Consider the following 50,380-nt stretch of genomic DNA (forward strand, 5'->3'; position numbering starts at 1 on the left):
TGGTGTCCACTTAAATTTAGGTGGACACCATCGCCTCAAGCGACGGTGTCAGGAAGGTGTGTTGCCCGGACGGTTACAGCGTTGCGACCTGGGGGGAGGATCAATGCGCAATGGCGCATCGTAGCTTCCCGGATCCAAGCTACATGGGCATGTTGCTGACAACGTCAGCGGTATGCCCCAACACAATGAATAAGGCCGCCGGGAGCTGTCAAAACCCCAACTGCTACAAGCTTTTTCAGGTCGTTGGTGTAGCTATAGAACGGGGAAGAGGACTACAAATCTGCTTCCACAACCAGCGTGGGAGCCTTCCTGATCATCTGTTCGGTTTTTGCCGAGGAAGGTGTGCATTGCCTACAGCCGTGTTTGTGTCAGGTGGCTATTTCACCAAAGATGAAAGTCTTTTTCGGCGTTTTACCAAGCGCTTGCGAAAGCCTATGAGCTAAGACAGACTCCCAGCCTTTCCAGACTCGACAAGGATGCGAGCATTGAAGTTTGAGAGTGACCAGTTTTCCGGCAATCATGGAATTGTCTTCAACGTATCGCGCTTCACCCTGTCAGCCAGTGAACGGGGTAGCCTCAGAACGCTGCATTTTGGTGAAGCGAAAGCCGCCCACTATGAAGTGAACAATCTGGTGGTGGAGCTCTACGACAAAATGCTCGCCAAGGATTTGCCCTGCCAAATGATGGTCGGGATCTCCAAACCCCTGACCCGGCAACAGGGGGATTTACTCAATACCCAACGAACGAGTATCGCCTACCTCACTGGTAGTGTTTTCGCTGCAGCGGCAGGCAGGTTTATGCCCGTTGCGGCCTTCCCGGTGGGATGGGCAGTCCGCGAGTTCACACTGAGCAAATTGCCGACTTATCACGCCGGCGATGTCATCGTCAGCCTGGATGCGCAGGTCAGCGGCGGCATAGGCCCTCAGCACTCCGTATCGTCCATGATCATCAAGAATCAAGGCGGATAGACCATGAGCGAATATGGCTTTTATGCCGGAGCTTACGCGGTGTTCCTGCTGCTGTTCTTTTATCTGAAATCCTACCGCCTCAGAAAATGGCTGGGCATCACCCTGGTCGCTCTGGGGCTTGCGAGTATTTTTATGCTGCCGCCTTTCATTGCCGGCTTTGATCTGGGCATCGCTTCGATCTATGCCATCGGTAGTGGGTCTGCGCTGTTTTTTAGTCGGGCCCGATATTCGGCGTGAGCCACGCGCTCATTCAAGCAGCGTGAAATGGCCTTCCAAAAAATCTCATATTTCCCACACGTTTCAGGCGTGGGAGAATATTGTGTGCGCCAGAGTCGAGAGCTAGAGTTTGGCTGTCGCTGCAAATTCGGCGATACGGGTTTGAACGCCCGGAAATGAATAGGCGCACAGCGCCGCGAAAGCGGTTTTTTTTTGCCCGCGTTATGGTGGGCTGTGCGCAGGAGGCTTCGGCCTGCCGGTTCCTATTCCCGGTCGTTCAACCTGCGTACGGTCCGCCACCTTTTGTTTGAACGCGGAAAGTGGCGAACTCCTGAACTCGAATAGGAATGCCGCCATGCTCAAGAAGATCACCCCCGATCCGCCTGTCGTTTGCAAAGCTCTCAGCACCGCGGATAAGGAGACATACCTGCGTAAACTCCCGGACACGCCGTCCAACGAATCCGAGCCAGCCCCCGCTAATACTCCCCGTTTGCTCGATACCCTCGCGTTCACCTGCTCCAAGCCCGTCATCCCCGAAGCTCCATACAAACCCACGCTGTTTGCCATCCAACCGGGCATCACTGCTCAGGGCGCACTGACCTACGTTTCCAATCTGCTCGAAACGGCAGAACTCAATGGCGACGAAATCAGCCTGCACACCAACCCTGTCGAGAGGGCGCTGTTCTGGGGCATGCTGCATTCGGTGGAAGTGGCGCGGGCAGTGGTGGATGCGCTGCTTGAGGGGGCATCCCCATCCCGTCAGCTATTGTCCGCGTTGGATAACCGCCCGATTGATTGAGGTCGTTGCGCTGAAAGAGATCAAGCACTTGGCAGCTTGATCTCTTTTAATTACTCGATGAACACAATTGAGGTCCAGCGCAATGGGCGCTATCAGCCTTGAAGCCAAGAAGGCCTATGCGGCCAGGACTCGCCAATCCAACTACGCGGCCAGTCTGCGCCTGGAAGGCTTCAAAACGACCCCCGCAGATGTTGAGAAAAGCCTGCCGTCGCGTGAGGAGGTCCTGGAGGCTTTCTCCAAGAACTTGAGGCGGACCAAGTGAAAGACCATTTTCCGTAATGCCTTACAGATGTTGGTTGAAATGTAGGATGTTTCTTGTAGTTGATTAGGATCTGTAGCAAGCAGCGGTATTGCTCTTCTTTTCGATCTTTATCTGTCTTTATATCTGACGCCATCTCCTGACGAATAAGAACACTGATTTCCACGTGTTGCTCCTTGGACAGCATGGGCAGCTCGCAAAAGCCGCATTTTGCCCAAGTGGGTCAGTTTTGCATCGGTACTGACAGCAAAGGAGGCTATGTGGGCATGGCCCTGGACGTGGGAGCGGCGGGGCTGGCGATTCAGGAGGCGTGTTCCACGGGGCGGGAGGAGCAGTGCAGAAAGGCCCGGTATGTGGAGGGCGGCAAGGTGGCGGGAGGAATTGCTGGTTCTCACTTCGGAGGAAAGCTTGGGGCGCGTGCAGGGGGATTGGTGTGCGCGGTTGGGTTGGGTGTTGTATCGGGCGGGTGGGGAGCATTGAGCTGCGGAATTATTGGTGGGGTCGTAGGTGGATATACTGGCGGAATAATATTTGGAGGGCTGGGAGAGCTTGCGGGTGATTTGATTTATGAGGGAACGCATTGATGATGATGTTGGAGGCGATGAGTGTTTTTCTACTTCTGTTTCTATTGTTCTTTAGTCTTGGCTTGTCAGCCTATATCACTAAAACAAAGCTGGATTTGGTCGAAGCCTATTTCGATAATAACGAAATGATGATCGGTGACCGCAAATGGTGGGGCGGCAAGTCTTACAAGCATCGCTCAATGAGGTTATGTTTGATCGGCATCGTTATCATGTTTCCCAGGATGTTCATCTGGCGGGGACTCGTCACCCAGCGAGAGCTCGACGCCATACCGCAGGGGCTCAAACGATGGAGCAAAGCACCTTTGTATCTTGAGCTTCCTCTATTCTTCGGCATGATTGCCTTTTGGATATGGCACCCATTTCTGTGAGATGGGCAGTGCGCAAGTTCACGCTGAGCAACTGGCCGACGTATCACGCCGGCGATGTCATTGTCAGCCAGGATGCGCAGGTCAGCGGGGCAGGCAAGAGGTAGACTGCTGGTTTATCCTTCGCCCGGAGTCGCTTCCCCTTGGAACTCAAGCAACTGCGCTATTTCGTGAAGATCGTCGAGCACGGCAGCCTTGGCCGTGCCGCATTGGAGCTGGACGTCGGCGTCTCGGCACTAAGCCAGCAGGTCGGCAAGCTTGAGAGTGAACTGTCGACTCGCCTGCTAAACCGTACCAGCACTGGCGTGACACCGACCAGCGCCGGATTCGCCTTCCTGCACCACGCCCAACTGACCTTGCGCCAGGCGGAGAACGCGATCCTGGCAGCACATCGCGGGCGCATGAGTGGATACGTCAGTGTCGGTCTGCCACCCACCACCGCCACGGTTCTGGCGCTGCCATTGATCAATGCAATGCGCGAGCGTTACCCAGACATCCAGTTGCACCTGGTGGAGATGCTGTCCGGGCACCTCGCGGCGCAGCTCAATGCGCGACAGATCGATCTGGCCATCCTGTTTCAACTCGAAGGCGGCAAGCGCTGGAGCGTGACGCCGTTGCTGGACGAAAAACTATTCGTGATTACCTCCCGGGAGCTGCCAGGCGCACCGCGCGGCGACAGCGTGCAACTGGCAGATCTTGGTCAACTGCCGCTGGTGATGCCCAGCTCTCAACATGGGCTGCGTACGACTCTGATGACCGCATTTGAACGCTCGGGCGTGACGCCCAACATCATCATGGAGATAGACGGGCTGGTCGTGCTGATGAACGCGGTAAGGGCCGGACACGCCGCTACGATTCAACCAGGTGCCGCCGCGGCATTGGAAGGGGAGTCGGGACTGTCACTGGTACAGATCGCTGATGCGCACGTTGGGCGTAGGAATTTGCTGGCGACTCTTGCTGACGACGAACTGTCTCCCGCTGCTCTGGCGACGCGGGTCGTGATAACCGATGTCGTGCGACATCTGGTCAATGATCGACAGTGGCCCGGAGCGCGGTTGATCGAGGAAATTTGAGACTTGGAACCCTGTCACCGTACCTATGCCTTACAGGCAATGCCGCCCACTCAATAGTTGTTCGCCTCGCATAACCGTTGCGATCAAAGGGGCTGTTGCCCGAAGAAAGTTCACTTCCCCCCTTTAGCAAAACTAAAGCCCCCATGTAAAAACCCGCCTTTCGCCCCCTTGGGTGCCGCACTACTGTTCGCCCACTCGCCAGCAGCAACTCGTTCCCGTCTGCTTGCGAATTGAGGAGAAACGATGGTTGATGTTTTGGTTATAGGTGGCGGTAACGCGGCCTTGTGCGCGGCGCTGATGGCGCGGGAAGCCGGTGCCAGCGTGATGTTGCTGGAAAGCTCGCCAAAGGTCTGGCGTGGTGGTAATTCACAGCACACGCGCAACCTGCGCTGTATGCATGATGCGCCGCAGGATGTGCTGGTGGACGCGTATCCGGAAGAAGAATATTGGCAGGACTTGCTCAAAGTTACCGGCGGCATAACCAATGAAAAATTGGCACGCATCGCCATTCGCGCCTCTTCCTCGTGTCGTGACTGGATGCGATCCCACGGCGTGCATTTCCAGCCGCCGCTGTCCGGCGCGTTGCATGTAGCGCGCACCAATGCGTTCTTCATGGGCGGAGGCAAGGCGCTGGTCAACGCGTACTTTCGCAGCGCTGAACGCCTGGGCGTCAAGATTCGCTACAACGCTCAAGTCACTGATATCGAGCTGCAGGATGGAAAGTTCGTCGCCGCGCACATAGGCGCGCGCGAGGTCGATGGGCAGCATTTGCCTGCCGAACGCGTTGAGGCCCGCTCCTGTGTGCTGGCAGCCGGTGGTTTCGAATCCAACCGCGAATGGCTGCGCGAGGCTTGGGGTCAAAACGAACGTGGCGAATGGCCGTCGGATAACTTTCTGATCCGTGGCACGCGTTTCAATACCGGGGTGTTGCTACGTCGCATGCAGGATCTCGGCGCTGACATCATCGGTGATCCGACACAGGCGCACATGGTTGCCATCGATGCCCGGGCGCCGCTTTACGACGGTGGGATCTGCACCCGCATCGACTGCGTGTCGCTGGGCGTGGTGGTCAACCGCGACGGCGAGCGCTTCTACGACGAAGGCGAAGATTTCTGGCCCAAGCGCTATGCAATCTGGGGGCGGCTGGTGGCCGGTCAACCCAACCAGAAGGCGTATTCGATCATCGACAAGCAGGCGATCGGCCGTTTCATGCCGCCGGTTTTCCCTGGGGCCAAGGCCAACTCACTGCAAGAGCTCGCGGGTCTTCTGGATTTGCCAGAAGCGCAGTTCATGCAAACCATCGAAAACTACAACCGTGCCTGTCAGGTCGGCACTTTCGACCACACCGCCCTGGACGACTGCCATACCGAAGGCCTGACACCTGCCAAGACACACTGGGCACGGCCTTTGGTCAAACCGCCGTTTTATGGCTATCCGCTTAAACCCGGTGTGACCTTCACCTACTTGGGCTTGGCCACCGACGAAACGGCGGCTGTGCGCTTCAAAGGCAAAGCCAGTCCGAATCTGTTTGTCGCCGGGGAAATGATGGCGGGCAACGTGTTGGGCAAGGGCTACACCGCCGGCATCGGCATGGCCATAGGCACTGCTTTCGGGCGTATCGCTGGCGTTCAGGCGGCGGCCTCGGTGGGTTTCGGCCCTTCTACTGTGATATCGGAATCTCGACATGCAACTGTTTGATCCCCAAGCGTCCAGCCAACTGATCCCAGTCCTTAATCTGGAGGAAAGTGAAGTTGAGCGGCAGATGACCATCTGCAATGCCTGTCGCTATTGCGAAGGTTTTTGTGCGGTGTTTCCGGCCATGACCCGGCGTCTGGAGTTCACGCAGGCAGACAGCCATTACCTGGCGAACCTATGCCACAACTGCGGCGCTTGCCTTTCGGCGTGCCAGTACGCCGCGCCCCATGAGTTTGCGGTCAATGTGCCTAAAGCAATGGCCAAGGTGCGTCTGAACACTTATGCCGAGTACGTTTGGCCGCAGCCGTTGGGCAAGCTTTACCAGCGTAACGGTCTAACCCTGGCTCTGGCTTCGGGTGGCGGGTTGGCGTTGTTTCTGTGCTTGGCCCTGGTGGCGATGGGTAACCTGTTCACGGCCATGCCGGGGGGCAATTTCTACGGTATTTTCCCGCACAACACTCTGGCCCTGATGTTTGGCGCGGTGTTCGGCTTTGCGGCACTGGCCCTGACAATCGGAGTACGACGTTTCTGGCGTAACGTCTCACCTGCCGACGCGCCGCTGCCACTGAAAACCTCTGCCGCCCTGGAGGCCACGGTCAACGTCGCACAGCTCAAGTATCTGGACGGCGGCCACGCAGAAGGCTGCAATAACGACGATGACAAATTCACTCTATGGCGCCGTCGCTTCCACCACTTCACCTTCTACGGCTTCCTGCTGTGCTTCGCCGCCACGGCAGTGGCCACGCTCTATCACTTCCTGCTCGACTGGTCTGCCCCATATCCGATCTTCAGTCTGCCGGTGATGCTCGGAATCCTCGGCGGTATCGGTCTGCTGGTGGGCCCGGCCGGATTGCTATGGATGAATCTGCGCCGCAACCCGGAACAGGGCGACGAGAACCAGAAACCCATGGATCGCGGATTTATCGCGCTGCTGTTGCTGGTCAGTTCCAGCGGTCTGGCATTGCTCGCCTTGCGCGAGACCAGCGCCCTGGGCTTGCTGCTGGCAATCCACCTGGGGCTGGTGATGGCGTTCTTTCTGACCATGCCCTACAGCAAATTCGCCCACGGTATCTTCCGTAGCGCCGCGCTACTCAAGTACGCCATCGAAAAACGTCTACCCAACCCGATCAACGCCGGCAGTGACTGACCGTCACGACCTCTATTCCAATAACAATATCGAGTAGCACCGTAACCATGGTCAAAATAAAAACGGAAAACACCCGATCCCGGACGTCAAAATTCGGCGCTATCATAAGGGTCACCAGCGGCAACTTTCTCGAACAGTTCGACTTCTTTCTGTTCGGGTTCTACGCAACCTACATATCCCAGACGTTCTTCCCCGCAAGCAGTGAGTTCGCCTCGCTGATGATGACCTTTGCCGTATTCGGTTCGGGTTTTCTGATGCGTCCATTGGGCGCCATTGTGCTGGGCGCCTATATCGACAAGGTGGGGCGTCGCAAGGGGTTGATTGTGACGCTGTCGATCATGGCATGCGGCACGGTTCTGATCGCATTGGTACCGGGGTATGCCAGCATTGGCGTCGCGGCACCGATTCTGGTGCTGTTGGGTCGATTGCTGCAGGGCTTCTCGGCGGGTGCGGAACTGGGCGGTGTGTCGGTTTATCTGGCCGAGATCGCAACGCCGGGTCGTACGGGTTTCTACACCAGTTGGCAGTCGGCCAGCCAACAGATCGCGATCATCCTTGCGGCGGCGTTGGGCTATGGGATCAACGCCTACCTGAATGCAACCGAGATAGCGGCGTGGGGCTGGCGCATTCCGTTCTTCATCGGCTGCGTGATCATCCCGTTCATTTTCATCATTCGTCGTTCGTTGCAGGAAACCGAAGCGTTCAAGGCTCGTGCGCATCATCCAAGTACTGCCGAAGTGTTCCGCTCCATGAGGGAAAACTGGCGCACAGTGCTGGCGGGTGGACTGTTGGCTTCGATGACCACGACTACCTTCTACCTGATCACCGTATACACCCCGACATTCGGCAGAACGGTGCTGCACTTGAGCACCACTGATAGCCTGGTGGTGACGTTGTTTGTGGGCCTGACCAACTTTATTTGGTTGCCCATCGGCGGTGCGATTTCAGATCGAATCGGCCGTCGTCCACTGCTGTTGGCGATCTCGCTGCTGTGCATTTTCACAGCGTATCCGGCCATGCATTGGCTGGCTGAAGCCCCCAGTTTCGAGCGATTGTTGGTGGTCTTGCTGTACTTCTCGTTCTTCTTCGGCGTGTACAACGGTGCAATGGTCGCGGCCTTGACCGAAGTCATGCCACAGAATGTGCGGGTGGTGGGGTTTTCTTTGGCCTTCAGCCTGGCGACCGCAATTTTTGGTGGATTTACCCCGGCGATGTCGACCTTTCTGGTGCAGGCAACCGGCGACAAGGCGTCTCCGGCCTATTGGTTGATGTTCGCAGCGTTGTGCGGGTTCTCGGCAACGATGGTCTTGTATCGGCAACGTAATAGGTTTGCGAAAACAGAGGGGCCGCCCCCAAAAAAGGGGATTGTCGCGAAAAACGCCTGACCAGGTGGTTTAGCGTGGCAGCGAATTTTCATGCGATATCTGAACAAATATGGCAATTGAGCCTGGCCTGCACAATCGGCTGTTAGATTGCCAGCCGTTGAGTTCAAGGATGACAGGAGCAGTGCCAGTGCAAGGAAGCGCAGATGGAAGAGCCTTGGCTCTGGCTGTAGTCGGAAGGGGCTCGGGATAGGCGCCTTGCGATACACAAGACGAGCATTCCCTGGTCGGCTTGGGCACACGGATGTGCCATTCAATTCCTGGCGCGCACCGCGTCAGCCTTTCTATCACGTGAAATTCTATCTTGCGGTCTCAGGGCTGTGAGGAGTTGTGGACGAAGCAATACGGGGCAGAGTTTCTAGGTACATTCTGGCTGGTGCTGGGGGGCTGCGGCAGTGCCGTGCTCGCGGCAGGCGTCCCAGCGGTGGGGATCGGCTATCTCGGTGTATCCCTGGCATTTGGTTTGAGTGTGTTGACCATGGCCTATGCTATAGGGCCCATTTCCGGCGCCCACCTCAACCCGGCGGTTTCCATTGGTGTTTGGGTCGGCGGGCGGCTACCCACGCGCGATCTGTTGCCTTACATCTTGGCGCAAGTAATGGGTGGATTGGTTGCCGGTGGCGTGCTTTTTCTGATCGCCAGCGGCAAGGCCGGTTTTGATTTAAACGCGGGCTTTGCCGCCAATGGTTATGGCGCGCATTCGCCGGGAGGCTATTCGTTGTGGGCGGCCTTTGTCTGTGAGGTCGTGTTGACCGGCATGTTCGTGCTGATCATTTTGGGGGCGACTTCGGTGCGTGCCGCCGCTGGTTTTGCGCCGCTGACCATTGGGTTTACGCTCACCCTGATTCACTTGATCAGCATTCCGGTGACCAATACTTCGGTCAACCCGGCTCGCAGTACGGCGGTCGCGATCTATGTGGGCGACTGGGCGATGGCGCAGCTCTGGCTGTTCTGGCTCGCGCCGATTCTCGGCGCGGTGGCAGGGGCGCTGATTTATCGGCTGATTGCTGGCGGCCGCGACTGAGCACTATTTTGTGCCAGCCGGGCGTGTCTACGATAGTGCTTGGCACTTTGAGAGGCGGCGGGCACCACCGGCCCTGTGGTGATGTTGTCGAGCCTATCTCCGTGGGGACGAATATATGGATCTTTCTTACGACTTATCCGCCAACTGATGCCCCGGAAGGAAGGGGCGTGCTTGGTGGATTCATATTCAGGGACAGTGTTGATGTGGACGTTTTGGCTGAAAGGACTCACTCGTAAACGTCAAGATCCTATTGTGGCTGAGCCCGTTTTCCCGCTACCGCCAGAGCAGGCGCCTCCAACTCCAGGCGAAAGACTGGCAGGTACTGGTTAACAGTTGGGATGGTTTCGACCGCGAAACCGGACTGGAGGCAATCAGATCATCCCAGTCGACCCCGATACGGTTGGAGCCGCATTCATGCGCTTGAGATGCCAGATGTGCCCCAGTACCGGACGGGGCCATCTGGCGATAGGTGTGCTTCTTGGATCAGATGACGGGTGAGCGGCGATTACACCGCTGGCGCTGGCGGCATCCAGTGGCTGATCGATGGCTCGGGCCTGCCGTCCGCGCCGTGGATCAGCTCGTAGTTGAGGGCATATACGTTCCGGTCCAGGCTCACCGTGAGCTTGCCGGCTGCAACGCCTTGCGTTGACACCAGGAGGTCACCCTTAGGTGTGTAGATATCCATGTAGTAGTGGTCCGGCGAGCTGCCGTCGCCAGTATAGGAGAGCACATAGACATACCCCTTGGCCTCCACGTCCAGGTCGAGGTACGTCGACTGGTCGCGGGTTTTTATCGTCAGCGGCAGCATCGATGAAGTCTTGTTCTGGAAGTACTTGACCGGATTACCGTGGATGTCGAACGCCTGTACCCGTGCGTTATCGGATTCGAGCACCATCACCACCCCATCCAGGCCAATCGCGATCGCCACCGGCCCCGACACCAGGCCCTCCCGCAAGCCCTCGCCGGAGAACAAGCAGGCGTCGGGGGCCTCCCCCTCCGCGACGGGGACGCTCGACAGCTCGCATCGGAGCAGTTTGCTTCGCCCGGTGCTGATGGCAAACACGTAACCTTGCGGATGCAGGACGAAATCGTCCAGCGGGACATCCGCCGGGAACCGACCATAGCTCTGTCCCGTCCCGGAGTGGAGGGGAGCGCATTTCGATCCGTTGTCGTAGCTCAGCGCCACCTGGCGAAGATGAACGTACGACGGTGCGTCATAGTCGCTGCTGGTTGCAACTGGGTAGCTGTCGAGGAAGAGGTTCCGCGCGGAGCCGTCCGACCGGCTCATCAGGTCGTAGCAAATACCTGATTTACTGCTATAGCCGACGTCGAGCGGCTGGTAAGCCTGCTCCGGTGGCACGAGAAGCGACACGTTCTGCAGCGTGTACATGGGGTCGATCGACCGGGGGTTGGTCGAGAGGTTCTCCGGAATGTTCAGGTTGGAGGCCTGCCAGCTGTAGCCGATCGACGCAGGCCCTTGCGCCAGGGTGATGCTCGTCAGGCTGATGAGGTCCGAGCCTGACGTACCGAGCGTGGCCGTTGGGGGCGCTGCCGTCTTGTCCCACACGTGCGCACCGCCCTGGTAGGCCAGCTTCTCCACGTGCTCGTAGACCGAGCTCTTGGTGAGCGGAGGCAGGTTGTTTTTGATCTCGAGGCTCGGAATCACGAGCGTGCTGCCGTTCGTGCCCAGCGCAGGCGTCCAGTCGGTGGAACCCTTCCCGGCGACCCATCCATTGTCGGCATAGAAGACCGCGGTCACCTTCAGCTTCCCCCCACCCGGGACACCCTTGAAGCTGATCTGAATGGGAGTGTTGTCCGTCCCCTTCGGCAACGCAAACTCCTTGGAAGGCACCGTCACTTGGCTGTCGTACGCCACGGTGACTACGTAGTGCGTCGCCTGCATCGGGAAGTAATGGTACAGCGAGTCCGGGACGAGTTTTATATCCAGATCGATCGTCCTCGTCACCGTCGACGTGTAAATCGGCGCCGCCTCGAGCACCTCGAACGTCGTCTGACTGAGCTGCGCGAAGGTGACAACCGCGTTGGTCGCCTCCAGGGCGATGTCCACGAATGGGATCGCCTCCTCCAGAGCCCCTTGCGCGATAAACTCCAGCAACATCGCCTTCAAGCCCGTCTTCCATAGCAAGGGGCCGATGATGTTGGCCAGCTTGAGGAGGACCTCCTTGATTCCGCCCGTCAATGCATAGTCGAGGAGCGCGGCGTCGATCGTCGCCAGGACGCCCAGAATGCCGACGTAGACCTTGTTATCCTTCAGGAGGTTGGTGACTAATTCGGTGTTCATGAGGGCCGCGCCCACGACGAGGGCGACAACCGGAATCGCATACTCGAAGGTTGCCGTCATGAAGATGCCGAGCAGGCAGATGTGCCTGTCGGTGTGCCCCGGGCCGAAAACGCCGAGCCCCGCGAGATGGATGTTCACCGCGTTGGCCGTATCCGGTACCGGGAACGTCAGCGTCATGTCCGTGACGTCGATGGGGATGCCGGCGATCTCATCAATGGGCCCGACCCGGTCGAGGTATTTCGACGTGGCGGTGCCGTTGAATATGCTCGGGATTGAAGTCGCCGGCCATGAGTCCGGCGGCGCGACGGGGGTGCCGCTGGCATCCAGAAACTCGATGTAGGCCCCCAGGTGCCTGAGCCACTGGTTCTCCACCGTCACGGACATGTTGTTCCCTTCGCATGTCACGCTGGCGGGGTCGACCACGACGCCCTTGCCCGGAGTGAGGTTCTTCAATTGCCACTGAGCGTTCTGGTCTCGCTGCTGGGCGCGCGGCTCCACGGCTTTGGAGCCCGCCGTCCCCTGGTATTCGCTCGATACGACGCCATCGAGCACTTTCCACAGCGCGCCGCGCAGGTACTCGTCCTGCCTCGAGAGCTGGATCGCCAGGGGCAAGGTGCTCGTCATGGCCATATTCACACCCTCTTCGAGCCTGGCCGTATAGATGGGCTTTTTGTTGTCGTCGTATACCTTGTCGTTGTTCCAGTCGAGGAGCAGCACCTTTTTTTGCCATCCATCGCCTGCGTCGCTGATCGCGTCCACCAGGGTGCCACTATCGTTCTGGATCGCGACTGTGATGCAGTTATCCTTGATGTATGCAGGGATGGCACCGCCTTTATCACCGCTCAGGTTCAGGAGGCTCGGATGGTGGAAAAGTATAGCGACCGCCGCCTCCATGGGGTCGTTGTAGTCGTCTACGTGATCCGGGAAGTCGGAGTCCAGGACCAGGGGCTTGAGATCGTCCGACGTGATGCCGTATCTCGCGAGCTTGTAGTGAGCCGAGGCGAGCACATCCTTGCCACGTTTCTTCATCTCTTCGCGCGCGGCCGACCTGCCGGCCTTGGGGACGTGCAAGTGCATGGCGATGGTGTTGCCGGGCGCCCCGTCACCCGTCCCCGTGGACACGGTGATCAGTGCCGGACGGTTAGAGGGAACGGGGAGGTCCTCGATGTAATGAGTGACGTGCTCCTGCGGGAGCAGTTTCAAGAACGGCGTGTTCTGGCTCGCTCGTGCGAGGGTCTGCGGCGTATGACGCTTGAGCCGATACTTCCTCAAGTTCGCGTGCAGAAGCACGTCGTCCGGGTTCTTGCAATGCTTCAGGTTGAAGTGCAGCGTGCGCGTTTCGGTCGGTCCGGGCAGCTTGTCCGAACGCTGGTTGGTCGCCCCATCATTCCGTTGATTCATCGTTCTCTTCCTGTGAGTGGTTGTACTGGTTGAGCTTGTCTACGCGGGAGCGGGCCGCACCTCACGGCCCGTAGTGCCAGTCGGTCATGGGCGCGTCGTCGGCGTTCCACATCGTGCCGGTGCAAGGCCCGGTCTGGCCGCTCGGGCACGTTGCGCCAGCGGTGTCCGTCGGCTTCCGCGTGACGTGGTACTGGATCTTGTGCTTGTCCTCCCGGCCGCCATGGACGGTCAACGTACCGTTGTCCGTGCTGACGGCCGCTCCTGTGAAATTGACCCCACCCACACTCGCACTGGAGAAATCGGCGCCTTGAAGGCAAGCCTTCGCAAATGAGGTCGCGCGCTCCGAATTCACCAGCGACAGCACGGTGCCGGTGAAATTGGCGTTGATCAGGCACGCGCCGTCGAAGTTGACGCCCGCCGCGTTTTTATCCTTGATGCCAGAGAAATTAGCTGCGACGAGATACGCACCGCTGAAATCCGCCTGCATGATGTTCGCGCCGACCAGCGCCGCGCCGTTGCCGTACAGGTAGCAAAACGGCATCTGGGCGTACGACATGTCTGCCTTGGCGAACGTGGCCCCCATCAGGTTCGCCTCGCTCAGGTTGCAACGGAGCAGACCGTTTGGCGTCGAGAGGGTGGCGTTGTCAAACGTGGCGTACTCCAGGTTCGCTTGCGCCAGGGCGGCGCCCCCGAGCTGGGCGTAGGACAGATCGGCGTAGCGAAGGCTCGGTTTTTCCACGGCGGAGAACTGCACCCCGGTCAGAACGGCATACTGTGCGACCAGATGATTGAGCGTCCCATCGAGGATCGCCTTTCCCGGGTTTTTGGGATCAGGCGTCATAAACTTAACGCCGTCCATCTGTGCGTAGCTCCAGATGTAGATGTCGTTATCCTTGTGGTCGAGCGCGTGCGTGAGGATCTTGTTCACGCGGGCGTTCGAAAAAATGGTTCGGTTTTTGACGTCTCGGGTGATGCGGATGGGCTTGGTAAGATCCGAGAGGGTCGCCAGGGCCAGATCGGCGCTTTCCAGGTCAGCGCTTTCGAAGTTGCAGTTGTCGAGCACCGCGCCCGTGAAGTCGCTCCCTTTCAGGCTGGCTTTGCTAAGGTCGACGTCCTTCAGCGATGCATTGCGAAAGTTCGCGCCATCCAACATGCAACCGGAGAGGTTGCTGCCATCGAGCACGGTGCCCGAGAAATTCGCGATGCCCGAGAACGTGACATTGCTCAGATTGCTGTTCGTCACCCGAGTGCCGGATAAATCCGCATTGTTCAGGAACAGGTACCAGAAGTCGGCCCGGTCGTATGAACGCTTGCGCAGGTCCGACGCACCCGGGAATAGCTGTTGCGTAATGACGGGCACGGAGGGGTTGGCAAATATCAAGGCGGTCTCTATATCTGCCCAGGAGACCGTATTGTTCAGGATATCAATATTGAGTACGGATACAACCGACTGGCCTTTGACGAGCTCCATCCAGATGGCGTTGTCTGCCGGCGGGATGCCGTACGGATCATGGGTCGCCAGGGCGAGCGTCGCAGGCGTTTGCGGAGAGGTGAGTGCGATAAAGAAATCATGTGAGTTACCGCCCGACATCGAGCTGCCACAGTCCAACCACGTCCCGTCGCGCACCGATTGAACCTGAAGCCAGTTGTGGGTGTCTTTATTGATAGCGTTGTCGGGGGTGAATGTATCTCCCAGATAGAAAGCGAACAAGGTCGCGTCGTTCTCGGTGTCATAGTCCAATAGTTCGCACGCCAGCGAATTACCTTGGCGATACGCGAACCAGGTATTGCTGCCTATTTCCCCATAATTGACAATGATGGTGAGGTAGTAGCAGCCGATGTAAGTCTTCACGGCGTTCGGGTTGGTCATTTCAGTTTCCTCGTCCGCATTTCCGGTGTGGCGAGAAAACACAACAAATCGAATTTGGCATCATAGTCAGCCATATTGGCTCCATAGTTCAATAGCCGATTGATGAAGCGGAGGAAAAGAACACGCCACGGTGCCTGGCAGTATATGAATCCACCGGCCACGTTGCGTCTGCTTAAGCACCGTTGCGAGCGAAAAGGTTTCCGGATAAGCGAGTTGCAGTTGTGTAGGCTTCGCGAAGAAATGCCGGCAACTGCAACTCGAACATCTGGGCGACGAGACTATCGCACTAGCTGCCGAACGGTGGCGGCATCGGTATATCGCCAAGTTTCAAGCCCAGCAGCGACATGTACTCGTAGATGTGCTGATAGCCGGATTGAGCGTTATAGCTTGTGCAATCGGCTTGAATCTCCCCTCCGAGCCGCAGCTCCATGTTTGCGCTGCCCATGCCCCATTGTGTGTAGTTCAAATTATTATTTGTAACAGTATCGATTCCAATGCAAACCAATTCCTTCGTGACTGGATCAATGACGTTGGTGGGTTCATAGAGCGTCAAGGAGAAATCGAGAGAGGTTGCGCACCACGCCATCGGAATAACATCCAGAGTGTTGTATATCCGTAGTGCATTACCGGCCATTTGCTTATTGAAATAGCTTGCAAAAAAACCATCGCCGGCCGTTGGCGCAGCAAACGTTTCGCAATAAAAATTAAAGCTCGAGAATTTGTCTTTTAGATAAAGCGCGACTACCGACATTAGAGCACCGCCAAGGCTATGACCGACCAATCGGATCGTCGCGCCACTGCGCTGCTTTCCGAGAAAATCGTCAAGTGTGCCCTGACCACTGATAGTAGATGCCGTAGTCAATATCTTGTTTACACCCTCTGCAGTTCCCTGCGATATGTTTATCGACACTGGGCAGCTCTTGATGAGATTCTTTAACGGCACCATTGGGAAAATATCAAGATCATCCTTCTGATCCTCAGGAGAATTGTCAAGGGTCCCACTCGTCACCACTACGGTGTCGTTCCCACTTTTCCCGCCCATCAGCACGACTGTGATGTGAGCCGCGTAATCGCCATCCATCACCAGAGCGGGGCCCCAAACTACGGCATAGCCGCCGCCAACCTTGGAGCCATTAAGACGCGAAAGAATGTTGTCTTTAACCTGGGCCGGCGTAGGCTTCTTCATGATTTCCCAGGACGGACTCCACCTCGCCGCATTATTCACCACGTAAGCGTGTGTAAGATTGATTTGCCTTTGCTGAATTGAGTCGAGTGAATTCATGACTGCTCCTTGTCTCGAAGATAAATAATCACAACGGGACCAACGAATACTCACGGCAGCCGTCGATCCTTCTGGGCCTGCAAAATCGAGTGTAGACGCAGTTTTTGGAGATGTGAGAACGATGCGCTGAACGAATGCATCGCCACCATTCGCCCCGTGGCCACGGGGCACTTGCCGTCTCTGCGCCTCCACATTTCAGCGAGCACCATGCCGGGGCCGCGGTCGATATCGGTACACCAGGCTGTCGGGATCTGGAGCAAGTGTTTGAAACGACACCAGCCTTTGCCTGGCTGTCCAATAGCGCAGGCCGATTTGGTTTTGTGATGTCCTATCCCGCCGGCAATCCCAGTGGGTATGCCTACGAGGCACCCATGAGCATTCGTGGTTACGGGGGGCTTCACTACGGGAGAGCTCGTTCGGCCCGGTGGCCCTTTGATCATTTTGTACTCGGATGATCTCGAGGAGGCGCAGCAGCGGCTCAAAGCCCTGGGGGCTGTTATTTCCCGCGAAACCTTTTCGTTCCCTGGCGGAAGCAGGTTCCACTTCATTGATCCAGATGGTTATGAGCTGGCCGTTTGGACCGCTCAGCCGTAGGTCCCGGCCTCTCTTGAATGGACTGGGTCAGTTTTCAATCGGCGCCAACAGCTCACGCCATCTCGGAGGACCGTGCCAGTGCTTGCGTGTCGATATATTCGCGGATGTTTGTCACTTTGCCATTGCGAACAGTCATGGCGAAGACAAAATGGTCCTCGAACGTCCTGTTCGTGGCCTTAACTTTCCCCGTGGCGAACCCGACCATCAGAACCCGGTCTCCCTGCGCTACAAATTCGGGGGGCTGCGGGAATGAAGTTTCCATTTCGCAAGCCTTCTGAAGCAAATCCGCCAATCCCTGGTGTCCGCGGTGCGTGCCGGCCAGCGGCCAGTCCTCGCCCGGAATGATCCACTCGATATCTTCGGCAGACAACGCCAGCAGACCGGGCTTATCGCCGCGGCCCATGGCTGCAAAAAAACTCTTCACAGTCTGGACATTCTCTTGTGTGCTCATCGAAATCTCTCCATGTCCATTACCTGGGATCGTGTCCGATCACATCGGACACGTTGTGGACCTGCTGGTGAGGACGTGGTGTCGGTGACTCAGCCGATATCGACTTTCATGGCGATGTCCCAGCTGCCGGCGCCGTTTTTGGCCAGGCCGATCATCATCAGACCGAGCCACTCGAGCGTCTGGGCCATCTGCAGGCCGCCGACATCCAACGGACGCAGCCCGAGACTCTCGAGGAAGGTCGAGACCCGCGCCTTGGCGTGCTCATCGTCCGCCGCGATGAACGCGTCGAGGCGTTTATCCTTGGCAAGTACTTGGCCGAAGAGGGTATTGAACGCCTTGACGACATGCGCGCTGGCGGGGGCTCCCTTGGCGATCTCCTGCGCACCGGAACTGCCGTGGGGGGTAACGAGGCCCGAGAGATCGGGAGCGACCGGGTTGGTGATATCGATGATCACCTTACCGTCGAGCGCTTTCCCAAAGTCGGCCAGTACCGCCAACGCATTGGTGTACGGCACGGCGAGAATGACGATGTCGCCCGCCGGAGTGGCGCCGTAAGTCCCTGTGATCGCTCCGGATGCGAGCTTGTCGGCAAGCGCCTGCGCCTTGGCGGGATCGCGGCTGAACACCTCGACGGTGTGTCCGGCCTTGGCGATACGGCCGGCGACCGCCGTGGCCATGCCTCCTGAACCGATGATGCTGATAGTGCTCATGTGCAGTCTCCGTTCTGAAATCAGGTATTTTTCGTCTTTTCTGGACGGGTTACGCCGTCTCGGCTCGGCCACCCGCCGGGTGCAGTGCGACCCGGCGGTGTGCCGTCACCTCATCAGACGGCCGGGAAGTAATGACCGTTATCAAGATCGGCGAAGAGTCCGGGCTGGGTCGGTTCCCAGCCAAGAACCCGGCGCGTGATGGCGTTCGATGTCGGGGTATCCAGCGTGACCAGATTCGCAAGGAACCCGAAGTAGCCAGGCAGCATCAGCACGTCCGCGGGAATAGGCACGGCCGGCAGATTCAAGCGGCTGGCAATGGCTTCGGCGATCTGGCGGTACGGGACAGCCACCTCGGCGATTGCATGCCAGCTTCTGCCCGCGGCGCCTTTCTCCAGCGCCAGGCGAAACACGGTGGCGAGGTCACGGGCGTGCACGGCCCCCCAACGGTTGGCACCGTCTCCGGGGTAGCCGACGACACCCTTTTCCTTGGCCAGCCCGATCAACAGCGCAAGGAAGCCGGCGTTATCGGTGGAGCTGTGCATGATCTCAGGGATCCGCACGATCGCAGACCGTATGCCCTTTTCGGCGAGACCGATCACCGTGGTTTCCACGATGTTCCGAACCCGCAGGGTATTCTTGTACGGATCGCCGCCGGGAAGGGGTGGATCCTCCTCTGTGGCCGGCCGGCCCAGGCCCTCCCACCCGGGCGAGCCGACGCTTCCAGACACGACCAACGGTTTTCCGCTTCCGGCCAGTGCTTGGCCATAGGCGAGCATGATCTCAAGCTCCGCGGCCGCAACGGCGTTGATCCCGCCGGTTGGAATCAGGTCCTGCCGGTGCGCGAGGTGGATGACGCCGTCCGAGGCTACGGCCGCCTCCTTGAGCCCGTCGAGATCCTCGAGATGGCCGCGATGTACCTTGGCGCCGAGCGCAGCCGCCTGCGCGGCGGCCTTGTCGGACCGAGCCAGGGCCGTGACCTCATGGCCGGCGGCGATAAGATCGGAGATGATGTACGGACCGGAATGGCCGGTGCCGCCAGTGACAAAAACGCGCATATGCGTGCTCCTCGTGGGTGATGGGGGGCGAGAAAAGGTGCTAGGGGGGACTGTGCCGGGCGCATTGGCGATCCAGCGCCCCGCCGTCAGCTCAAGTCAGTCGGTGGAAAGTAATGGCCGTTGTCCAGGTCCTCGATCAGACCGGGCTGAACGGGGTCCCAGCCAAGAGCCCGGCGGGTGATGGCGTTCGACGCGGGGAGGTCCAGCGTGGCCACCGCCGCCAGGAACCCAAAGTGGCCCGGCAGCATCAGCTCGTCCGCGGGGATGCTCACGGCGGGTATTCCCAGGCGAGCGGCTATAGCCTCGGCGATCTCGCGGAACGGGATTCCCTCGTCGCCGATCGCGTGCCAGGTTTTGCCTGCGGCCCCTTTCTCGAGCGCCAGGCGGAACAGAGAGGCAAGATCGCGGACGTGCACGGCGGGCCAGCGGTTCTTGCCGTCTCCCGGATAGCCGGCAAAACCCTTTGTTTTCGCGAGCATGATCAGCTGCAGGCGACCGGTCGCACTGTGTAAGAGAGTGGGAATCCGCACGACCGACGATCTGACACCTCGCTCGGCGAGGCCCACGACCGTGGTTTCCACGATATTGCGTGCCAACAGAGTGCCTGAATCGATCAGGCCGCAGGGTAGAGCGGGATCATCCTCGGTCGCCGGTCGGCCCAGACTGACCGGTGCGCCGATAGGCGCCGCCCTGCCCACGTTCATGGGCGTGCCGATACTGCCTGCAACGACCAGTGGCTTATCCGTGCCCGCCAGCGCCTCGCCGAACGTGAGGACGGTCGCGAGTTCCGATTCGACCAAGGCGGCGATCCCGCCGGACGGAAGCAGTTCGGCCCTGTATCCGAGGTGGATGACGCCGTCGCACTCAACCGCCGCCGCCTTGAGCCCTTTGAGGTCGGCAAGATCTCCACGACGCACCTTGGCGCCGAGCGCGGACGCCGCTGCCACGGACGCGTCTGACCTTGCCAGAGCGACGACCTCGTGGCCGGCTGCGATGAGGTCGGGGATGACGTACGAACCGACGTGGCCGGTGCCGCCAGTGACGAAAACGAGCATGTTATTGGCCCTTCTGAGCGGTGTGATACGAAACGTGCTGGTGCGACTGCGCTCAGCGTACGAGCCATGCTGGTTGTTTCACTTGCAAAAAGCAAGTGAATTGCAGGGATTTACTTGCTCCATGCAAGCGATGTTAAGATCCGGCCATGAAAACAACCTCTAAAGAAGACGTTCGGTCCCATTGCGCAGTGAACTATGGCGTGGAGATTTTCGGCGACCGGTGGTCGCTCCTGATCATTCGCGACATCGTTTTTGTGGGTAAGAAGACCTATGGCCAGTTCCTGAAATCGGAAGAGGGGATCGCGTCTAATGTCCTCGCTTCCCGCCTTGCCTTTCTTGAGGGGCAAGGCATTCTCTCGAAGGCACCCAACCCCGACGATAGGCGCAAGGATTTCTACACGCTGACAGAGAAAGGCCTGGACCTCATTCCCATCGTGCTCAACATCGTGCTTTGGAGCGCGAAGCACGATTCGAAGTCATACGCACGGCACCTCGAGGCGTTCGTGACTCGAATAAGTCAAAACCCCACGCAGGTGAGCGAAGAGCTGAAGGCGCTGGTCCGCAATGGCGGATGTATCTTTCCCGAGATTAAGGAATGAACCAGACGGCCAGCAAAAGCGAGGTCAGAAACCTCGCGACCGGCAGCAACGGGTCGATTCTGTTGAAAAAGTCGACCCTGAACGGACTCTCGTCAACGTCAGCTCAGGGTCGAAGGCTCTGCTTGCTCCGCTATTGCAGCGGAACATACACATCTGTTTGCCATTGATCCTGCGGTGTCTCGGGATAGACGCTCAGGTAATTGAAGAACAACGGCTGGTCACGAAGTTCCTCTCCACTGGCAGGAAGCCAATCGCGGTAAATCGGATAGATCGTTTCGCCGATATGATCCGGTGACCCCACGTGTCGCACCACGACGCAGCGACCGGCAGGAATGACGATCTCGTGCACGCCGAACTCATTCGGCGCCACGGCCTCGTGAATCTCGCCGCAGATTGCGAAGCGGAATGCTTCTGGAGGTGTCGTATCGGGGTTGTTATAGGGAATGCCAAAGTTGCGACTCGATGCCACCGGCGACTGTCGGCTCTGCATACGCCACTCGATGAACCTGCGCACGCTCTCATTGACGAGCCCGGGTGGTCCGCAGTGCTCAAGCGCGGCTACCCTGACTTCAGGGAAATCTACGATTCGTACTTGCATGATGATGGTCCTGGAAAAATGAGGGATTGCGAATACCGCATTCCAGACTTGCCAGTTCGGTTCCTTCCTGAACGCACTCGGTGTCGTACCGAATGCCCGCCTGAACGCTCTGCAAAATGCCTCGGGACTTTCAAAGCCGGCACCGAGTGCGGCGTCCAGTACCGAGTGATCCGCGAGGGCGGCCAGGCGATGTGCCGCGCGTCGTAGTCGCATCAGTTGCACATAGCGTGAGACCGGCACACCTACGAACGCGGTGAATTGTCGATGGAAGTGAAACGCCGAAAAGTTCGCCACATGGCTCAACGTCTTCACCGACAGGTCACCTTCGAGATTGGCATCAATGTAGGCGAGCACGGCGTTGAAGCGCTTTGTGTAAGCGAAATGGGTCGGCATGTCAGACACTGGGAAAAGCTCCTGGAGGTACGGTCGGCAATAGAGTCGACTATAGCGGCGCGAACGTGCCTAGCCGCGCTTGCTCAAGGCACATTTTGGGTTGGCCAATGCGATCTCTTCCAAGGCGTTCCTCTATCGTTTGAGCCGCTGTCATCAGCTGACACCTACCACTGAAGTACCCAATACCTAGGCGGAACGGCGGCGCTCGGCAGCGTGCATCAATTTAACGGGGAATGGGTGTCCGGTCTGGTAGGGGCAAGTCCAATGACTGCTTAGCGCACAACATCCACTGCAGTGAACGTGTACGCGCTATTCGGTTTGTCCGACGTCAACTCCAGCATCAGGGAAACACCCAAGTCCTCGATGAAGGCGTTGGAGGATTTACTGGTGCCCATCTCGCACTCTAGGTGTTCAGTCTCGGAATGAGAGGGTGCGGATTAATTGTGAAACGGTCTGGATTTTGACTCCAGTACAGAAAATGCCCCGTCACACAAAGTGGCGGGGCTGGATGCTTAGTCGACGATGTCCAGGCTGAAGGACGGATTGAGTGTAGTGCCGGTGATCGAGTAAGAGGCGGTGGAGCTATCGTCTTCCCCGTAGTTGAAATTGTCGCCCGAGTCGTGATTGGGCCCGCCCTGAACGTAGGCCCTGGCCCAGCAGGAGGTGCCTTCAGGAACACCATATTCGCGAAGGTCGACCTTCGCAACGCCACCGGCGGTGATCACCTCAGTTCTATCTGGAGGGCATTCGCCACCGTCCCACTCGACTCTGAAGGACGAGGCGAATCCTGCTCTGTTATGAAATTCGACGAGATATGGCAAGGTATTTTCCTTTCATAAGTTTTAGTGTTTTCCTAATTGTCATATCACGTCTCTTCGAAGACGGAATGACGACAGCATGAGCCATGTTACGGGTAACACTTCCAGTATTAGCCCGGCGTTTTAAAATCTACGCATCACGCCAGGCTAGTGCGGAACCCTTTTTCCTCATGGTCGTCAAGTAAAGCGCAGAGCAGCGTTGACGCATTGAATCTGGGACGCTGCGATAGCGAAGCCTTCCATGGGGAATTATTTCCTTTTAATCGTAAGTAAGATGGCGCGTAGTGACATCTTCACTAGCGCTGCTCGATTACGAGGCTAGCCGCTTTTCACGGGTATGCGTTTTAATATTTAGAATTGTTGGTTATAAGAAAAGTGGCTAAAAGCCATTAATATTTTTTCACGCAGCCATAGAGATACGCTCAGATTTGAGCACGCCGACGATGTGCTTGCCTCTGAGATGACTCGGAGCCTGTGATGTTCAAGGCGCCTCCACCAAGAGGCGCTTTCAAACTAAACAGGTACGAATTAATTGAATTGAGCGCATGCCACCAGGGCTGACTCCATTAATTTGCTACTAGTCCAAATGATGTCTATGTGATATCAATCGCGCCCTCAAGGACCTTACTAGAGGGCGTTATGCCATTGCAGGGAAGCACATTACTGCCGTCACCCTTTCCGACCCCGGCGGATGACTGCTGATGGCTGTCATTGTCGGGATCATCGTTTTCCTCATCGCACTGGCGCTGTTGGCCAAGTTGTTACGTTTCATAGGGGTAGTCATACAGTTCGCCCTCGGCCTGGTCGGATTGGTCACTCTAGGGCTACCTGCCGGCTATGGCATGGCCGTAGAGGCTGGCTGCCAACGACCCTGGTTACGCTCCGGTATAGCCTGGCTAACCACTATCACGACATTCATGATTACCCTCTGCTGGGGTGTACTGGGCTGGCACCCGTACCTGCCTGCTGGCAGTTTCGCGAGCCTGAAATTCGCGCTGCCAGCTGGGTTGTTCGTGGTCATGCTTGTGGTCCACCGCAAGAGTCAGCGCAGCCATGTGAACAACCTGGCGGATGAGTGGCTGCTCAAGAAGGACCAGGAATTCTATCGTTGCCTCCACGGCACCTTCGCGCTGTTGATGATTTCCGCTGCGGTACCGGGGCTGTTCGACCTTCTGCACTGGCCCGCTGTGGGGCTTGCTGTCTACGCCTACTGGGGCGTGGCGTTGCTGGTACAGCTTTACTGCATCAGTCATGACTATGCCCGCATCCAGCTGGAGCTTGGCGCAGTGAAAGCGTTACAGGTGCAGACCTCGCTCAATGTCAGCCAGACCCTCAAGGATCTGACCGCCGATAGCCTGCTTGATGGCGAGGAGGTCGAGACCATTTTCAATGGACGTTTGTCCTCTATGGTCGCTGCTGGCACGTTACGGGAAATAGAGGTTGCTGATCAGCGCTGGGTCTTTGAAGGCGGCTGGTATCGTAACCGCTACAGGGCGCTGCATGGCGTGCTGCTCAAGCAGGTGCGCCACCGTTCGGAGGCCCTCGGAAGCTTTGTGCGCAGTGCGTTTGGGTTGGAAGGTGCTGCTGGCCGGGACTTTATCGAGCAGCATATGAGCTTCGGTCAGTATCAGGATTTTCGTGACGGGCGTTTCTGGTGCGCTTTTGCGCTATCGCAGCGAATCAGCTGCTGCACTGCTTGCGGGATCGCCGAGGTTCGCAACAGCGCGAACGATGCAGAGTGGTTTTGCTCCAAGATCTGTACTGAAACCGAGCAGGTGTGCCTGACCGTTCGTGACAAGCCGCAAGAGGAGTTTCTGGCTGATGCCGCTACCAGCGGTTTTGTGCTCATGGCTGCCGGCAGTGCCTGGGATGCCAATCACAAATTGTTCGCCGCGGGTGGCCAGGGCCACGGCTTCGCCGCCGAGAAGGCCAATCATCGTGTCGATCGTTTGATGGGGCGTAACGCCGAGATCCTGGGTGACAACAACGCCAAGAATGGCGCTGACCGCTTGGTTCAGGGGCAGATGATCCAGACTAAATACTGCGCTACTGGCGCCCGCAGTGTGGGGGCCGCTTTCGATGGGCAGCAGGGCGACTACAAGTATTTCGACACGCAGGGGCGCCCCATGCAAATTGAGGTGCCAAAGGATCAATACGTCGACGCCGTGCGCACCCTCCAGAGAAAGATTAGCGAGGGTAAGGTCCGCGGTGTCTCGGATCCGGAGGATGCCGCCAAACTCATCCGCAGGGGGCATCTGACCTACAGTCAGGCACGCAGCATCACCAAGTTTGGAACCTTCGAGTCGATCGCTTATGACATTACCGAGGGTGTAGTGGTCGGAGCCGTGGCCGGTGGCATCAGCTTCGGCGTCAGCGCTACGTTGTTCTACCTGAAAACCCAGGACCGTCGACAAGCGTTGCAGGTTGCGGCCGTGCAGGCCGGCAAGACTTTTGGCCGTAGCCTGACTGTTTATGTGGCTGCCCAGCAATTGCATCGAGTGCAGTTTATCCAGCGTTCGTTGACCCTTATCGATGTGACCAGCTTGGCACCGAGCACACGCGGGCTGTTGGCTCAAGGCATGGGGGTGAGCAAGAGCGGCTTGAACAAGGCCCTGCGCGGAACTCTGATCAGTTCCATCGCCGTGATCGCGGTCACCACGGGGCCGGACCTGGTCAAGCTTGCCCGCGGTCGTATCTCCAAAGCGCAGTTTGCCAAGAACCTGGCCGTTGCCTCATCAGGGGTGGCTGGTGGTGCGGTCGGCTCTATTGCGGGGGGGATCCTCGCCGCACCGCTGGGGCCAATCGGTGCCATGGTTGGCCGCACGGCTGGCGGTATCATTGGCGCAATCGTCGCTTCTGCGGTCTCTAGTAAGCTGATGGGTAAACTGGTCCAGGAGGATCGAGTGCTGATTATTGGCATCATTCAGGCTCAACTGGAGTACCTTGCTGTCGCCTTCATGCTGGCTAAGGAAGAACTCGACAGCGTCAATGCCAACTTGGATAACGCCCTCACCCAGAAAAGTCTGGAGGTGATCTTCGCTGCCAAAGAGCAACGTCGCGCAATGGCCAATTTTTACCTTAAACCGGTGGTGGTGGCGGTGGTACGCCAGCGTCCGGTAATTGAGTTTTCGCCGGGTGATGTGGTGGATGCATGGGAAGGTATGGTGGCTTGAGGGGGGTAAGCCTGATGGTCGGCAGGGGCCGCTCTGACCCTGTTGCTCTGTTCCGAGTTGCTCGTTGGCGCCCACAACCTACCAGCAACATCAGCGCCGATGATGCATCTCTCGTGAGCCAGGCAATATCAAGCGCTTGACTCTCCTGCCAGGGGCAGACTTTACCCTGAGGGCTTATTCCCTCTGGAGTCCCGCATGAGCAAGCGCACCCTGGTCGTTCTCGGCTACTCTTCCGCGAACAGTTTCTGCTCGGCGCTGGCCGATGCGTACCTTGAATCGTCTTTCCAGGCAGGTCACGAAGTACGCCTGTTGCGGTTGGGCGAGCAACGCTTCAACCCGGTGCTGCACGACGACCATCACACGACACAACCGCTAGAGCCAGACCTTCTACGGGCCCAGGCCGACATTGCCTGGGCGCAACATCTGGTGTTCATCTATCCGATTTGGTGGGGCGGGATCCCAGCGCTCTTGAAGGGTTTTCTGGATCGGGTATTACTGCCTGGCTTTGCCTTCAAATACCGACAGAATTCGCCGTTCCCGGAGCAACTGCTCAAGGGCCGTAGCGCTGAACTGTTGGTTACCCTCGATACGCCACCTTGGTATTACCGCTGGGTCTATCGCATGCCTGGCGTGCATCAAATGCGCAGGACCACCCTGGAGTTCTGTGGCATCAGACCCGTGAAAACCATCACCTTCGGTCCATTGATCAAGTCCCGGCCAGTGCAGCGGGAACGCTGGCTGGAGCAAGCGCGGGCCATTGCCCGTCGCTAGGGGGCGGATTTTCAGGTAATTTCGGTGCCCTGCACATCATCAATGGACTGTTCATGTACATCGGTAAAGCGGCTCAACTGTCAGGTACGACGGTAAAAACTATCCGCTACTACGAGACTATTGGCCTGCTACCTGCCGCGCGACGCCAAGGTCGTTATCGCCTCAGCTTGAATGGTTCGAGGGCGAACTGACCCGAAACCGCCAGTTGTGCCCTGTGTGACAGGTTCGTTTTCTATCCTGCAAGAAACGTCAAGCCAGTCGACCTCTCGCGGGCGTGAGTACATGGCTAATGAACAATCTCGGTTCATTTGAGGGTTGGCTGCAAACAAATTATTCAGCGAAGAGCTGATGAAGTATTAGACATGATCAGTGGCTCTCGCTAGATCTGAATCGTGATCAACAAAGCGGAAAGCCGGGCTTTCTGCTTCTCCGCAGGGCGCTGTCAGCCGCTGACATTGGACGCTTATTCCGTTGGTTGGAAATCCCCATGAGTGCAAAGCCCAGTGCTGTCAACGCAGCGAACCACAGTTCTTTGACACGTTTTTGACACAATGGTGGCACCAACGTTTCTCTGGGGCAGTTCACTGCCAGGGCGGTGCATGCAATACCGCTACCGCTTGATTTACATGGGTATCAGGCACGATTCGGTCGTCGTCAATGATGAGGAAACGGATTCGCCGGGTTCAACCAGGCAGGTTGAGAAAGAGGGAAAACCCTGCAGTTAAAAACTGCAGGGCGAGTTGGCTTTTAGCCTTGACTCGAGACCGGCTAATGGGTGCCCCTTCCGCTGAACTCGGCAAGTAAGACTTATTCACTACCATGCATATTAATAAAACCACTCTGATTATCGCTTGGGGTATTGATGTCAAGCTTATCCAGACCGAAACTAACTCCACGATACCCAATGGCTATTGGGTACTTGAACACCTGGCGCAACGTTATGCCCGTAGCGGAGCTTCTGGATACCGACCCCGTAGCCCCAGGTATGCTTGGAACTGCAGCTTGGGCGGAAGCATCAATGTTCGTTTGGAGATCATTTATTTGACTCTCCAAGAGGGCGATGGTGTTTTGAGTGGTATTGGTAGCAGGGGCTGCGGCAGGTGCAGGTGCAGCAGGTTGGGGCGTAGCCGCCTTAAGCTTCAACAGCTCCTGCTGAAGCTTCGCTTTTTTGTCACTTAAATCGACCAGTTTCATTGTCGTAGCACTTAACTGTGCACTGTCAGCGTCTGTCGCAGAAATAGTTATATCTATTGCCCTGGCATAATATACCTCGGCGACTACTACCAAAGATGCCTTTACTCCTTGCGGCATATCCACAAGCATGCTTTTTCCAAGATTAAGTAGCTGGCTTTTTGTTTGAGTTAAGTTGATCTGTTGGAAGTATGGCGCAGCGGCGGCAAGCACTTCATCTAGCGGAACACTAATGGATTCTGCCGCCGGGACTGTGTATGACACTAGATAACGCGATTTTTTGCTAAAACCAAATAAACCTCCCCACGCCCCATTTGTCAAATTTACGCCTAGGTCGGTATCGCTTGCTGATGCAAAACTAAACCCAGGGAACGCAACGAGCCCATTAACTCTGCCGCCTGTTACGGGGTAATCCTGCATATTCCAGGGGGTTAAAGAAGTACCTGTTTCATTGACGTATGAGGCCATGGCAGGGAGAGCTTGTCTCTGCTGCTCGAGCGCAAGCTCCTTTGACAGGTCAATGTGACCATAACGTTTAGGTGTGACGGTATAGAACTCGCTTGACATCTTGCCTATCAATGTAGACGGAGCTGTAATCCCGAGATAAACATCCCCTGGTTCAAATCGCTCTCTGGGAGGGTAAATCGGAGAAATGCCAAGCTGGCGTGCATTGTCAGACCATTGCTTAGCAATTAGTCCGGGCTGGGGCTTGGAAGCAGAACAGCCGACGATAAGCACCGTGAAAAAAACAAAAAGTAGCGTTTTCATCGTTATTCCTTGAGGGAGGATGGCTTCTTGCTATCTCAATAAAGGTTATAAACTCTGATATCGCAAGCTCATGGTGAGTGAAACGAAAGCGCGCCATAAATCCCATGATTCAAATGACCCAGAGGCCAGCCAATGCTGTGCTCCAATTTCTTTCTGGAGCCGGTCACCATGACGCGCCCCGGCGTCAAAGTCGTAAACGAAAAAAGGGAGATCGAAAAAAGGGGATAGATTTACAAGGTAGACCATCCGCTTTTGGACGATTCCTGTCTGTCGCGACCGGTTGAATCCACAACCCATAGCGGACATAGAAGAGCGCCCCGGGTGTTCGGGGCGCTTGGCAGGAGCTGGTGGTGGATCGGTAGGCGTTCAGTTGTGCGAGAAGTACTGCTTCAAGCCATACACGAGGCCGGCGAAGGGCATGCCGAGCGCAGCATAGACGGCCTCGGGCGCGGCGTTGTCGGCCAGAGTCTCAATGACGACGTTCGAGTAAACTGGCGATCCACTTCTAACCCGTCGCGGTGCCCTGCATGAAAGTTGGAGTGATTTCCGATACTCACGGCCTTCTCCGTCCCGAGGCGCTGGCTGCCCTGAAGGGTCGCGATAGAATCATTCACGCCGGCGACATCGGCAAGCCTGAGGTTCTGGAGCACCTGGCCGCTATCGCTCCACTGTTCGTTGTGCGCGGAAACAACGACCAGAGCGCGCCCTGGGCAGATCATCTACCGGACCTTCTGCGGCTTGACCTGGGCGGATGGCGGACCTTGCTCGTGCATGACATCGCCGATGTACCCGCCGTTCTTGATGAGGGCATCAAGCTGGTGATCACCGGCCATTCGCACAAGCCTCTCATACAGTGGCGTGGTGAAACGTTGTATCTCAATCCTGGGAGCGCGGGCCCACGGCGTTTCAAGCTTCCGGTGACGCTGGCGCTGCTGGAGGTACTTGATACCTCCATCGAGCCTCACTTGGTTTCGCTTCTGGAATGACTCGGTATGCCGATCCATCACCGTCATGGGCGTTTGCTGCGGACATAAAAAAGCCCGACAGCGTCGGGCTTGAGTGAGGTGCTGCCTTGGGGTGACTCAGGCCATCGATAAATCCATTCTCCCCTGAGTGAGAGCAACAGATACGGCACTGGCGAGAGTGTCGCGAGATCAATCGGAACGGTGCGCTATTTGATCTGCACAATGACCGGTCCTTCCGTTACTATCGGCGGGTGCGCGTGGATATTCGAGGCATTCTTCTGAATCCAGTCGCGCGCGACTTTCAAGCTCGCATCGCTGCCGGCCTTGTCCGTGCAAACAGTCACCGACGTACCGCCATCACCAGTATTCAGCAGTGTGTAGCTTACGAGGCCAGGGACTGTCCGCAGGGTCGCTTCGATGTCGGCCTTGCGCTCTTCTAAAAGCTTGAAAAGCTGATTTGCTCCAGTACCCAAATAGGTTCTTATAACCGCATACATAGTCGTCTCCTTCGGGAGTACCGTCTTGATGCCAATCCAGATCCTCTGATGGCTGCTATCACTCAGTATTCAGCTTAGCCAAATGCCAGCGACAAGCGAAATGCAACGACCACTGGCCACTTTTGGCCGAATGCCGCCGGAGGCCAAACCTGTGCCGCTATGGCAGGCTGCGCTGGCTCCCAACACCGCCCGCGATCCCAAGGCCGGCAGGGTGCAGGCACATACAAGCTATGTAGAATACGCCGCGCTCGAATTCAAAGGACTAATCCCATGATCACTTGCCACGTCAAATATGTCATCGACCCCTACCAACTCTCGGCGTTCGAACGCTATTCGCGCCAATGGATTGGGTTGGTGACCCGCCTGGGCGGTCAGCATCACGGCTATTTCCTGCCTGCCGAAGGGGCTAACAACATCGCTTATTGCCTGTTCAGTTTCGCCAGCCTCGCCGACTACGAGCGATATCGACAGGAGGCCGCACAGGACCCGGAGTGTGTGCGTTTGGTGGGGGAGGCGACTGAATTGAAGTTCATTCTGAGCTATGAGCGTAGCTTTCTTCGCCCTGTGCTTGAGTGACACCTAACCTACGGGTTCGCCACTGGGCTGTCCACGGACCCCACCGGCAGCTACTGCCACAGCCCACCGACCCCACGCGGAGTTACACCGATCACAGCGCCTCGTGGGCAAAACTGATAAAATCCATTAGCTTCCTAAGTAAATAGCGATGAGACGCCCACAATGAGTAATGAACTGAGCGAAGAGGAGATGCGCTTGGCGCTGTTTGGTCCTTCCAGCCCAAGCACCGATCCGCTACCGGCAGTAGAACCTGAACCAGCGTTCGTACCCCCTCCTGCGCCAACCCCCAAGCCTCGACGTGTTGCGAAAGCACTCTCCCCGAAGTTGCGAGTCACGCTACGCGCCACCAAGCAGTTTGGCGGTGACGTCGAGGTGTTGACCTATGATGCCAATACCCTGAGCACCTTCATCGCGGAGCAAGAGGCCAAGGCCGAGGCGAAAAAGAAGAAGTTCCGGTATTTCGAATTGGTGTCGATCAAGCCCATCTAGCGTCTGTGAGTCGGTGCACCGGATAGCTAGCGCCGGTAGGGGCGGTCCGACATGAGCAAGTGCACCCTGATCGTTCTCGGCCACCCTTCCGCGAACAGTTTAGTTTCTGCTCGGCGCTGGCCGATGCGTACCTTGAATCGTCTTTCCGTAAGCGTCCGGCAAACACGCCTGCCGGACGCTTAGAGCTTGCTTGAGATGGCCTGAGTCAGGCTGCTGGCCGGGTAGTCCCGGCCAGGCTCACCAAGTCATTTTCGAAACTGATTGGAGTCTGTTTGCGCAGCATCGGATTTTTATCGCTCACTGCTGCTCGAAAAACCAGTTTTTAGAAGCTCCCTAAAGAGCCGACTAAAGTCGGCGGAAATACAACTGGGTCGTCGGCAGCATCGCTGGACCTAGCAGCCGCTTCGCAACGGTCTTCACGAACTTCATCGAGTCGCACGTTACGCAACAGACCGGCTTCCGAATAGGCGCGAAACCTAATCGCGTAGCGAAGCGCTTAAGCGTTTCTGGCGTAAAGGCGTTGATGTGTTCAAGCGGGTGGATTTTTCCATAATCGTCTCTAGTTCCGATGGTGCGCACTCCTGAGCAGTCAGGTGTCTCAAGCACTAGAATGCCACCGATTGCGAGAAGTTCGCTCAATCGCAGCATTAGGCCGTGTGGGTCGTCAAGATGCTCTAAAACCTCAAAGAGTGTCAAAGCATGGAAGGGGGACATGTTGGCAATGTCTTCAATCTCGGCGAATACTTTGGAGAAGCTGTTGTTATCGCGCTTTGCGGCTGACCTATCCACGCCATACGCCTCGAAACCGTACATTGAACACATTGAAAGGAAGCCACCATAGCCGCAACCGAAGTCCAGCACACGAGGTACTTCGGAACCACGTAAGGAACGGGTTAGTTGTTCGATTTGGAGGACGTGTGCTGTGTAGCCTGCTGCCGTCCTAAACACATTTGCAGGTGTCTTCGAATATTTTTCGAACGCTTCGATGGCATCCTGCGACATCCACTTAGAAAATCGGCGCTCATTCCATTCCGGGTCGAGAATATAGCGATGAAACATCAGACCGCAATCTTTGCAGGCGACAAACGACCATTGCTGTTCTCGCAAGAACGGAGCTGGATGCTCACCCCAAGGATCCTCTTCGATGAAGCGCTGAACCGCACCTTCATCAAACCGTCCTGCAGACAATTCGACTAGGCCGGTGCCGCCGCAACTGATACATGCGGTTCGTACAGTAAATTTCGCAGTCTCGGTAGTGTTCATCTTTTTCCTATCCGATAAATGCTAAGGAAGGTCTGAAATAGACACCGATAATTGATGTCTTCCGCGTTCGGGGTTCAAAAAAACGGTGGCCTGACTGAAAGTCAGGCCTAGCTTTGCCAAAATCATGTTTTTTTCTTGAATTGCACCTTTCCAAAGCGTTTGGCGCTCATCACAGGCGCAACCCTCCCACATTCAATATCCATTTTCGCATCATCCTCAGGTTCGACAGCGCGAACAGCGTGGTCTGCTGTGCGGTGTTTTTTACTAATCCCCGAAAGCGCACCTTCGTGTAGCCAAACTGGCGCTTGATCACTGGAAACGGGCACTAGAAGAATTATCACTCGCCTTGGGTCGCTGAACTCTATCAGCGTAGCCAACGGGACTAAGATCTGCTTCGTTTGGGGGACGCCACTACAATAAGGTAAGCAGCCGGTGATCACAGGTTGCGCAACGGCACCCAGTTATGCGGCAACAACTCCCCGATCTGACTCATCTTCTGCGTCGGCAGCCGTTCCAGCACGTCTTTGAGGTAGGCATACGGATCATGCCCGTTGACCTTGGCTGACTGGATCAGGCTCATCAGCGCCGCCGCGCGCTCGCCGCTGCGTTGGGAGCCTGCAAAGAGCCAGTTGGAGCGCCCGATAGCCCAGGGGCGGATCCGGTTCTCCGCCTGATTATTGTCAATGGGCAAGGCCCCGTCATCGAGGTAGCGCGACAGCGCCGTCCAGCGCTTGAGGCTGTAGTCCAAGGCTTTGGCGATGGCCGTGCCCGGCGTGACCAACTGACGCTGGGTCATCATCCAGGCGTGCAGCGCGTCCATGATCGGGACCGCTTTTTCCTGGCGCAGTTGCCGACGCTGATCGGGGGGCAGGTTGCGGGCTTCGCGTTCAACCTCGTACAGCAACTGGATGTAGTGCAGGGCCTGCTCAGAGAGTGGGCTTTTATCTGCCGTGAACAGATCAAAAAACTTGCGCCGAGCATGGGCCATGCAGCCGACCGCGATCACGCCCTGGGCAAAACTGGCCTTGTAGGCACTGAAGTCGTCGCAGACCAACTGGCCTTTCCAATCCCCCAGAAAAGCCCGCACATGCTCGCCCGCCCGACTGGGGCAGAAGGCGTAGACCACGGCGTTGATGTCGGTAAACGCGGTGGTGCAGTAGGCCCAGACATACGCCCGATGGGTTTTCTTCTTACCCGGCGCGAGCATCGGCACCGGGGTTTCGTCGGCATGCACCACGGCGTGCTCCAGCACCACTTCGCGCAAGGCATCAACCAGCGGCTGCAAGCGCACGCCGCACACACCGACCCACTCTGACGGGGTGGATTGGGGGATGGCGTAGCCGGCGCGCTCGAAGATCTTTTCCTGGCGGTACAGCGGCAAATGATCCGCGAACTTGCTGATCATCACCTGGGCCAACAGCCCGGCGGTGGGGATGCCCGTGTCGATGACCGGCGACTGACCGCTCGGCTAGGTCAGTGACGGGGATGTCTTCTAGAGACGACGGATGGCGCTGTCAGACCCGAGGCGTTGCCAGGGTAATCCGATCACCAGGGCCTGAAGTTGCTCCAGGTCCAATTCCAGCTGTGTTCCGTGGCGAGTACCGGGCCAGACGAACCGTCCCTGGTGCAAACGGCGTGCGGCCAGCCAAATGCCCAGGCCGACATTGCCTGGGTGCAACATCCGGTGTTCATCTATCCGGATGGGCTAGGCTTGTTACTGCTGAGCTTGGCGATGACTCCGAGACAATGACAAAAGAGCGTTGCGAAGACGTCAGTGGAGGCTGATGATGGATCGCGTCAGTCAGCTGTTCATGCGCGTTGCACCACAACGTTTGGCGACCACCCGACAATCGGAGTCCGATCATGAATGAACAAACCTGCGCCTGCCCGCACTGCACCTGCAAGGTTGGCGAGCATGCGGTCGTGCGTCATGGCAAGCACTACTGCTGCCAGGCATGTGCCGATCATCACCCCAATGGTGAACCTTGCTCGGCTTCCAAATGCCACTGCGCGGATAAACCCAAGTAGGGGTCGTATCTCTATTCCCTGCGTTTGCCGCTTACTCGTCATCGTCTTCCGTGCTGCTCAGGGAGGAAGGGTTCTCTTCGACATATTCCTTGCAGCCTTGGTTGAATGACAGTGATGGGGTGCTGCAGTCACTGGCGTCGTCAATATCGTTCTCTGCTGCCCACGCGTATCCGGCATCATGTCCTTCTCCTGCCAGGAGAGTGTACGGTGAGGCGCTCAACATCAGTGCGACGGCGATAATTCTCAAGTCCATTTGTGAATCTCCTTGTGCGAGGTGTTGAGGGTTGCATAGAGCCATGAACCACTGGGTTTCTGCCAGTAAAAATAGCCAGGCGCAAAAGTGAAGGCAGATATGAGCGCCTTGCAATGGGGGGCTTTTATCGTAAGCGTCCGGTAAAGTCATCTGGCTTTTTCCGTGTCGTTTATGGCAACCAACCGACAGGAAGGCCATCGAACGCGCCTATCGGGAAAGCTCACATGCCATTACAACTATCCATCGCTCGGCAGCAAACGCTGCGAGAATAAATTGGAACAGGAGCCATTTTTCCATGATGGAAAACGCTGAGCTGGAAGCTTTCAAGGCTATTGTCGATTACGGCAGTGTCACTCAGGCCGCGCTGAAGCTCAATCGCGTGCAATCAAGCATCTCATTCCGTATCAAGACGCTGGAGTCCAAGCTGGGCGTTCGCCTGTTCGAACGTTCGGGCCGCCGCATTGTAGTGACGGCTGCTGGCAACGAACTGTATGGCTATGCCTCGAAAATCCTTGAGTGGGTAGCGAAGGCTGAGGCTCGTTTCGGTCGGGGCAGCGCTCCGCAGAAGCTGCGCCTTGGGGTGATCGAAAATTTCACGCTTTCTCATCAGCCGTTATTGCAGCGAATAATGAGCAATCCGATTGCGTTAGATGTCGATATCACCTTAGGCAACTCCACGTTTTTGATAGAGGCGCTGGAGTCAGGGATTTGTGATGCCGCCATCGTCGGAGCAGGAATCGCACCTGGGCATCTGACTCGGCTTGGATTGTTCGAAGATCGTCTGACGCTGATTTATGGTGAGTCGCATGCTCCGGTATCGCTGGACACCTTGGACGGGTGCAGCTTTCTGGTCAACAGCCGGCAGAGTGCCTCGCAACGCAACCTTAAAGAGTTGCTGACGCTTCATCGTGCGACTCCTGACCGGGTCGTTGAGTGTGGCTCCTACTCGTTGCTGTTCTCTCAGGTAGCGAATGGTGCCGGCGTTTCACTGGTACCCCAAGCACTGGTTGAAGTCTTCGCGCCTACCCACAAAGTGCTGAACCTGGAACTGTCGGGACCCTATGCGTCGTTCAATACGGAAATGGTCTTTCTCGATGCTTCGCCAGATTCTCCTGCAAGGCGACTGACCCAATGGATTCTTGAAAGCGAGAAACACGAGGTTAACCCTGTGGTTGGACAACAAGTAGAGATGAGCCACGGTTAACCATGGCCCCTCGCGCGCGGCAGTCTACGGTGAAACTTGGCCGTTACAGGAACAGCATACGGCTTCCTCCTCATCGCTCATGCGGATCTCAAGTGCGCCCAGATCCGAACTGCCAGTGATCAGATCGCCGTTCGTTGAGCCGAGCCCGGTTGCGACGACTTTTGCCCGGCGACTTTCAGGCCGTCTGTACTTTGCTCATCAGTTTCGGCTTGGGTTTGGCCGAACACATCACAACGCCGGCGGCGATAAGTACCAGGCTGACCCAGTGGTACACATGGAGTGGCGTACCCAGGAAAATGATGCTCAGGACGCCTCCGGACAAAGGGACGAGATGAGTAAAAATCTCTCCGCGTGTTGCGCCGATTTCAGCGATGCCGCGGTTCCAGAACAGGTAAGACAGCCATGATGGAAAGATGACCAGGTACGCCAGCCCCCATAAGCTGACGGTGCCATCCAGCATCGTGTGAAGACTGTCTGGTGTCAGGTATATCGTTACAAGCGTGAAGGGGATCAGCAGTAAAGTGCCCACCAGTGCCGAGTAAGTGACAAATGCGCCGCCGGGAATGGTCTTGGGCTTTGTTCGCAGAAAGGCGCAGTACATTGCCCAGCTGGCTGCCGACAGCATGGTCCACAAGTCACCCTTGTTGAATTGCGTGAGGAAGCGCAAGTCCGAAAGGTGACCCATGGTAACCAGCCATATGACGCCCAACGTACTGGCTACGACGCCAAGCCAGTTGCCACGCGATATGTGGTCGCCGAATACAAAGCGATTGATGGACAGCACCAGGCACGGTGTTGCCGAGAGATAGATGGCGGCGTTCAACGACGTGGTGTACTGCAGCCCTATATACAGGGTCAGCGGGAACAACACTTGGCCGCAGATCGCGAGCATCGTCAGTGTTTTCCAGGACTGACGAATCGCTCCCATTGATCGGGTCAGCGGTCGATAATTAATGATCAGCAGCAACGCGCTGGTCAGCAGCCATCGTGCTTGCGACAGCAGCACAGGATCGATGTCGCTGACCATCAGCTTGCCGACGACATAGTTGCCACCCCAAAAGATGGCGGCCAGAGAGAGATAAAGATAGGGCATGGCTTGGTTCCTTTACACCGTTTCCAGGCAAGCGAATTCCGGATGTGCGAGCTTGATGTCTACGCGGCGAATGAATAGAGGGGCGCCCGAGTCACCACGCGCGTCCAATGCCACTAGTGGATAGAGGCGCAGGCCCCCCGGGGCACAGACTCTAGGCGTTACACTTTTATCCAGATAACGATCGAACACTTCAATATTCCTTCAGCTTTCAAAACCATAAACCGAGCGGCGTGCTTGGCGAGGGAAGCTTAAGGAGGTGTCGGTCGTACGAATATCGAGTTATTTTGCTGGGGCCAATCGAAGAAAACGAATGATCGGGCGTCGCGGGGCGTCATCGTTCGCCTGGTGATCGAAGAGGTCGTAGCCTATGTGAACTCTGCACCACATGAGGGGTTAGGGCACTGGTGTGTGGAATTACAAGGTAAGCCAATTGGCTGGATAAGCCTCACTCCGCTACAACCGACCAATCGATTTCAACTGGCGTACCGTTTTGCGAAAGCCTTTAGGTGCAATGGGTACGCGACAGAGGCCGCCGCCGCCGTTCTCGACTACGCACGTGACGTGCTCGGTCTCTCAGAGTGTTTTGATCCTGTGCGCGTGCGTCAGCGCTTTCTCAGCAGTTTTGAAGCTCACAACACACGCTACATTGAGGTGGCTGGTGAGCGGATTGGTTTTGTTGTGGTCAAGCATCACCTAAAAGAGCTACTGCTTGATCACTTGTATGTGATACCGAACGCCCAGGGATCAGGTGTGGGCTCAGCTGTCCTCTCTCAGGTTTTCAGAGAAGCTGATGCGGCTGAGCTTCCTATCAGGGTTGGTGCTCTCAAAGAAAGCGCTTCGAATCGGTTTTACCTCCGTCATGGCTTTCAGTTCGTCGAAAGCGGTGAGTTCGACAATGACTATGTTCGTCCGTGGGCTCCTGCGACTAGCTGTGCAGGCTAAATGAAAGCTTCCGACCTGCTTCACGGATTTCGGTTGTGTGGAGATGTCGGCGGAGCTCGTTGCCAGTGAAAATGCTAGGGTGTCGCATCCAGACTACCCTGACCTGACGCGCACCCCGTGTGCCAGGGAAGTTCCACATATTATCGAAGGAAATTGATGTATGAGCCTACCCCCAGAAGGCCTTCCCATTTATCGAGTACTGACTGGCCCCGATGACGCCGCCTTTTGCCACCGCGTCAGTGACGCCTTGAGCATGGGGTACGTGCTGCATGGTTCTCCTGCACTCACTTTCAATGGTCAACAGGTGATCGTAGCGCAGGCAATAGTCTGGTCTGGAGGCGCTACCTCTGCCTAATAGTTACCCACCGTCTGACCTCAGCCTGTATGGCATAAGCCGGCGCCTCCACAGCATTGAAATCTTGTGTATAGCGCCGGGCAAATCCTTCTACCCCCCATTCCTGATACTGTTGCACATGCTTTAATTCGTGAGCCCAGAGCGCGATGTTCTGTTCTGCGGTTTGAGCGTCCCGGAAGACAATGATGTCGATCAGCGTCACGGCACCGACATCGGGATTTTGCAGCATGGCAGTGGCGGCATTGAATTGACCGTTGTCGCTAACCTTGTAACGTGCGGCATCGAGGATGCTGGGGGCGTACCAGCGCAGCAGTTGCTCCCGGATATGCGGTGGAATAGGGTGGGTGCCGGCTTTGGCTGCTTCAGCGCGGGCTTGGGTCAGCCACAGCGCCAGGGCAGGTGCCGTGATCTGGTAGAGGCCATCAGGCAGAGGGCTGAGCAGCGGTCCCAGGTCTGGCAGACAGATGCAGCTATCCAGGCACACTTGTTTCTCGCCAACTGGGCAGGCATTGGTCTGGGCTTGAACTTCAAGAGTCAGGCAAAGAACAAGCAGCGCCACCAGGCGCGTGAGGATGGGCGGCATTGGGCGCTCCACGGGCGGATGCAGCGCGAACAGTAGGTCACAATTGATCGACGATCCGCATAGCTTTAGCGTAGCCCCGAACTTCCGTCTCGCGCCTGGTCCGTCCCGGGCTTATGCCTTGGCGGCGTTCAGTGCAGCCTCGAATACATCGCGTGCGGACGTCGTACCCGCTACGTGCTCCGTACCCTCGACGCCAAGGTCCATCCATCCTGCATTCACAGCCTCAAACATTTCTTCGGCCGGTCCGGTGTGGCCCTTCGGGATGCCGAATTGCTCGAACGCTTCCGCCCACGCTGCACGCGGGACTGCAAAGGCTTTCACGTCGAGATTCAGGACTTCACCCAATTGCTCCGCGACTTCATCTGCGCTGACCATCGAACCAAGCTCGATGACGCGCTGCCCTGACCACGCTGGCCCGGTCAAAAGGGTTGCGACCTGCGCGCCGATGTCGTTCGTCGCGACCATGGTCGATTTCCGGTTTGTCGGATGATAGTAGACCGGTAGCATTCCACCTTGGGCGACCTGCAAGCCGTAGAGGAAGTTTTCGAAGAAGCCACCTGCGCGCACCAATGCGATTGGCGATATCTGGTCGCGAAAACCTTGCTCCAGAAGCGACAAAGCCGTGATCATCCCAAGCCCGTTGGTCCTGTTCGCACCCATCGAGGAAAGCACTACCACCCGCGGCGGCGCTGCCTTGGTGAGTGCCTCGACATAGTTTGCAATCACGCCCTTGGCTTCTTTGTAATCTGGCGAGGGGGCCCAGACCGCCGGCAACATGACAAACGCACCTTCGACGCCTTTGAGCGCCCGCTCGATGGCTGCCGAATCATTCCAATCACCGTCAACCAGTTCCACGCCCTGGTCAGCCCAGCTTGACGCCTTCTCGCGATTGCGCACTAGTGCGCGTACTTCCTTGCCGTGCGCCAACAGATGTTCTGCCGTTGCGCCGCCCACTTTTCCCGTGATTCCCATGACTAAAAACATGTGTTTCCTCCTGGTCTTGAGGGACAGAGCACTGCCCCCTGTTGGTTTAACGGATAAGTGGCACAATGGCCCGGATACGGGGATCGCGCGCGTAGAGACCGCCCCATGTCATTGCGCCCAGAAGCAGGGAAATGATTTCCGGCGGCGACCCCAACTCACCTATGCGGACATGGGTGCAGAGGGCACCTCCCAAAAAGCCCGTCACCAGAATCGCGCCGAGAACGGCGGTGGCCGGGATGGCGTAAAGGATGGCGCAGGTGAGTATGATCGGACCCACGACACGGGTCAGGTCCATCGCGAACCCGGTTTCCTGCAACATGCTCGCGATCTGTGCCGGCGCGAAAAGCTGAATGGCGCCGTCTGCCACCAGCGCGATAACGACAAACGCGCTCATTATCCGGCCGGCCCACAGGGCGCGATGCGAGGTCATGCTTTCAGGCACCTGATGCAGATTCATAGTTTCGGACACGGGTCGTTCTCCGATGGGGTTATCCTGTTTTGAAGCTTACTGTGTCTCTTGGGTATAATAAGCATCGACAAAATGAACGCACTGTTCTCTCTGTGGAGAACAATGCCGAGGCACGAACAATGCAAAATCTCGAACCCATCCTCATATTCATAACGGTTGCGGAAATGGGCAGCTTCACCCGCGCGGCCGATAGCCTGGGTATCCAAAAGGGGAGGGCCTCAACGGCGGTCCGCAAGCTGGAAGAAGAGGTTGGTGTCAGGCTCCTGCACCGGACGACGCGCAGCGTGCAGTTGACGGAGGACGGACGCGCATTTCATGCCCGTGCCCGCGATCTGCTTGCTGAAGTCGATGACCTACACTCGATGTTTGCAGATGATCGCGTGACACTTCGCGGGCGTTTACGGGTCGATTTTCCGAGCGAGGTGGCGCGCGCCACTATCGTGCCGGCCTTGCCAGCCTTCATGGCGACTTATCCCGAGTTGGAGCTGGAGGTGTCGAGCACGGATCGGCAAGTCGATCTGGTTCAAGAGGGGTTCGACTGTGTATTGCGGCTTGGACCCATAGGGGACGAGACGCTGATTGCCCGTCCACTGGGCCAGTTGCGCATGGTCAACGCTGCCAGTCCCGCCTATCTAGCCCGCTATGGCGTCCCTCGATCGCTAGAAGATCTCCAGCGTCAGGGGCATCAGATAATTCATTTTTCGACGACGCTGGGGGCAAGACCCTATGGATGGGAATATCCAGACGGTGACAGCTACACGACGCTGCAGTTGCCAGGTGCGCTCCACGTCAACAGCGCGCAGACCTACGAAGCCGCTGCCCTCGCCGGCCTTGGCCTGATTCAGGCGCCACTCCTGGGGATTGGCCGATACTTGGAGAGTGGAGCGCTTGTCGAGATCATCCCCGATTTTCGTCGCCGGGCGCTCGCTGTGTCCCTCGTCGTAGCACATCGGAGCAATCTGTCGCGCCGGGTTCGCGTATTCATGAAATGGATCGAAGATGTGCTGACACCGTATCTGGAATAGCGAGACGAACATCTTTGTCCGGGCCTTGACTGGCAGCCTGATCTTGCGATGGTTGCAGCCTGCTTGAGGGACGCTATCCTGTTCTCGGAATATCATTGAACCTAAAAATGACAGTTGATGAGCCCAAGCCAAGGCCAATGTTTGTCGTGCGGTGAGATCTACCGTTGACGAATGATACCGAGGGCGTTAGGTTGAATTTAATGAACGCATTTTTCGTGACCACCACGACAACCACCACCACGACCGCCATCGGCGGGCCGCGGGGAGGTTGTGCGCTCTAAACACAGGCCACAATTTAACCGAAAGGCCCCGCCGGAAACGGACGGGGCTTTTTTGTGCTCTTTGTCCTTCCGGCCCATAAAAACGTCAGGGAGAGAAGGATGGATGATGTCGATCACCGCGAATTGGGGAATAAACTCGATTTGCGAAAAGTTCGGTCTGCAAGTAACGCCGTGCAATCAATGAAGGTTCGCCGGGGTTCGTCGCTTTTTGATCGATTCACCGGCGGCATTGGTTTAGCAACAACGGTCCTGCTCTTTCTGCAGCTTCTGGTTAATCTCTCGGTGTTCGGGTCTTTTCCGCTGCTGGCTGCCTTTCTGAGTGTCGAGCGACATTTGAGTGCTGGCGACATCGCGAGCGTACTCACCGTGAGCCTGTTGTCGAGTCGGCTGTTGCCGCTTATTCTAGGATTCGCTACCGACCGCTTCGATAGCCGAGTGCTGGCTTCGTTAGGCCTGGTCTGCCGTGCTATGGGATTCATCGGCTTGGGCCACGTTCTTGATTTCTCCGCGTTGCTCGCATGTGCCTTCTTGAGTGGACTCGGCGCAGCCCTCTATGAAACGACCGCGTACTCCGTGTTCGGCACCCTCAAAACAGACATCCGTTCGCGTGTCTTCGTTTTGAATAATCTTGTACTTAATCTGGGGGCGCTGGTCGGGCCAACGGTGCTGTTCTTACTGCCTGCCCATGGCGGCGCTTTTCCCTTTGAGGTGAGCGGTTATATCTTTGCTGTGTTGGCTTTGGTGGCACCGTTCGCCGCTGTACGAACGCGCGGGCATGCAAGACCGAGGCGGGTTGCCTCTGCGTTTTTTGAGGTTTTCCATGACCGGCAATTTCGAAGACTCTGCATCGCACTTATCCCGTTCTGGACGGTGTACACGCAAATTTATGTGTTCATCCCGCTGACTTTTGCTCAGGGAGCGTCAGGGTATAACGGTGTGCGACCGTTCTACATCGCGAACGCTTTGTTCGGTGTCTTAACCGCGCTTCTGGGGATGCGATGGTTCCAACGCGCGGGGTGGCGATCGCTGATGTCAATCGGTCATCTCGCGCTGCTCGCCTGTTTCGCGCTGGCAGCGCTCATTTTCCTGGGTGAATGGAACTCGCAGCAGTCTCTGGTGATCCTCGTCGTCATCGCTTTGGTTTTTACGTTCGGTGAAAGCCTCATCTTGCCCGCCTCGAACATCGCTCTCGCTGAACTGACGACCGAGAGCAACGCGGGAAGCTATTTCGGCGCGTCAGCAGTCTCTTGGGCGATAGGTGGGGCATTGGGAAACTATCTGGGCAGCATGGGCGCGGGATGGACGCCGATCAGCATGGGTTGGCTCGTCTTCGCTGTTGTCAGCATGATCGGGTTACTTTGTTTCAAGAGGCTTGAACGGGTACTGGCATAAAATTAGGCGAGACGGCAGGACCGTTTCCAACGGTCATATCATAAACTTGAGCCGGTCTACGTGAGGCTCTTTCTATGAAGAATCCAATGATTCATGCATTGAAGTAACCTCGTTCAAGCCGGCGTGGCAGACCGTTGAGAATGGGCAACGCTCTGTGCGGCGGTGTAGCCTAGGACAGCGCAAGGATCCAAGGCGCGCCCAGACCCAGCAGCAGAATGAGAAACAACCCGCCGAAGATAGAGCCCAGGCGCCAGTAATCGGCACTAGGCAGATAACCACTGCCGTAGTAGACCGGGCTCGGCCCCGTGCCATAGGGTGTAATGATGCCCATCAGCCCCAGCGAAGTGCCCAAAAGCAGCGCGAAGGCTTGCAGATCGATGCCGCTCACCCCCATCCCGGCTGCCAGCATCACCGGCAGTAGCGCGGTGGTGTGGGCGGTGGAGCTGGCGAACAGGTAATGGGCCAGATAAAACACCACCACCAGCAGCACCATGGCAACGTTGGGAGAAAATCCATTCAGGTGGGCCGCGACGAATTGACCGAACCACGGCACAAAGCCCACCCGTGTCAGGCCGTCGGCCAGGGCCACCAGCGTGGCGAACCAGGCGAAGGTGTTCCAGGCTGCCTTGTTGCCCAGTGCGTCATCCCAAGTGATGACATTGCTCAGAAGCATCAACACGATGACGAGGATGCCCACCAGGGCCGGGTCGAGCCAATCCCCCGCGAATATCCACAGTCCGAGCGCACTCACCACCAACGCCAACAGGATCTTTTCGCGACGTGACAGTGGGCCCAGATCGGTCAGTTCGCGGGCCGCCCAGGCCGGCACTTCTTCGTTGCTCTTGATCTGTGGCGGATACAGCCAGTACGCCAGCAACGGCAGCACTGCCAGTAACAGCAAGCCGACCGGTGCCGCGGCGATAAACCACTGGCCCCAGGAAATATGCACGCCGGCGATTTTTTCGATCAGGGCCGAGGCCAGCAGGTTGGGCGCCAATGCGGTCATGAACAGCGAGCTGGTGACACAGGTGGACGCGATGGCAACCCACATCAGATAGGAACCGATGCGCCGCGCGCTGGGGTCGTTCGGTTTGGAGTCGTAGAGTCCAGGCAGGTTGCGAATCACCGGGTAGATGGTGCCGCCACTGCGAGCGGTGTTGGACGGGGTAAAGGGCGCCAGCACCAGGTCCGCGAGCATGACGGCATAGCCCAGGGTCAGGGTCTTGCGGCCCATGCGCTTGACCAGCAGCAACGCAATACGCCGCCCCAGCCCGGTTTTCTCATAGCCCAGGGCGAACATGAAGGCGCTGAAGATCAACCAGACCGTGTTGTTCGCGAAGCCCGACAGGCCCCATTTCAAGGCCTCCGCGGGCACCTTGAAGCCTGCGCTGGCCAATTGTTCCGGACTGAACAGCACCCAGGGGGCCAACACCGCCGCGACCGCGACCCCGATCAGGCCAATCACGGCGCCCGGCAGCGGTTCGAAAATAAGGCCTACGACCACGCCGGCGAACAGGGCGAAAAAATACCAGGCATGCGGGGCCAATCCGGCAGGTGCCGGAAGGAGTGCGAGCACAAGCGCAACGCAAGGTGGCAGCAGAAAGGTCCAGAGATTACGCACTATCGAGTTCCTAATAATACCGAGGGCTGAAGGCAATTGACGGGCGATTGGACGTCATCCACCCACGGCAATGACTTGAGCGGCGTATTCGTTGCGAAATTGCTTCAGGGAGCTGAGTACTACCGTTGCCGCGCCATCAATCAGGCCACAGCGGCCGCTGCCCGGAAGCAAATGGCAGAGACTCTCCAGTGCCTGCAGGTCATTGGGCAGGCCCATACCGGTATCGATTCGCCGCAGCAACCGCGAGAGTTGATAGGTCCCGGCTTTACATGGTGGGCACTGGCCGCAGGAGCCCGCCGCAAAGAAGTCGACGTACTCCGCCACCTTGCGCACGATGCTGGTGCCCTCCGAGATCACGATCATGGCCCCCGTACCCAGGCTTGAACCACGGGCCTTGAGCGCATCAAAGTCCAGGGGCACATCCAGATCGCCCGTGCCCAGCAGGGTATTGGAAGGACCGCCGGTGAATACCGCCTTGAAAGCGCGTTCGCACAACATGCCACCGCCGTGCTCGAAAATCAGCGTGCGCAGCGAGGTGCCCATCGGTAGCTCGTACAGGCCTGGCCTGAGTACGTCCCCGGAGAGTGAGTAGAGCTTGGTCCCACAGGCGTTACCCAGGCCCAGGTCTCGGTACCAGGCGGCGCCATGGCGCAGGATGTGGGCAACCTGGGCCAGGGTTTCGATGTTGTTGATCAGTGTCGGTTGGCCATGCACGCCACTTTGCGCGGGGTAGGGAGGTTTTTGCCGGGGGAAGGGGAAGCCTCCTTCGACACTGGCGATCACGGCGGTTTCTTCGCCACCGATATACAGGCCCGAGCTTTCCACCACCGCAAGGTCGATCGGGCGATTCTGCTGCCGGGCGACTTCGGCCAGGAGGGCGCAGCCCCGCCATTGCTCGACGGCCTGACGCACAACGGCCACTGCGCCGTGCTGGTGCGGGTTGACGTAGAGATAAACGTGATTGGCCCGTGTGGCTAGCGCGGCAATCAGCGCGCCCTCGATCACCTGATGCGGCGATTTTTCCAGTAGCTCGCGATCCTTGAAGGTGCCTGGCTCATCCTCGTTACCGTTGCACAGGACATACTTTTCCAGCTCCGCAGGTTGCTCCGCCACGGCGGCCCACTTGCGATGGGTAGGGAAACCGGCGCCACCCAGGCCGCGCAGGTCTGCTTCGGCCAGGGTCGGGAGGATGCCGCCCGGATCGCTTAGCGCGGCGCGCAAGCCTTCGCCGCCGCCCTGGGCGAACCAGGCATCGAGATCGGCGCCCACTTGTACGGCGGGGGCGAGTAATACGAGTTGAGTCTTCATCTCAGGCATCTCAGTAAGGCAGCGAGTCGGCGTGAGTGGTCGGCAGTGCACCCTTGGCCCGGTGGGGCACGGCGCTGTGCCGGCGCAGGTCGAAGTTGCCGTACCCGGGGAACAACTCGGGGCCGTAGACGTTCAGTGGCAAGCCGGCGGCGATCAACTGGCGTTGCCAGTCGTACACGTGTGACAGGCCGACCTTCGGCGCGGGCGTGGGGTCGGCGGTGTGTGCCGCGTGCTCTCCAGCCCGGCGTCCGAAGGTGATGATCTCTGCCAGGGCGTTGCCCATCATGCGATTGCGTCCATGGATGCCGCCGCTGATTTCGCCGACGCAGTACAGCCCGCGTACCGAGGTTTCACCGTTCTCGTTGATGGCCACTCCTCCGTTTTGATAATGCAGGGTCGGCCGGACGATTAGTGGCTCTACGGCCGGATCGATACCGCACTGGCTCGCGACATGCCCCAGGCTCACCAGGCGTTCCCTAAGAATCCCCGGATGGCGGCGCTCCAGACCGGGTGTATCGAGCCAGACGCCCAGTTGCCCGTCACGCTCGACGCCACGGCCTTCTGCGCATTCCTTGAGGATTGCGGCGGACACCACATCGCGGGTTTGCAGTTCGGGAATGAAACGCTGCCCCAGGCCGTTCACCAGATAGGCTCCAGCCGAGCGCGCGGCTTCGGAAATAAGCCCGCCGACACGATGCGCCGGCCAGGCCAAACCGGTGGGGTGATACTGGAAGGAGTCGATTTCGCGCAGGCGAGCGCCAAGACGATAGGCCAGGATCAAACCGTCGGCGGTTGCGCCATAATGGTTGGACGTGGGGAAACCATTCAGGTGCAGGCGCCCGGCGCCGCCCGTGGCGAGTATCACGCGGCTGGCGCGTACGAGGATGAAGCTGTGCCGTTCCAGGTTGTACAGCACGCCGCCCACGCAGGTGCCGCTTTCGTCGGAGAGCAGCTCTACCAGAGGGCAGCGGTTCCACACGCTCACCCGCTCTTCCAGTTCCACCGCCTCGCGCAGTACCCGCATCATCTCCAGACCCGTGTAGTCCTTGAACGAGAGGATGCGCGCACGGCTGGCACCGCCGGGTTTCTTGCGCAGCAGCTTGCCACCGATCAAGCCGCCCTCGGCGAGATCGAAGTGCATGCCGCGCTCGATCAACCAACGAATACTCTCCGGTCCCGACTGGGCGAGACGCGCCGCCAGCGTTCGATCGGCACAGAGGTGGCCGGCGCGCAGGGTGTCTTCAAAGTGAATCTGGGGGCTGTCGTCCTCGCCGACGGCAGCCTGTATGCCGCCCTCGGCCATCACCGTATTGCTGTCGCCCAGGCGCAGCTTGGTCGCGAGGATGACATGGGCACCATGTTCCACGGCGGTCAGCGCCGCTGCGCAACCGGCACCGCCGCCGCCGATAATCAGCACCCCGGTATTGACCACCGGGGCACCGGCCAAGGCCGCGTCATCAATTTGCGCGTTGCTGTGCAGGCGGTCTGTTAGTTCGCGCGGGCAGTTGTCGCCGCGATTCACGCCCACCTGCAGCGGCGTATTGGCGCCAACCTGATAGTCCGGGTGGAAGGCGTGCAGCAGTGCTTGTTTATCGAATGCTTCAGAGGCGGGCGCGCAAGCGCTGGCGCGCAGTTGGGCCAGTGCTTGCAGATAAGGAATACCGGGCATGTTGTGTTCCTTATTCCAGCGTCACGTTGGGGTCGACGCTCATCACGCCGCGGTTGATCTGGCTCAGGCGCTGCATCAGGTCCGCCGGTCGAAAGCCGACGGAAGCTGACATCCGGCGTATGTAGAGGCCCAGATGGTTCGGCGAAATATGCTCGGGGCAGGCAATGGTGCACAGGTTGCACATGATGCATTCGTCGAATACCTGGCTGGCTGACAGATCCCCGACGGCGGCCAGGTTGACGCCTTTCTGCACCTCCAGGCCCTTGGGGCAGGCGCGGTCGCAACCGCCGCAGTGCCGGCAATGACTGGCTTCGGGAAAGGTGGCGGCAATGCGCTCCGAGATGTTCCAGGTGTCGTCCCAGTCGTGGAGGTTGTAGGTGTGGTGCCGGTTCATGGGCAGATGGTCGAGGAAGCTGATCTGCAAACCCTGCTCGACTCGGGTTTCGCAGGCCAGGGCGGTGCTGACCTCACGTTCGCCGGCACGCCGGATCAGTACCCGGCATGAGCCACAGACGCCTTGGCCCATGCAGCCGACAGCGTCGATGAGCGGTTGTCCTGAGTCGATAACGGCTTCCAGGATCGAACGCAGGGCGCTGGTTTCGATCAGTTCTCCATTGAGGGTGACCTGAACCGGGGATGTTGGCATAAAAGCTCCTGAACGCCCCGCAAACGGCAAGGGCTCAAGAGCAGCCTAGAGCATCGGGACTAGAGGGGAACTGATGCGGCTCAATAAAACCGTACTCGCTCCTGTCGCCACCTGTTTAGGCGTTTTGGGCTTCGAATGGCGCAGACCCAAGAAACCGGTGATGTCTTGCATCGGTATCAGGAAAACGAGGAGCAAGAGCCCCCGGCCATCACCGACTGGCGTACACCTATCACGCACAGTTTGCGCCGAGGTAATTTCAGCAGACAGACGATCGATACATCGCTCTCCAGCTTTGGCAGCGCGCAGGTGCAGGCACTGGGCAATCCCGGGCCGTCAGCACTGGACATCCAGACGGCAGCGACGAACTTCGACGATATCCGTGGCGGTGCTTTCCATCTACGGCATATCGTGGCCGACAACTTCCTGCGGCGGGCGGTGCAGAGCGTCCTGAACAGTCGAGTCGATGAGCGAATGGCTGTGGTGCGCGCATTGTTCGTGGCGATGAACGCCAATACCCTGGTGGCGACCTGGGATAACGTGGTGCAGCGCCTGCAGAATGGCCGGGCCGATCGCAACTGGTATCAGCTATTGGGCGCCAATCATGTTCGAGATCTACGGACCGGCCTAAACAATACGGTGGGCCAACTGTTCTATTCGGAACAGCAAGGCAACCTCCTGACTGGTACGCACGTGGACGTCACGGGTGATGCGATCAGCGTCCTCGGCGAAGACCGCGTGAGTTCCATCGTCAACAGCGCCACGGACCTGATGGAGTCCCTGAACCTGAGGCCGCGCCTGGTCCATCTGGAGGGCGAAATTCTGCTGGGTTTCTCCGGCGCATCGGGGGCCTACCGGCGATATGGCTATGACCCGCGTCGCAGCCACGACACGGCTGAGGATGCGTTGCGCCTGATGTCCTACGGGCAAAGCCTGCGTGCTTTGAGTCGTTCCGACCTGAGCGTGGTGTTGCGCTACCTGGTGCGCTATCGCCGCCGCGAGGTTCTTGCCGGTTTGCTTGTTGTCCTGTGGTCCATCTGGTACGACTTCGGCTTTCCATCGCTCGGCTGGGAATAGTGCTGCGAACCACGCCAATGCCTGGGTGGTGGCCGAATTCCTAGGCTGATACTAGATCACCTACCTCTGATAGTTCAATTCCAGCGTTTTGGCCTTGTCAGGAGTTGTTGCAGGAACGGATTCCCTCATGCAAGACTAGTTTCCGAATCCTGCTTGAATGAGTCAAACGCTCCCTCGTTGCAGATGAACAAACGTTTGTCCGGAATGGAATTTTCAGTTTTTGGGTGGTCTGTTTCCAGCGGGAAGTGGTTACGATCGCAGTCTGACGATGCAGTCGCAATATAAATAAAATTTTGTTTTTTAATATCTTTCCTTGTGTCGATAGAAATTTGTTTTTCTTTCGTTGATTTTGAGTGGCTGGTTTTTAACATCATAAAATCCTGCGTAGAGCACTCTTCTGAAAGTCAGCTATCGCCATTTGTCTGCATGATCGAATGCAATTGTATAGTCATGTTTTTTTAAGTTAATTTCGTGGTTGAAGTAGGGCTGTAATTTTGCTTTCCATTCATCGGAAATGTTAAAGCATCCATTGTTTATAGTGGTTTTTGGGGGCAGCCCTAGGGACTCCATCATGGAATAGTCATCGCCTTGGTCTAAGGAGCGTTCTCCACCCTCACCAAGCTCTGTGAGTTTGTCAAACCACTGGATTCGCAATTTCAGTCCCATGGAAACCTCACAGACATTTTTTAAGATTACGCTTTTTATTAGCGGGCTTGAGCTGTTCGCCTGTCACATAGTCGAATGCGCCTATGTGGCTACCGTCGCTGGCTCTATACACTTCATACGGGCGGTCAATAAATTGATGACCTTGTTCACCTGTATACGGTTAAGCGATAGTGATCCGCGAGATTTGGGCAATATCGCCTCTATTTCACGGCTATTATTACAGGATGCCAGTGACGTATTCGATGTGATCGAAACGCGCGGGCTGGAAGCGAAGCACATGGTTTCATAGCCGCAGTGCCCAGACGCAAACGAAAAAGCCCTGAACAAGTTCAGGGCTTTTCGGTATTCCAGTCTATTCACCCAAGGTGAACAGCGGTATCAATCCCAGCTCAACGCCCCGCCAGTCTGATACTCGATCACCCGCGTCTCGAAGAAGTTCTTCTCTTTCTTCAAG

General features: G+C 57.5%; 50 protein-coding genes and 4 pseudogenes. 26 read left to right on the forward strand and 28 right to left on the reverse strand.

The genetic code is table 11. The annotated features are described in order from the left end of the window. Positions 1 to 485: 485 nt before the first annotated feature. The 10 genes from AC07T0_RS29165 to aqpZ all read left to right on the forward strand — a co-directional run bounded on the left by AC07T0_RS29165 (position 486) and on the right by aqpZ (position 9,512). Positions 486 to 968: a hypothetical protein gene (locus tag AC07T0_RS29165; RefSeq protein ID WP_495004427.1), complete on the forward strand. Its 483-nt coding sequence runs from the start codon at positions 486 to 488 to the stop codon at positions 966 to 968. 3 nt (positions 969 to 971) lie between these two features. Then, positions 972 to 1,205: a hypothetical protein gene (locus AC07T0_RS29170; RefSeq protein ID WP_495004428.1), complete on the forward strand. Its 234-nt coding sequence runs from the start codon at positions 972 to 974 to the stop codon at positions 1,203 to 1,205. 334 nt (positions 1,206 to 1,539) lie between these two features. After that, the gene (locus tag AC07T0_RS29175; protein WP_495004429.1) at positions 1,540 to 1,983 is read left to right on the forward strand and encodes a hypothetical protein; all 444 of its coding nucleotides are present in this window, start codon (positions 1,540 to 1,542) and stop codon (positions 1,981 to 1,983) included. Between the two features lie 82 nt (positions 1,984 to 2,065). Next, the gene (locus AC07T0_RS29180; protein ID WP_495004430.1) at positions 2,066 to 2,245 is read left to right on the forward strand and encodes a YhfG family protein; all 180 of its coding nucleotides are present in this window, start codon (positions 2,066 to 2,068) and stop codon (positions 2,243 to 2,245) included. Positions 2,246 to 2,825: 580 nt separating this feature from the next. After that, positions 2,826 to 3,194, forward strand: coding sequence for a hypothetical protein (locus tag AC07T0_RS29185; RefSeq protein ID WP_495004431.1), 369 nt, complete (start codon positions 2,826 to 2,828; stop codon positions 3,192 to 3,194). Positions 3,195 to 3,334: 140 nt separating this feature from the next. After that, positions 3,335 to 4,264, forward strand: a complete 930-nt coding sequence (locus AC07T0_RS29190) for a LysR family transcriptional regulator (protein ID WP_152739976.1) — start codon at positions 3,335 to 3,337, stop codon at positions 4,262 to 4,264. A 243-nt stretch (positions 4,265 to 4,507) separates the two neighbouring features. Next, positions 4,508 to 5,962 (forward strand): FAD-dependent tricarballylate dehydrogenase TcuA, encoded by a 1,455-nt coding sequence (gene tcuA / locus AC07T0_RS29195; protein ID WP_495004432.1) that lies wholly within the window; start codon positions 4,508 to 4,510, stop codon positions 5,960 to 5,962. Continuing rightward, positions 5,949 to 7,106 carry a tricarballylate utilization 4Fe-4S protein TcuB gene (gene tcuB / locus AC07T0_RS29200; RefSeq protein ID WP_495004433.1) on the forward strand — a complete coding sequence of 386 codons (1,158 nt, stop codon included), beginning with the start codon at positions 5,949 to 5,951 and terminating at the stop codon, positions 7,104 to 7,106. The genes tcuA and tcuB overlap by 14 nt, the downstream gene beginning before the upstream one ends. A gap of 47 nt (positions 7,107 to 7,153) precedes the next feature. Next, positions 7,154 to 8,491: an MFS transporter gene (locus AC07T0_RS29205; protein WP_495004434.1), complete on the forward strand. Its 1,338-nt coding sequence runs from the start codon at positions 7,154 to 7,156 to the stop codon at positions 8,489 to 8,491. 325 nt (positions 8,492 to 8,816) lie between these two features. After that, complete coding sequence (gene aqpZ, locus AC07T0_RS29210) at positions 8,817 to 9,512, forward strand: aquaporin Z (RefSeq protein ID WP_495004435.1); 696 nt, start codon at positions 8,817 to 8,819, stop codon at positions 9,510 to 9,512. Positions 9,513 to 10,017: 505 nt separating this feature from the next. On the opposite strand, the gene AC07T0_RS29215 is transcribed toward aqpZ, so the two are convergent. From AC07T0_RS29215 to AC07T0_RS29225, 3 genes are all read right to left on the reverse strand, one after another. Beyond that, positions 10,018 to 13,215 (reverse strand): hypothetical protein, encoded by a 3,198-nt coding sequence (locus tag AC07T0_RS29215; RefSeq protein ID WP_495004436.1) that lies wholly within the window; start codon positions 13,213 to 13,215, stop codon positions 10,018 to 10,020. Between the two features lie 61 nt (positions 13,216 to 13,276). Beyond that, the gene (locus tag AC07T0_RS29220; protein WP_495004437.1) at positions 13,277 to 15,085 is read right to left on the reverse strand and encodes a pentapeptide repeat-containing protein; all 1,809 of its coding nucleotides are present in this window, start codon (positions 15,083 to 15,085) and stop codon (positions 13,277 to 13,279) included. A 286-nt stretch (positions 15,086 to 15,371) separates the two neighbouring features. After that, positions 15,372 to 16,367 (reverse strand): lipase family protein, encoded by a 996-nt coding sequence (locus tag AC07T0_RS29225; RefSeq protein ID WP_495004438.1) that lies wholly within the window; start codon positions 16,365 to 16,367, stop codon positions 15,372 to 15,374. Positions 16,368 to 16,501: 134 nt separating this feature from the next. Between AC07T0_RS29225 and AC07T0_RS29230 the strand changes: the two genes are divergently transcribed. Together AC07T0_RS29230 and AC07T0_RS29235 are read left to right on the forward strand one after the other, a co-directional pair. After that, positions 16,502 to 16,822 (forward strand): D-alanyl-D-alanine carboxypeptidase family protein, encoded by a 321-nt coding sequence (locus AC07T0_RS29230; RefSeq protein ID WP_495004439.1) that lies wholly within the window; start codon positions 16,502 to 16,504, stop codon positions 16,820 to 16,822. Beyond that, a pseudogene (locus AC07T0_RS29235) lies at positions 16,752 to 16,961 on the forward strand (VOC family protein); the annotation flags it as partial. The gene AC07T0_RS29230 and the pseudogene AC07T0_RS29235, both read left to right, overlap by 71 nt. Before the next feature lie 52 nt (positions 16,962 to 17,013). Here the strand turns inward: AC07T0_RS29235 and AC07T0_RS29240 are convergent. The 4 genes from AC07T0_RS29240 to AC07T0_RS29255 all read right to left on the reverse strand — a co-directional run bounded on the left by AC07T0_RS29240 (position 17,014) and on the right by AC07T0_RS29255 (position 20,232). Then, a complete protein-coding gene (locus AC07T0_RS29240; protein ID WP_495004440.1) occupies positions 17,014 to 17,412 on the reverse strand; it encodes a nuclear transport factor 2 family protein in 399 nt (132 codons plus the stop codon). Positions 17,413 to 17,501: 89 nt separating this feature from the next. Beyond that, positions 17,502 to 18,122, reverse strand: coding sequence for an NADPH-dependent F420 reductase (locus AC07T0_RS29245; RefSeq protein WP_495004441.1), 621 nt, complete (start codon positions 18,120 to 18,122; stop codon positions 17,502 to 17,504). A gap of 113 nt (positions 18,123 to 18,235) precedes the next feature. Beyond that, the gene (locus AC07T0_RS29250; protein ID WP_495004442.1) at positions 18,236 to 19,177 is read right to left on the reverse strand and encodes an SDR family oxidoreductase; all 942 of its coding nucleotides are present in this window, start codon (positions 19,175 to 19,177) and stop codon (positions 18,236 to 18,238) included. An 86-nt stretch (positions 19,178 to 19,263) separates the two neighbouring features. Next, complete coding sequence (locus tag AC07T0_RS29255; RefSeq protein WP_495004443.1) at positions 19,264 to 20,232, reverse strand: SDR family oxidoreductase; 969 nt, start codon at positions 20,230 to 20,232, stop codon at positions 19,264 to 19,266. A gap of 146 nt (positions 20,233 to 20,378) precedes the next feature. Here AC07T0_RS29255 and AC07T0_RS29260 point away from each other — a divergent pair, with 146 nt between their 5' ends. Then, on the forward strand, positions 20,379 to 20,831 hold the full coding sequence (locus AC07T0_RS29260) for a winged helix-turn-helix transcriptional regulator (RefSeq protein ID WP_121132440.1): 453 nt from the start codon (positions 20,379 to 20,381) through the stop codon (positions 20,829 to 20,831). A gap of 130 nt (positions 20,832 to 20,961) precedes the next feature. Here the strand turns inward: AC07T0_RS29260 and AC07T0_RS29265 are convergent, their stop codons facing one another. Continuing rightward, on the reverse strand, positions 20,962 to 21,831 hold the full coding sequence (locus AC07T0_RS29265) for an AraC family transcriptional regulator (protein ID WP_495004444.1): 870 nt from the start codon (positions 21,829 to 21,831) through the stop codon (positions 20,962 to 20,964). Between the two features lie 503 nt (positions 21,832 to 22,334). After that, positions 22,335 to 22,643 carry a hypothetical protein gene (locus AC07T0_RS29270; RefSeq protein ID WP_495004445.1) on the reverse strand — a complete coding sequence of 103 codons (309 nt, stop codon included), beginning with the start codon at positions 22,641 to 22,643 and terminating at the stop codon, positions 22,335 to 22,337. Positions 22,644 to 23,341: 698 nt separating this feature from the next. Here AC07T0_RS29270 and AC07T0_RS29275 point away from each other — a divergent pair. The 3 genes and pseudogenes from AC07T0_RS29275 to AC07T0_RS29285 all read left to right on the forward strand — a co-directional run. Continuing rightward, positions 23,342 to 25,813, forward strand: a complete 2,472-nt coding sequence (locus AC07T0_RS29275) for a YeeR family protein (RefSeq protein WP_495004446.1) — start codon at positions 23,342 to 23,344, stop codon at positions 25,811 to 25,813. A 195-nt stretch (positions 25,814 to 26,008) separates the two neighbouring features. Then, the gene (locus tag AC07T0_RS29280) at positions 26,009 to 26,584 is read left to right on the forward strand and encodes an NAD(P)H-dependent oxidoreductase (protein ID WP_495004447.1); all 576 of its coding nucleotides are present in this window, start codon (positions 26,009 to 26,011) and stop codon (positions 26,582 to 26,584) included. 53 nt (positions 26,585 to 26,637) lie between these two features. Further along, positions 26,638 to 26,748 (forward strand): annotated as a pseudogene (locus tag AC07T0_RS29285) (MerR family DNA-binding transcriptional regulator); the annotation flags it as partial. 643 nt (positions 26,749 to 27,391) lie between these two features. Here AC07T0_RS29285 and AC07T0_RS29290 read toward each other — a convergent pair. Next, positions 27,392 to 28,543 (reverse strand): hypothetical protein, encoded by a 1,152-nt coding sequence (locus tag AC07T0_RS29290; RefSeq protein ID WP_495004448.1) that lies wholly within the window; start codon positions 28,541 to 28,543, stop codon positions 27,392 to 27,394. Between the two features lie 527 nt (positions 28,544 to 29,070). On the opposite strand from AC07T0_RS29290, the gene AC07T0_RS29295 reads away from it, so the two are divergent. Next, entirely contained in the window at positions 29,071 to 29,529 is a 459-nt protein-coding gene (locus AC07T0_RS29295) for a metallophosphoesterase family protein (RefSeq protein WP_495004449.1), read from the forward strand. 185 nt (positions 29,530 to 29,714) lie between these two features. On the opposite strand, the gene AC07T0_RS29300 is transcribed toward AC07T0_RS29295, so the two are convergent. Further along, positions 29,715 to 30,005: a hypothetical protein gene (locus AC07T0_RS29300; RefSeq protein WP_495004450.1), complete on the reverse strand. Its 291-nt coding sequence runs from the start codon at positions 30,003 to 30,005 to the stop codon at positions 29,715 to 29,717. Between the two features lie 270 nt (positions 30,006 to 30,275). On the opposite strand from AC07T0_RS29300, the gene AC07T0_RS29305 reads away from it, so the two are divergent. Both AC07T0_RS29305 and AC07T0_RS29310 read left to right on the forward strand, forming a co-directional pair. Continuing rightward, on the forward strand, positions 30,276 to 30,581 hold the full coding sequence (locus AC07T0_RS29305; protein WP_495004451.1) for an NIPSNAP family protein: 306 nt from the start codon (positions 30,276 to 30,278) through the stop codon (positions 30,579 to 30,581). Between the two features lie 162 nt (positions 30,582 to 30,743). Then, positions 30,744 to 31,070, forward strand: coding sequence for a hypothetical protein (locus AC07T0_RS29310; RefSeq protein ID WP_495004452.1), 327 nt, complete (start codon positions 30,744 to 30,746; stop codon positions 31,068 to 31,070). Positions 31,071 to 31,415: 345 nt separating this feature from the next. On the opposite strand, the gene AC07T0_RS29315 is transcribed toward AC07T0_RS29310, so the two are convergent. From AC07T0_RS29315 to tnpB, 4 genes and pseudogenes are all read right to left on the reverse strand, one after another. Beyond that, positions 31,416 to 32,333, reverse strand: a complete 918-nt coding sequence (locus tag AC07T0_RS29315; RefSeq protein ID WP_495004453.1) for a class I SAM-dependent methyltransferase — start codon at positions 32,331 to 32,333, stop codon at positions 31,416 to 31,418. A 169-nt stretch (positions 32,334 to 32,502) separates the two neighbouring features. Next, positions 32,503 to 32,655 (reverse strand): annotated as a pseudogene (locus AC07T0_RS29320) (IS5/IS1182 family transposase); the annotation flags it as partial. Between the two features lie 114 nt (positions 32,656 to 32,769). Further along, a pseudogene (tnpC, locus tag AC07T0_RS29325) lies at positions 32,770 to 33,783 on the reverse strand (IS66 family transposase); the annotation flags it as partial. 42 nt (positions 33,784 to 33,825) lie between these two features. Further along, positions 33,826 to 34,014, reverse strand: a complete 189-nt coding sequence (gene tnpB / locus AC07T0_RS29330; protein ID WP_495004454.1) for an IS66 family insertion sequence element accessory protein TnpB — start codon at positions 34,012 to 34,014, stop codon at positions 33,826 to 33,828. A gap of 182 nt (positions 34,015 to 34,196) precedes the next feature. On the opposite strand from tnpB, the gene AC07T0_RS29335 reads away from it, so the two are divergent. Beyond that, on the forward strand, positions 34,197 to 34,361 hold the full coding sequence (locus tag AC07T0_RS29335) for a metallothionein (protein ID WP_495004455.1): 165 nt from the start codon (positions 34,197 to 34,199) through the stop codon (positions 34,359 to 34,361). A gap of 31 nt (positions 34,362 to 34,392) precedes the next feature. Here the strand turns inward: AC07T0_RS29335 and AC07T0_RS29340 are convergent, their stop codons facing one another. After that, on the reverse strand, positions 34,393 to 34,812 hold the full coding sequence (locus AC07T0_RS29340) for a hypothetical protein (protein ID WP_495004456.1): 420 nt from the start codon (positions 34,810 to 34,812) through the stop codon (positions 34,393 to 34,395). A 97-nt stretch (positions 34,813 to 34,909) separates the two neighbouring features. Between AC07T0_RS29340 and AC07T0_RS29345 the strand changes: the two genes are divergently transcribed. After that, on the forward strand, positions 34,910 to 35,818 hold the full coding sequence (locus AC07T0_RS29345; RefSeq protein WP_495004457.1) for a LysR family transcriptional regulator: 909 nt from the start codon (positions 34,910 to 34,912) through the stop codon (positions 35,816 to 35,818). Positions 35,819 to 35,993: 175 nt separating this feature from the next. On the opposite strand, the gene AC07T0_RS29350 is transcribed toward AC07T0_RS29345, so the two are convergent. Beyond that, a complete protein-coding gene (locus AC07T0_RS29350; protein WP_495004458.1) occupies positions 35,994 to 36,911 on the reverse strand; it encodes a DMT family transporter in 918 nt (305 codons plus the stop codon). Positions 36,912 to 37,280: 369 nt separating this feature from the next. On the opposite strand from AC07T0_RS29350, the gene AC07T0_RS29355 reads away from it, so the two are divergent. Together AC07T0_RS29355 and AC07T0_RS29360 are read left to right on the forward strand one after the other, a co-directional pair. Beyond that, positions 37,281 to 37,853 (forward strand): GNAT family N-acetyltransferase, encoded by a 573-nt coding sequence (locus AC07T0_RS29355; RefSeq protein WP_495004473.1) that lies wholly within the window; start codon positions 37,281 to 37,283, stop codon positions 37,851 to 37,853. 160 nt (positions 37,854 to 38,013) lie between these two features. Next, complete coding sequence (locus tag AC07T0_RS29360) at positions 38,014 to 38,208, forward strand: DUF1737 domain-containing protein (RefSeq protein ID WP_495004459.1); 195 nt, start codon at positions 38,014 to 38,016, stop codon at positions 38,206 to 38,208. Here the strand turns inward: AC07T0_RS29360 and AC07T0_RS29365 are convergent. From AC07T0_RS29365 to AC07T0_RS29375, 3 genes are all read right to left on the reverse strand, one after another. Next, positions 38,195 to 38,791, reverse strand: a complete 597-nt coding sequence (locus tag AC07T0_RS29365; RefSeq protein ID WP_495004460.1) for an eCIS core domain-containing protein — start codon at positions 38,789 to 38,791, stop codon at positions 38,195 to 38,197. The two genes, AC07T0_RS29360 and AC07T0_RS29365, sit on opposite strands and share 14 nt — an antisense overlap. 111 nt (positions 38,792 to 38,902) lie before the next feature. Beyond that, positions 38,903 to 39,775 (reverse strand): NmrA family NAD(P)-binding protein, encoded by an 873-nt coding sequence (locus tag AC07T0_RS29370; protein WP_495004461.1) that lies wholly within the window; start codon positions 39,773 to 39,775, stop codon positions 38,903 to 38,905. 46 nt (positions 39,776 to 39,821) lie between these two features. Continuing rightward, positions 39,822 to 40,244 (reverse strand): DoxX family protein, encoded by a 423-nt coding sequence (locus AC07T0_RS29375; RefSeq protein WP_495004462.1) that lies wholly within the window; start codon positions 40,242 to 40,244, stop codon positions 39,822 to 39,824. Positions 40,245 to 40,363: 119 nt separating this feature from the next. Here AC07T0_RS29375 and AC07T0_RS29380 point away from each other — a divergent pair, with 119 nt between their 5' ends. Further along, complete coding sequence (locus tag AC07T0_RS29380) at positions 40,364 to 41,269, forward strand: LysR family transcriptional regulator (protein ID WP_495004463.1); 906 nt, start codon at positions 40,364 to 40,366, stop codon at positions 41,267 to 41,269. A 380-nt stretch (positions 41,270 to 41,649) separates the two neighbouring features. Next, a complete protein-coding gene (locus AC07T0_RS29385; protein WP_495004464.1) occupies positions 41,650 to 42,942 on the forward strand; it encodes an MFS transporter in 1,293 nt (430 codons plus the stop codon). Positions 42,943 to 43,111: 169 nt separating this feature from the next. Here the strand turns inward: AC07T0_RS29385 and AC07T0_RS29390 are convergent, their stop codons facing one another. Genes AC07T0_RS29390 through AC07T0_RS29405 form a run of 4 tightly spaced genes read right to left on the reverse strand, consistent with a single transcriptional unit; the run spans position 43,112 to position 48,186 of the window. Beyond that, positions 43,112 to 44,563, reverse strand: coding sequence for an anion permease (locus AC07T0_RS29390; protein ID WP_495004465.1), 1,452 nt, complete (start codon positions 44,561 to 44,563; stop codon positions 43,112 to 43,114). 54 nt (positions 44,564 to 44,617) lie between these two features. Continuing rightward, positions 44,618 to 45,871, reverse strand: coding sequence for a complex I 51 kDa subunit family protein (locus AC07T0_RS29395; protein ID WP_495004466.1), 1,254 nt, complete (start codon positions 45,869 to 45,871; stop codon positions 44,618 to 44,620). A gap of 10 nt (positions 45,872 to 45,881) precedes the next feature. Then, positions 45,882 to 47,540, reverse strand: a complete 1,659-nt coding sequence (locus AC07T0_RS29400) for an FAD-binding protein (RefSeq protein ID WP_495004467.1) — start codon at positions 47,538 to 47,540, stop codon at positions 45,882 to 45,884. Between the two features lie 10 nt (positions 47,541 to 47,550). After that, the gene (locus AC07T0_RS29405; RefSeq protein ID WP_495004468.1) at positions 47,551 to 48,186 is read right to left on the reverse strand and encodes a 4Fe-4S dicluster domain-containing protein; all 636 of its coding nucleotides are present in this window, start codon (positions 48,184 to 48,186) and stop codon (positions 47,551 to 47,553) included. A gap of 135 nt (positions 48,187 to 48,321) precedes the next feature. Between AC07T0_RS29405 and AC07T0_RS29410 the strand changes: the two genes are divergently transcribed. Beyond that, a complete protein-coding gene (locus AC07T0_RS29410; RefSeq protein ID WP_495004469.1) occupies positions 48,322 to 49,260 on the forward strand; it encodes a hypothetical protein in 939 nt (312 codons plus the stop codon). Positions 49,261 to 49,385: 125 nt separating this feature from the next. Here the strand turns inward: AC07T0_RS29410 and AC07T0_RS29415 are convergent, their stop codons facing one another. The 4 genes from AC07T0_RS29415 to AC07T0_RS29430 all read right to left on the reverse strand — a co-directional run. Further along, the gene (locus tag AC07T0_RS29415; RefSeq protein ID WP_495004470.1) at positions 49,386 to 49,631 is read right to left on the reverse strand and encodes a DUF1778 domain-containing protein; all 246 of its coding nucleotides are present in this window, start codon (positions 49,629 to 49,631) and stop codon (positions 49,386 to 49,388) included. 37 nt (positions 49,632 to 49,668) lie between these two features. Beyond that, positions 49,669 to 49,926: a colicin E3-like toxin immunity protein gene (locus AC07T0_RS29420; protein ID WP_495004471.1), complete on the reverse strand. Its 258-nt coding sequence runs from the start codon at positions 49,924 to 49,926 to the stop codon at positions 49,669 to 49,671. A 7-nt stretch (positions 49,927 to 49,933) separates the two neighbouring features. Further along, the gene (locus AC07T0_RS29425) at positions 49,934 to 50,038 is read right to left on the reverse strand and encodes a colicin E3/pyocin S6 family cytotoxin (RefSeq protein WP_495004472.1); all 105 of its coding nucleotides are present in this window, start codon (positions 50,036 to 50,038) and stop codon (positions 49,934 to 49,936) included. A 266-nt stretch (positions 50,039 to 50,304) separates the two neighbouring features. Continuing rightward, a partial coding sequence (locus AC07T0_RS29430) for a hypothetical protein (protein WP_223820631.1) occupies positions 50,305 to 50,380 on the reverse strand: 76 nt, incomplete at its 5' end.

Source organism: Pseudomonas sp. GW821-FHT04D07 (assembly GCF_059420225.1).

Bases quoted from the DNA above. Each gene is read 5' to 3' on its own strand.
- AC07T0_RS29405 (WP_495004468.1), bottom strand. From the start codon at position 48,186: ATGCCAACATCCCCGGTTCAGGTCACCCTCAATGGAGAACTGATCGAA.
- AC07T0_RS29370 (WP_495004461.1), bottom strand. From the start codon at position 39,775: ATGTTTTTAGTCATGGGAATCACGGGAAAAGTGGGCGGCGCAACGGCA.
- AC07T0_RS29230 (WP_495004439.1), top strand. From the start codon at position 16,502: ATGCATCGCCACCATTCGCCCCGTGGCCACGGGGCACTTGCCGTCTCT.
- AC07T0_RS29380 (WP_495004463.1), top strand. From the start codon at position 40,364: ATGCAAAATCTCGAACCCATCCTCATATTCATAACGGTTGCGGAAATG.
- AC07T0_RS29260 (WP_121132440.1), top strand. From the start codon at position 20,379: ATGAAAACAACCTCTAAAGAAGACGTTCGGTCCCATTGCGCAGTGAAC.
- AC07T0_RS29400 (WP_495004467.1), bottom strand. From the start codon at position 47,540: ATGCCCGGTATTCCTTATCTGCAAGCACTGGCCCAACTGCGCGCCAGC.
- AC07T0_RS29245 (WP_495004441.1), bottom strand. From the start codon at position 18,122: ATGAGCACTATCAGCATCATCGGTTCAGGAGGCATGGCCACGGCGGTC.
- AC07T0_RS29335 (WP_495004455.1), top strand. From the start codon at position 34,197: ATGAATGAACAAACCTGCGCCTGCCCGCACTGCACCTGCAAGGTTGGC.
- AC07T0_RS29290 (WP_495004448.1), bottom strand. From the start codon at position 28,543: ATGAAAACGCTACTTTTTGTTTTTTTCACGGTGCTTATCGTCGGCTGT.
- tcuA (WP_495004432.1), top strand. From the start codon at position 4,508: ATGGTTGATGTTTTGGTTATAGGTGGCGGTAACGCGGCCTTGTGCGCG.
- AC07T0_RS29360 (WP_495004459.1), top strand. From the start codon at position 38,014: ATGAGCCTACCCCCAGAAGGCCTTCCCATTTATCGAGTACTGACTGGC.
- AC07T0_RS29415 (WP_495004470.1), bottom strand. From the start codon at position 49,631: ATGTTAAAAACCAGCCACTCAAAATCAACGAAAGAAAAACAAATTTCT.
- AC07T0_RS29420 (WP_495004471.1), bottom strand. From the start codon at position 49,926: ATGGGACTGAAATTGCGAATCCAGTGGTTTGACAAACTCACAGAGCTT.
- AC07T0_RS29365 (WP_495004460.1), bottom strand. From the start codon at position 38,791: ATGCCGCCCATCCTCACGCGCCTGGTGGCGCTGCTTGTTCTTTGCCTG.
- AC07T0_RS29350 (WP_495004458.1), bottom strand. From the start codon at position 36,911: ATGCCCTATCTTTATCTCTCTCTGGCCGCCATCTTTTGGGGTGGCAAC.
- AC07T0_RS29300 (WP_495004450.1), bottom strand. From the start codon at position 30,005: ATGTATGCGGTTATAAGAACCTATTTGGGTACTGGAGCAAATCAGCTT.
- AC07T0_RS29410 (WP_495004469.1), top strand. From the start codon at position 48,322: ATGGCGCAGACCCAAGAAACCGGTGATGTCTTGCATCGGTATCAGGAA.
- AC07T0_RS29185 (WP_495004431.1), top strand. From the start codon at position 2,826: ATGATGATGTTGGAGGCGATGAGTGTTTTTCTACTTCTGTTTCTATTG.
- AC07T0_RS29215 (WP_495004436.1), bottom strand. From the start codon at position 13,215: ATGAATCAACGGAATGATGGGGCGACCAACCAGCGTTCGGACAAGCTG.
- AC07T0_RS29180 (WP_495004430.1), top strand. From the start codon at position 2,066: ATGGGCGCTATCAGCCTTGAAGCCAAGAAGGCCTATGCGGCCAGGACT.
- AC07T0_RS29175 (WP_495004429.1), top strand. From the start codon at position 1,540: ATGCTCAAGAAGATCACCCCCGATCCGCCTGTCGTTTGCAAAGCTCTC.
- AC07T0_RS29225 (WP_495004438.1), bottom strand. From the start codon at position 16,367: ATGAATTCACTCGACTCAATTCAGCAAAGGCAAATCAATCTTACACAC.
- AC07T0_RS29310 (WP_495004452.1), top strand. From the start codon at position 30,744: ATGAGTAATGAACTGAGCGAAGAGGAGATGCGCTTGGCGCTGTTTGGT.
- AC07T0_RS29250 (WP_495004442.1), bottom strand. From the start codon at position 19,177: ATGCGCGTTTTTGTCACTGGCGGCACCGGCCATTCCGGTCCGTACATC.
- AC07T0_RS29220 (WP_495004437.1), bottom strand. From the start codon at position 15,085: ATGACCAACCCGAACGCCGTGAAGACTTACATCGGCTGCTACTACCTC.
- AC07T0_RS29280 (WP_495004447.1), top strand. From the start codon at position 26,009: ATGAGCAAGCGCACCCTGGTCGTTCTCGGCTACTCTTCCGCGAACAGT.
- AC07T0_RS29385 (WP_495004464.1), top strand. From the start codon at position 41,650: ATGGATGATGTCGATCACCGCGAATTGGGGAATAAACTCGATTTGCGA.
- AC07T0_RS29305 (WP_495004451.1), top strand. From the start codon at position 30,276: ATGATCACTTGCCACGTCAAATATGTCATCGACCCCTACCAACTCTCG.
- AC07T0_RS29205 (WP_495004434.1), top strand. From the start codon at position 7,154: ATGGTCAAAATAAAAACGGAAAACACCCGATCCCGGACGTCAAAATTC.
- AC07T0_RS29255 (WP_495004443.1), bottom strand. From the start codon at position 20,232: ATGCTCGTTTTCGTCACTGGCGGCACCGGCCACGTCGGTTCGTACGTC.
- AC07T0_RS29170 (WP_495004428.1), top strand. From the start codon at position 972: ATGAGCGAATATGGCTTTTATGCCGGAGCTTACGCGGTGTTCCTGCTG.
- AC07T0_RS29275 (WP_495004446.1), top strand. From the start codon at position 23,342: ATGGCTGTCATTGTCGGGATCATCGTTTTCCTCATCGCACTGGCGCTG.
- AC07T0_RS29345 (WP_495004457.1), top strand. From the start codon at position 34,910: ATGATGGAAAACGCTGAGCTGGAAGCTTTCAAGGCTATTGTCGATTAC.
- tcuB (WP_495004433.1), top strand. From the start codon at position 5,949: ATGCAACTGTTTGATCCCCAAGCGTCCAGCCAACTGATCCCAGTCCTT.
- AC07T0_RS29315 (WP_495004453.1), bottom strand. From the start codon at position 32,333: ATGAACACTACCGAGACTGCGAAATTTACTGTACGAACCGCATGTATC.
- AC07T0_RS29295 (WP_495004449.1), top strand. From the start codon at position 29,071: ATGAAAGTTGGAGTGATTTCCGATACTCACGGCCTTCTCCGTCCCGAG.
- AC07T0_RS29240 (WP_495004440.1), bottom strand. From the start codon at position 17,412: ATGAGCACACAAGAGAATGTCCAGACTGTGAAGAGTTTTTTTGCAGCC.
- AC07T0_RS29395 (WP_495004466.1), bottom strand. From the start codon at position 45,871: ATGAAGACTCAACTCGTATTACTCGCCCCCGCCGTACAAGTGGGCGCC.
- AC07T0_RS29340 (WP_495004456.1), bottom strand. From the start codon at position 34,812: ATGGCCTTCCTGTCGGTTGGTTGCCATAAACGACACGGAAAAAGCCAG.
- tnpB (WP_495004454.1), bottom strand. From the start codon at position 34,014: ATGTTGCACCCAGGCAATGTCGGCCTGGGCATTTGGCTGGCCGCACGC.